The sequence below is a fragment of the Streptomyces sp. NPDC004031 genome, from assembly GCF_053604375.1.
In genome coordinates, this window is sequence record NZ_JBSGHL010000038.1 from 1 (window position 1) to 57,157 (window position 57,157).

49 protein-coding genes are annotated in these 57,157 nt (G+C 74.4%); 12 read left to right on the forward strand and 37 right to left on the reverse strand.

Annotation, left to right across the window (positions count from 1 at the left end; genetic code table 11):
- Positions 1–163: 163 nt before the first annotated feature.
- From ACWERV_RS23325 to ACWERV_RS23340, 4 genes are all read right to left on the reverse strand, one after another.
- The gene (locus ACWERV_RS23325; RefSeq protein WP_398449305.1) at positions 164–475 is read right to left on the reverse strand and encodes a TFIIB-type zinc ribbon-containing protein; all 312 of its coding nucleotides are present in this window, start codon (positions 473–475) and stop codon (positions 164–166) included.
- 34 nt (positions 476–509) lie between these two features.
- Complete coding sequence (locus tag ACWERV_RS23330; RefSeq protein WP_452936144.1) at positions 510–1,601, reverse strand: phosphotransferase; 1,092 nt, start codon at positions 1,599–1,601, stop codon at positions 510–512.
- 294 nt (positions 1,602–1,895) lie between these two features.
- A complete protein-coding gene (locus tag ACWERV_RS23335; protein WP_452936147.1) occupies positions 1,896–2,078 on the reverse strand; it encodes a hypothetical protein in 183 nt (60 codons plus the stop codon).
- Positions 2,079–2,351: 273 nt separating this feature from the next.
- On the reverse strand, positions 2,352–2,630 hold the full coding sequence (locus tag ACWERV_RS23340; protein ID WP_398180457.1) for a hypothetical protein: 279 nt from the start codon (positions 2,628–2,630) through the stop codon (positions 2,352–2,354).
- A gap of 276 nt (positions 2,631–2,906) precedes the next feature.
- Here ACWERV_RS23340 and ACWERV_RS23345 point away from each other — a divergent pair, with 276 nt between their 5' ends.
- From ACWERV_RS23345 to ACWERV_RS23360, 4 genes are all read left to right on the forward strand, one after another.
- The gene (locus ACWERV_RS23345; RefSeq protein WP_452936150.1) at positions 2,907–4,160 is read left to right on the forward strand and encodes a serine/threonine-protein kinase; all 1,254 of its coding nucleotides are present in this window, start codon (positions 2,907–2,909) and stop codon (positions 4,158–4,160) included.
- A gap of 499 nt (positions 4,161–4,659) precedes the next feature.
- Entirely contained in the window at positions 4,660–5,493 is an 834-nt protein-coding gene (locus tag ACWERV_RS23350; RefSeq protein WP_452936152.1) for an esterase-like activity of phytase family protein, read from the forward strand.
- A gap of 58 nt (positions 5,494–5,551) precedes the next feature.
- Positions 5,552–6,742: an acyl-CoA dehydrogenase family protein gene (locus ACWERV_RS23355; RefSeq protein ID WP_452936155.1), complete on the forward strand. Its 1,191-nt coding sequence runs from the start codon at positions 5,552–5,554 to the stop codon at positions 6,740–6,742.
- Positions 6,739–7,899, forward strand: a complete 1,161-nt coding sequence (locus ACWERV_RS23360) for an acyl-CoA dehydrogenase family protein (RefSeq protein ID WP_452936158.1) — start codon at positions 6,739–6,741, stop codon at positions 7,897–7,899. Before ACWERV_RS23355 ends, ACWERV_RS23360 begins: the two co-directional genes overlap by 4 nt.
- A gap of 46 nt (positions 7,900–7,945) precedes the next feature.
- On the opposite strand, the gene galE is transcribed toward ACWERV_RS23360, so the two are convergent.
- The 6 genes from galE to ACWERV_RS23390 all read right to left on the reverse strand — a co-directional run bounded on the left by galE (position 7,946) and on the right by ACWERV_RS23390 (position 18,007).
- A complete protein-coding gene (gene galE / locus ACWERV_RS23365) occupies positions 7,946–8,953 on the reverse strand; it encodes a UDP-glucose 4-epimerase GalE (protein ID WP_452936160.1) in 1,008 nt (335 codons plus the stop codon).
- Positions 8,954–9,166: 213 nt separating this feature from the next.
- Positions 9,167–9,979 (reverse strand): TrmH family RNA methyltransferase, encoded by an 813-nt coding sequence (locus ACWERV_RS23370; RefSeq protein ID WP_452936163.1) that lies wholly within the window; start codon positions 9,977–9,979, stop codon positions 9,167–9,169.
- Positions 9,972–11,225 carry a uroporphyrinogen-III C-methyltransferase gene (gene cobA, locus ACWERV_RS23375; protein WP_398180477.1) on the reverse strand — a complete coding sequence of 418 codons (1,254 nt, stop codon included), beginning with the start codon at positions 11,223–11,225 and terminating at the stop codon, positions 9,972–9,974. The genes ACWERV_RS23370 and cobA overlap by 8 nt, the downstream gene beginning before the upstream one ends.
- Positions 11,226–11,682: 457 nt before the next feature.
- Positions 11,683–15,372, reverse strand: a complete 3,690-nt coding sequence (gene cobT / locus ACWERV_RS23380) for a nicotinate-nucleotide--dimethylbenzimidazole phosphoribosyltransferase (protein ID WP_452936166.1) — start codon at positions 15,370–15,372, stop codon at positions 11,683–11,685.
- 303 nt (positions 15,373–15,675) lie between these two features.
- Entirely contained in the window at positions 15,676–16,929 is a 1,254-nt protein-coding gene (gene cbiE, locus ACWERV_RS23385) for a precorrin-6y C5,15-methyltransferase (decarboxylating) subunit CbiE (protein WP_452936168.1), read from the reverse strand.
- A 376-nt stretch (positions 16,930–17,305) separates the two neighbouring features.
- A complete protein-coding gene (locus ACWERV_RS23390; protein ID WP_398180486.1) occupies positions 17,306–18,007 on the reverse strand; it encodes a GNAT family N-acetyltransferase in 702 nt (233 codons plus the stop codon).
- A 187-nt stretch (positions 18,008–18,194) separates the two neighbouring features.
- Here ACWERV_RS23390 and ACWERV_RS23395 point away from each other — a divergent pair, with 187 nt between their 5' ends.
- A complete protein-coding gene (locus ACWERV_RS23395; protein WP_452936171.1) occupies positions 18,195–18,998 on the forward strand; it encodes a class I SAM-dependent methyltransferase in 804 nt (267 codons plus the stop codon).
- A 45-nt stretch (positions 18,999–19,043) separates the two neighbouring features.
- On the opposite strand, the gene ACWERV_RS23400 is transcribed toward ACWERV_RS23395, so the two are convergent.
- From ACWERV_RS23400 to ACWERV_RS23410, 3 genes are all read right to left on the reverse strand, one after another.
- On the reverse strand, positions 19,044–19,922 hold the full coding sequence (locus tag ACWERV_RS23400) for a MetQ/NlpA family ABC transporter substrate-binding protein (protein WP_452936174.1): 879 nt from the start codon (positions 19,920–19,922) through the stop codon (positions 19,044–19,046).
- Between the two features lie 85 nt (positions 19,923–20,007).
- Entirely contained in the window at positions 20,008–20,736 is a 729-nt protein-coding gene (locus tag ACWERV_RS23405; RefSeq protein ID WP_452936177.1) for a methionine ABC transporter permease, read from the reverse strand.
- Positions 20,733–21,809 carry a methionine ABC transporter ATP-binding protein gene (locus tag ACWERV_RS23410; RefSeq protein WP_452936262.1) on the reverse strand — a complete coding sequence of 359 codons (1,077 nt, stop codon included), beginning with the start codon at positions 21,807–21,809 and terminating at the stop codon, positions 20,733–20,735. Before ACWERV_RS23410 ends, ACWERV_RS23405 begins: the two co-directional genes overlap by 4 nt.
- A 409-nt stretch (positions 21,810–22,218) precedes the next feature.
- Between ACWERV_RS23410 and ACWERV_RS23415 the strand changes: the two genes are divergently transcribed.
- Together ACWERV_RS23415 and ACWERV_RS23420 are read left to right on the forward strand one after the other, a co-directional pair.
- Positions 22,219–22,587 (forward strand): hypothetical protein, encoded by a 369-nt coding sequence (locus ACWERV_RS23415; protein WP_398180499.1) that lies wholly within the window; start codon positions 22,219–22,221, stop codon positions 22,585–22,587.
- On the forward strand, positions 22,580–23,068 hold the full coding sequence (locus ACWERV_RS23420; protein ID WP_452936181.1) for a hypothetical protein: 489 nt from the start codon (positions 22,580–22,582) through the stop codon (positions 23,066–23,068). The genes ACWERV_RS23415 and ACWERV_RS23420 overlap by 8 nt, the downstream gene beginning before the upstream one ends.
- Before the next feature lie 79 nt (positions 23,069–23,147).
- On the opposite strand, the gene ACWERV_RS23425 is transcribed toward ACWERV_RS23420, so the two are convergent.
- Entirely contained in the window at positions 23,148–23,654 is a 507-nt protein-coding gene (locus tag ACWERV_RS23425; RefSeq protein ID WP_398180505.1) for a GNAT family N-acetyltransferase, read from the reverse strand.
- Between the two features lie 420 nt (positions 23,655–24,074).
- Entirely contained in the window at positions 24,075–25,244 is a 1,170-nt protein-coding gene (locus tag ACWERV_RS23430; RefSeq protein WP_452936184.1) for a glycerophosphodiester phosphodiesterase, read from the reverse strand.
- A gap of 189 nt (positions 25,245–25,433) precedes the next feature.
- On the opposite strand from ACWERV_RS23430, the gene ACWERV_RS23435 reads away from it, so the two are divergent.
- Positions 25,434–26,102: a lysophospholipid acyltransferase family protein gene (locus ACWERV_RS23435; protein ID WP_398180511.1), complete on the forward strand. Its 669-nt coding sequence runs from the start codon at positions 25,434–25,436 to the stop codon at positions 26,100–26,102.
- A 72-nt stretch (positions 26,103–26,174) separates the two neighbouring features.
- Here the strand turns inward: ACWERV_RS23435 and argH are convergent, their stop codons facing one another.
- From argH to argC, 6 genes are all read right to left on the reverse strand, one after another.
- Positions 26,175–27,602: an argininosuccinate lyase gene (gene argH, locus ACWERV_RS23440; RefSeq protein ID WP_398180514.1), complete on the reverse strand. Its 1,428-nt coding sequence runs from the start codon at positions 27,600–27,602 to the stop codon at positions 26,175–26,177.
- 101 nt (positions 27,603–27,703) lie between these two features.
- A complete protein-coding gene (locus ACWERV_RS23445; protein ID WP_031515245.1) occupies positions 27,704–28,237 on the reverse strand; it encodes an arginine repressor in 534 nt (177 codons plus the stop codon).
- A gap of 25 nt (positions 28,238–28,262) precedes the next feature.
- Positions 28,263–29,492, reverse strand: coding sequence for an acetylornithine transaminase (locus ACWERV_RS23450; protein ID WP_452936189.1), 1,230 nt, complete (start codon positions 29,490–29,492; stop codon positions 28,263–28,265).
- Complete coding sequence (argB, locus tag ACWERV_RS23455) at positions 29,489–30,463, reverse strand: acetylglutamate kinase (RefSeq protein WP_452936190.1); 975 nt, start codon at positions 30,461–30,463, stop codon at positions 29,489–29,491. Before argB ends, ACWERV_RS23450 begins: the two co-directional genes overlap by 4 nt.
- The gene (gene argJ / locus ACWERV_RS23460) at positions 30,460–31,614 is read right to left on the reverse strand and encodes a bifunctional glutamate N-acetyltransferase/amino-acid acetyltransferase ArgJ (RefSeq protein WP_452936192.1); all 1,155 of its coding nucleotides are present in this window, start codon (positions 31,612–31,614) and stop codon (positions 30,460–30,462) included. The genes argB and argJ overlap by 4 nt, the downstream gene beginning before the upstream one ends.
- An 88-nt stretch (positions 31,615–31,702) precedes the next feature.
- On the reverse strand, positions 31,703–32,731 hold the full coding sequence (gene argC / locus ACWERV_RS23465) for an N-acetyl-gamma-glutamyl-phosphate reductase (RefSeq protein ID WP_398180528.1): 1,029 nt from the start codon (positions 32,729–32,731) through the stop codon (positions 31,703–31,705).
- Between the two features lie 281 nt (positions 32,732–33,012).
- Here argC and ACWERV_RS23470 point away from each other — a divergent pair, with 281 nt between their 5' ends.
- Complete coding sequence (locus ACWERV_RS23470) at positions 33,013–33,672, forward strand: DUF4232 domain-containing protein (protein ID WP_452936194.1); 660 nt, start codon at positions 33,013–33,015, stop codon at positions 33,670–33,672.
- Positions 33,673–33,707: 35 nt separating this feature from the next.
- Here ACWERV_RS23470 and ACWERV_RS23475 read toward each other — a convergent pair whose 3' ends face one another.
- The 3 genes from ACWERV_RS23475 to ACWERV_RS23485 form a co-directional block, all read right to left on the reverse strand.
- Positions 33,708–34,868 (reverse strand): methyltransferase, encoded by a 1,161-nt coding sequence (locus tag ACWERV_RS23475; RefSeq protein ID WP_452936196.1) that lies wholly within the window; start codon positions 34,866–34,868, stop codon positions 33,708–33,710.
- 391 nt (positions 34,869–35,259) lie between these two features.
- Complete coding sequence (locus ACWERV_RS23480) at positions 35,260–35,994, reverse strand: DUF7873 family protein (RefSeq protein ID WP_398180538.1); 735 nt, start codon at positions 35,992–35,994, stop codon at positions 35,260–35,262.
- Between the two features lie 47 nt (positions 35,995–36,041).
- The gene (locus tag ACWERV_RS23485; protein ID WP_452936199.1) at positions 36,042–37,277 is read right to left on the reverse strand and encodes a glycoside hydrolase family 10 protein; all 1,236 of its coding nucleotides are present in this window, start codon (positions 37,275–37,277) and stop codon (positions 36,042–36,044) included.
- A gap of 344 nt (positions 37,278–37,621) precedes the next feature.
- Here ACWERV_RS23485 and ACWERV_RS23490 point away from each other — a divergent pair, with 344 nt between their 5' ends.
- Together ACWERV_RS23490 and ACWERV_RS23495 are read left to right on the forward strand one after the other, a co-directional pair.
- Positions 37,622–38,779, forward strand: coding sequence for a PP2C family protein-serine/threonine phosphatase (locus tag ACWERV_RS23490; protein WP_452936201.1), 1,158 nt, complete (start codon positions 37,622–37,624; stop codon positions 38,777–38,779).
- A 236-nt stretch (positions 38,780–39,015) separates the two neighbouring features.
- Entirely contained in the window at positions 39,016–39,771 is a 756-nt protein-coding gene (locus ACWERV_RS23495; protein ID WP_452936265.1) for an ABC transporter ATP-binding protein, read from the forward strand.
- A gap of 26 nt (positions 39,772–39,797) precedes the next feature.
- On the opposite strand, the gene ACWERV_RS23500 is transcribed toward ACWERV_RS23495, so the two are convergent.
- From ACWERV_RS23500 to infC, 9 genes are all read right to left on the reverse strand, one after another.
- Positions 39,798–40,658: a 3-hydroxybutyryl-CoA dehydrogenase gene (locus ACWERV_RS23500; protein WP_452936203.1), complete on the reverse strand. Its 861-nt coding sequence runs from the start codon at positions 40,656–40,658 to the stop codon at positions 39,798–39,800.
- A 160-nt stretch (positions 40,659–40,818) separates the two neighbouring features.
- Positions 40,819–43,578, reverse strand: a complete 2,760-nt coding sequence (locus ACWERV_RS23505; RefSeq protein WP_452936206.1) for a cellulose binding domain-containing protein — start codon at positions 43,576–43,578, stop codon at positions 40,819–40,821.
- 615 nt (positions 43,579–44,193) lie between these two features.
- Complete coding sequence (pheT, locus tag ACWERV_RS23510; protein WP_452936208.1) at positions 44,194–46,680, reverse strand: phenylalanine--tRNA ligase subunit beta; 2,487 nt, start codon at positions 46,678–46,680, stop codon at positions 44,194–44,196.
- Complete coding sequence (gene pheS / locus ACWERV_RS23515; protein WP_452936211.1) at positions 46,680–47,831, reverse strand: phenylalanine--tRNA ligase subunit alpha; 1,152 nt, start codon at positions 47,829–47,831, stop codon at positions 46,680–46,682. Before pheS ends, pheT begins: the two co-directional genes overlap by 1 nt.
- Before the next feature lie 211 nt (positions 47,832–48,042).
- The gene (locus tag ACWERV_RS23520) at positions 48,043–49,335 is read right to left on the reverse strand and encodes an ATP-binding protein (RefSeq protein ID WP_452936213.1); all 1,293 of its coding nucleotides are present in this window, start codon (positions 49,333–49,335) and stop codon (positions 48,043–48,045) included.
- A gap of 43 nt (positions 49,336–49,378) precedes the next feature.
- Entirely contained in the window at positions 49,379–50,239 is an 861-nt protein-coding gene (locus ACWERV_RS23525) for a TrmH family RNA methyltransferase (protein WP_452936215.1), read from the reverse strand.
- Between the two features lie 114 nt (positions 50,240–50,353).
- Positions 50,354–50,737, reverse strand: a complete 384-nt coding sequence (gene rplT / locus ACWERV_RS23530; protein ID WP_031515209.1) for a 50S ribosomal protein L20 — start codon at positions 50,735–50,737, stop codon at positions 50,354–50,356.
- Positions 50,738–50,836: 99 nt separating this feature from the next.
- Positions 50,837–51,031: a 50S ribosomal protein L35 gene (gene rpmI / locus ACWERV_RS23535; protein WP_031515208.1), complete on the reverse strand. Its 195-nt coding sequence runs from the start codon at positions 51,029–51,031 to the stop codon at positions 50,837–50,839.
- A 116-nt stretch (positions 51,032–51,147) separates the two neighbouring features.
- A complete protein-coding gene (gene infC, locus ACWERV_RS23540; protein ID WP_398180881.1) occupies positions 51,148–51,804 on the reverse strand; it encodes a translation initiation factor IF-3 in 657 nt (218 codons plus the stop codon).
- A gap of 377 nt (positions 51,805–52,181) precedes the next feature.
- Between infC and ACWERV_RS23545 the strand changes: the two genes are divergently transcribed.
- Complete coding sequence (locus tag ACWERV_RS23545; protein ID WP_398180569.1) at positions 52,182–52,559, forward strand: DUF1844 domain-containing protein; 378 nt, start codon at positions 52,182–52,184, stop codon at positions 52,557–52,559.
- Between the two features lie 14 nt (positions 52,560–52,573).
- On the opposite strand, the gene ACWERV_RS23550 is transcribed toward ACWERV_RS23545, so the two are convergent.
- The 4 genes from ACWERV_RS23550 to ACWERV_RS23565 all read right to left on the reverse strand — a co-directional run bounded on the left by ACWERV_RS23550 (position 52,574) and on the right by ACWERV_RS23565 (position 56,738).
- Complete coding sequence (locus tag ACWERV_RS23550) at positions 52,574–53,362, reverse strand: MIP family channel protein (RefSeq protein WP_398180572.1); 789 nt, start codon at positions 53,360–53,362, stop codon at positions 52,574–52,576.
- Between the two features lie 124 nt (positions 53,363–53,486).
- Complete coding sequence (locus ACWERV_RS23555; protein WP_452936221.1) at positions 53,487–54,230, reverse strand: SseB family protein; 744 nt, start codon at positions 54,228–54,230, stop codon at positions 53,487–53,489.
- 388 nt (positions 54,231–54,618) lie between these two features.
- Positions 54,619–55,869, reverse strand: coding sequence for a type VII secretion-associated serine protease mycosin (gene mycP / locus ACWERV_RS23560; protein ID WP_452936223.1), 1,251 nt, complete (start codon positions 55,867–55,869; stop codon positions 54,619–54,621).
- The gene (locus ACWERV_RS23565; protein ID WP_452936226.1) at positions 55,866–56,738 is read right to left on the reverse strand and encodes a hypothetical protein; all 873 of its coding nucleotides are present in this window, start codon (positions 56,736–56,738) and stop codon (positions 55,866–55,868) included. The genes mycP and ACWERV_RS23565 overlap by 4 nt, the downstream gene beginning before the upstream one ends.
- Positions 56,739–57,157: the final 419 nt, after the last annotated feature.

A 57,157-nucleotide genomic window follows, 5' to 3' on the forward strand; every position in this document is an offset into this window, starting at 1 on the left:
GAGAGCGCTTCCCTGACACGGAAGAGGTCACTGGTTCAATCCCAGTATCGTCCACCAGCACGGCCGAGGGCCCGGAAGCAGCAGCTTCCGGGCCCTCGGCCGTGTCCGCGTGCGGTGGGCGCGCCGTGGCCGGGCGGTCCGCCGGTGGACCGCCCGGCGCCGGTCAGGACGAGAAGAGCATGTGCGCGAAGCCGCCGTGGCCGTGGTGCTTGTGGCCGTGCCCGTGCCCATGGCCGTGGCCGTACTGCGGGGCGCCCCAGCCGGGGGCCTGCGGGTAGGCGGGCGGCGGCGGGACGGGGGCCGCCGGGTAGGCCTGCGGCGGCGGGGCGGGCTGGTTCCACTTGCCTTCGAGCTGGGTCAGGGCCTCCAGCTCGCCGTAGTCGAGGAAGATGCCGCGGCAGTTCAGGCACTGCTCGATCTGGACGCCACTGCGGTTGAACGTCTGCATCTGGCCGTGGCACTTGGGACAGACCATCGTCGAATCAACTCCTCGCTTCGAACACGTGAGTTCACTCTAGATGGGCGATACGGGCGCAGGTGGCCACGAGTTCGGACTCCGCCTCGTCGAGCTCGCGCCCCTCACGGGCCGCCTTGGCGACGCCGATCGCGGCGGTCTGCACGGCCAATGCCCGCGCGGGGACGTCCAGTTGGCCCCAGGGGTCGCCGTCCTGCGGTACGGCGGGGCCGCCCGCGGAACGGTACGCCGCCAGGAAGCGCGCCCATGCCTCCGGCTCCAGCAGCCCGGCCGCGAACCACATCGCCGGACGGGCCAGGTCCCACGCGGCCGGGCCCGTGCCGAGGTCGTCGACGTCGATGAGCTGCCAGGGGCCGTCGGGCGCCGGGTGCCGGACGAGCTGGCCCAGGTGCAGGTCGCCGTGGCACAGCGCCGCGGGGCCCGGGTGCGGGGCCTCGTCCCTGGCCCACGCGGGCAGCCGCCGCCACGCCCGCCGTACGGTACGGGCCGCCGCCGAATCCGCGACCCCGCGCAGCCGGGCCACCGCGAGCGCGGCCTTCGCGGGACCCCGCATCGGCGGCAGCGGACCCGGCAGCGCGCCCGGCGGCACCAGGTGCAGCCGGGCGAGCAGCACCGCCGCCTCCGCCCAGGGCGCGGCCGCCGGGTCGTGCCGGTCCACGGGCACACCGTAGGGCCAGGCGCTGACGGGCCTGCCGCCCGTGGCGACGGACAGCACGGCGGTGTCCGGGGCGAGCGCGCGCGGCGGCGGATCCTGCGGCAGCGGGGCCAGCAGGATCCCGCGCAGGGCCGGATGGCCCGCGACACCGACGCGGACGGCGAGCGCGGCGGCGTCCGTGCCGGGTGCGTGCGCCTTGGCCACGACCGCGCCGACCCGCACCACTGTGCCGTCGGGGCGGTCGGCCAGCACGGTGGTCGCGGCGGGCACGGTGGGCTGACCGGCCACCGGGCCCGCCGCCCGCCGGACGGCCTGCGGGGTGCGCCGGGCGGCGGCGGCCGCGGTCGCGGCGAGCGCGGTGACGAGGGCGTCGTCCGCGACGGGGACGGCGGTGCGGCGCGCCGCCTGCCGGTCGATACGGACCGCGCCGCCCTGCCGGGCGGCCCCGGACTGCTCCCCCGTGGTCGTCATTGCCCCAGTCAAGCATCCCCCCGCCACCCCGTCCCGGCGGAGTCCGCCGTCCGGAGGCTCCCCGGCCCGCCGCCCGAGCCCGCCGCCCCCCGCGGCCGTCCGCACGCCGCACGGAGGCCGCTCGGGGCGGGGATCCGTGGGGCCCTCGCGAGCCGGAGCCGGAGCCGGGCAGCGCAATGCCCGGGTATCCGCATGAGATACCCGGGCAAGCGCAGTCGTCCGCCCTACCCCCGTCCCCACGGGGTCCACCGGTGAGTCCCTGACCCGGACCGCTCTTCCGGATCGGGGCGCCTTTCAGCGCCCCAGCAGGCCGGCAACGGACGACGCCTGTACGACCACCGCGTCCACCCCTCCGAAGAGGTAGGCGAGCAGTGCGGCGAGCGGCAGCACCATGGCCGCCGCCACCAGCGGGTGCCGGGGGCCGGTCCGCCGGGTGCCGCGCATGGCACGCGTGGTGCGCGTCACCGTGTTCGCCATTCCCGCCCCCTTCCGGGGTCCGCCGTGTGGTCGTTCGTTGTGCAGTTGAAGAAGGTGCAGGAGACGGACCGGGCCGGTGGACCGGTACGTCTGGGGGGCGGCGGGCGCTTGACCTCGGGGGACGAGTGCTCCGCCCGCCGCTTGACCTCAACATTAGGTGCGTCCGGAGCCCCGGTCGTCAGGCCCTGGTACCCCTTCGCAGGCCTCCCGGAGGATGACGGCGGCAGCCGCGCGTACTCCCCTGGGTGGATCCCGCGCCCCGGCTCCCCAGGGTCATCCCTGAGCCGCTCGGGCCCCCGCGGCCCGCTCGTGCGCCTGTTCCTCGGCCCGCTCGTCGTCCCGCGGCACGGGCTGCTCGACCAGGGCGAGCACCCGCGTCGCCATGAAGCGCGCCGTCCGCACGACCGTCCCGCTGCGGGTGACCTCGCTCACTTCCACGACCCCGCGGCGCACCGCGGTCTCCACCCGGCGACCGGCCCGGGTGGCCACGACCTCATAGGTGCGGGTGCTGTCCCCCGCATCGACGACTATCTCCACGCGATCACCTTTCACGGCGTCATTCCCCTTCGCAGGATGGACCGTTGGCGGATCGCGGCCAGGTGACGGCCCGCTGTCGGACCGGCACCTCACCGTTGCCTCCAGCTTCCCACCCGGCACTGACAATTCACGGCCCGTCGCCTGCGGGCCTTCACCGCGCGACGGGAGGTGAGTCCGTAAGCTGTGGGCGGCCCACCCGGCCACTGACCCGGCCCCCGCCGGGCAGCAGCGGCCGAAGTGGCGCAGTGGAGCAGCAGGGGGTCCGCCCCCACCGGAGGCAGGGGTACGGACATGGCGATGATGCGGCTGCGGCGCGAGGATCCGCGGGTCGTCGGCGCCTTCCGGCTGCACCGGCGGCTCGGCGCGGGCGGCATGGGCGTGGTCTACCTGGGCGCGGACAAACGCGGCCAGCGGGTCGCGCTGAAGGTGATCCGCCCCGAACTGGCGGAGGACCAGGAATTCCGCTCCCGCTTCGCCCGCGAGGTGTCCGCCGCGCGGCGCATCCGCGGCGGCTGCACGGCGCGGCTGGTCGCCGCGGACCTGGAGGCCGAGCGACCCTGGTTCGCCACGCAGTACGTGCCCGGCCCCTCGCTGCACGACAAGGTCGCCGAGCACGGGGTGCTCTCCGCCGCCGAGACCGCCTCGATGGGCGCGGCACTCGCCGAGGGCCTGGTCGCCGTGCACGAGGCCGGGGTCGTCCACCGCGACCTCAAGCCGTCCAACATCCTGCTGTCGCCCAAGGGCCCGCGGATCATCGACTTCGGCATCGCCTGGGCCACCGGGGCGAGCACCCTCACGCACGTCGGGACGGCGGTCGGCTCGCCCGGCTTCCTCGCGCCCGAGCAGGTGCGCGGGCTGCCCGTCACCCCGGCCACCGACGTCTTCGCCTTCGGCGCGACGCTCGCCTACGCGGCCACCGCGGACTCGCCCTTCGGGCAGGGCAGCTCCGAGGTCATGCTCTACCGGGTCGTCCACGAGGAACCCGACCTCGGCGCGGTGCCGGACGCGCTCGCGCCGCTCGTCTACGCCTGCCTGGCCAAGGATCCGGAGGAGCGGCCCAGCACGGTGCAGCTCTCGGAGCGGCTCACCGAGATCGCGACGCGCGAGGCCCGCGGGATCGGCGCGCCGCGCCGTGAGGGCCTGCCCAAGGCCGCCGGGCCGCGGCCCGAACGGCCCGTCGGGCGGCGCGCGGAGGAATACGCGCAGCAGCGCACGCAGCGGCGGACCCCGCCGCGGCTCGACCCCACCGGCGGGGGCGGTGCGGCCGGTCGCGCATCGGGCCGCGGGCCCGCGTCCTCGGCGCAGGGCCCCGCGCAGGGCTCCGCCGGGGGTGCGGGTGGCGGCGCCGCCGGGGCGCCGAGGCCGACGATGCGGACGACGATGCCCTCCGCGCGCACGCCGGTGCGCACGGCGGGCGGGCGGCGGCCCGTCGCGCCCGCGGCCGGGCGGCGGCGCCTGATGCGGCAGCGGCTCGCGGTGTTCGTGGTCGTGACGCTGCTGGCGGCGGTGATCATCGCGACGGTGCAGGGGTGTCACCACTTCTGAGGGGTGGTGGGTGAGTGCCTCTTGCGCTGGTCGCGCGAACATCCCTCCGTCCTGGCCGAGCGCGCAGTTCCCCGCGCCCCTGCGGGGCGCCGTGCCACTGGCGCTGGACGCGCGGACGACCCGCCGTCCTGCCGCGCCAGGGGGTGCCCCCTGCGCTGGACGCGCGAACCTCCCGTTGTCGTGGTTGCTCGCGCAGTTCCCCGCGCCCCTGCGGGGCGCCGTGCCACTGGCGCTGGACGCGCGGACGTCCCGCCGTCCTGCTGCGCCAGGGGGTGCCTCTTGCGCTGGACGCGCGAACCTCCCGTTGTCGTGGTTGCTCGCGCAGTTCCCCGCGCCCCTGCGGGGCGCCGTGGGCCTTGCGTTGGGCGCGGAGTTGTCCGCGTCCCGGCGTCCGTTTGCCCAACTGCGGGGAAATGCTCGGTGGCTGGCAGGTCAACCGGGTAAGTCCAGTTGGGGAGGGGGTGCGGTGCCTACGATGGGTGCGCTAACTCGAACGTGCATGCGGGCGCTGCCGCTGTGCAGGGCGGACGGCTCGGCCTTCCCCGACAGCTGGTACGACGCCGAGTCGCTCGTCGTGGAGCAGCGCGCCGGGGGCCCGCGGACGATGCTGATCGGCTCCGAGACCGGGCCCGCGATCCGCCGCTTCGACATGGACACCGGCCGCCAGGTCGGCCCGGACCTGGTGATCCCGGCGAATCTGCACTACGCGCCGGAGGGCGGCGCGCAGCAGGGCCGCAGCGTGGAGTCGCTGACGGTGTCGCCGAACGGGCATCACCTCTACGCCGGCTGGGAGGCGCCGCTGGCCCGGGACGGCGACAACCGGGGCGAGAACGTGCTGCGCATCCAGCGCTGGACGGGGACGCCCGGCGGGACGTACACGCCGTCGGGGCAGTTCGCGTACCGCTCGGGCGACGGGCTGAACCTGGCCGATCTGGCGGCCGTGGACGACGACGGCCATCTGCTGGCGCTGGAGCGGCAGTACGTGACCGGGCTGGGCAACGAGATCCAGGTGGCCGCGCTGTCCCTGGCCGGGGCCGGGGACGTCACGGGCGACACCTCCCTGTACAACCTGCCGGCGCGCACCTATGTGCAGCGCGAGCTGCTGTTCGACCTGGCGGACTGCCCGGCGGGCGGGCGCGGTGCGGTCGCCCGGTCGGAGTCCGACCAGCGCAACCCGCTGCTGGACAACGTCGAGGGCATGGCGCTGGGGCCGCGGTGGAAGGACGGTCCGCGCAAGGGGTGGCGGCCGCTGCTGATGGTCTCGGACGACAACAACAGCGCGAACCAGATCACCCGGCTGTACGCGCTGGCCGTGCGGCTTCCGGGGGAGTAACTTACCAAGCGCTTGCTTAGCCATCCGGAGAGCCCGGAAGCGGAAGGGACGGCAGCGTATGGGAAGCATCGAGGCCGACGGGGTACGGGAGCGGGCCCGAGCCCTGCTCACGGCGCATCCGCCGGAGAGCACACCGGCGGCGGAGTTCCTGCGGGCGCGGTTCGACGCCGGGCTGGCCTGGGTGCACTTCCCGGCGGGGCTCGGCGGGCTCGGGGCGCCGCGCGGGCTGCAGCGGGCGGCGGACGAGGTGCTGGCCGCGGCCGGGGCGCCCGGCAACGACCCGCGGCGGATCGGCATCGGCCTGGGCATGGCGGCCCCGACGATCCTCGCGTACGGCACCCCCGAGCAGCAGGCCCGCTTCCTGCGGCCGCTGTGGACCGGCGAGGAGGTCTGGTGCCAGCTCTTCAGCGAGCCGGGCGCCGGGTCGGACCTGGCGGGGCTGCGGACGCGCGCGGTGCGCGACGGCGACGACTGGGTCGTGGACGGCCAGAAGGTGTGGACGTCCAGCGCCCACACCGCGCGCTGGGCGATCCTCATCGCCCGCACCGACCCGGAGGTGCCCAAGCACCGCGGCATCACGTACTTCGTGTGCGACATGACCGACCCGGGCGTGGAGGTCAGGCCGCTGCGGCAGATCACCGGCGAGGCGGAGTTCAACGAGGTGTTCCTGACCGGGGTGCGGATCCCGGACGCGCACCGGCTGGGCGCGGTCGGCGACGGCTGGCGGGTGGCGCAGGCGACGCTGATGAACGAGCGGGTCGCGATCGGCGGCGGCTCGTCCGTGCCGCGCGAGAGCGGCATGGCCGGGCCGGTCGCGGCGACCTGGCGCGAGCACCCCGAGCTGCGCACGCCCGAGCTGCACGACCGGCTGCTGCGGCTGTGGGTGGAGGCGGAGGTGGCGCGGCTGACCGCCGAGCGGGTCCGGCAGCAGATGGCGGCGGGCACCCCGGGCCCGGAGGGCTCGGGCCTGAAGCTGTCGATGGCCCGGCTCAACCAGCAGCTCAGCGGGCTGGAGCTGGAACTGCTCGGCGAGCAGGGGCTGCGCTACGGCGACTGGACGATGGTGCGCCCCGCCAGTGTCGACTTCTACGGGCGCGACGCGGGCTACCGCTATCTGCGCGCCAAGGGCAACTCGATCGAGGGCGGCACGTCGGAGATCCTGCGGAACATCGTGGCCGAGCGCGTACTCGGACTGCCCTCCGAGCCCCGCAACGACAAGGACGTCCCGTGGAAGGACCTGCCCCGATGACCGCCACGACCCCCTCCCCCGCGGCGCCCGGACTGCTGTACTCCGACGTCGAGGACGATCTGCGCGACGCGGTGCGCTCGGTGCTCGCCGACCGCTGCGGACCGGCCGCGGTGCTGGGCCGGATCGAGACGGACGAGCCGTACGACCCCGCGCTGTGGCGGATGCTGAGCGGCGAACTGGGCCTGGCCGGGCTGCTGGTGCCCGAGGAGTACGGCGGGCAGGGCGGCTCCGCGCGGGAGGCCGCGGTGGTGCTGGAGGAGCTGGGCGGCGCGGTGGCGCCGACGCCCTTCCTGGGCAGCGCGGTGCTCGCGGCGACGGCGCTGCTGGGCTGCGCGGGGGCCGGGGACGCGGCTGCCGCGCCGCTCGGGCGGCTGGCGGCGGGCGAGGTCACCGCGGCCCTCGCGGTGCCGCTGTCCGCAGCCCCGGGCGGCGGCTTCCCGGCGGGTGTGCGGGCGGATTCCGCCGGGCGGCTTTCGGGCAGGGTCACGAGCGTGGCCGACGCGCTGACCGCGGACGTCCTGGTGGTGCCGGCCGAGGGGCCGGACGGACCCGGGCTGTACGAGGTGGCCGCGGCGTCGGTGCTGCTCCACCGGCCGGTGAGCCTGGACCTGACCCGGCCGCTGGCCGACGTCACGCTGGAGGGGGTGCCGGGGCGGCTGCTGGCCGCCGGGGACACCGCGCGGGAGGCGCTGGAGCGGGCGCTGCTGACCGGGGCGGGGCTGCTGGCCTCCGAGCAGCTGGGCGTGGCGCAGTGGTGCCTGGACGGGACGGTCGGCCATCTGAAGCAGCGGCACCAGTTCGGCCGGGTGGTGGGTTCCTTCCAGGCGCTCAAGCACCGGCTGGCCGACCTGTGGCTGGAGGTCGTGTCGGCCCGTGCCGCGGCCCGTAGCGCGGCCGCCGCGCTGGCCTCCTGGGAGTCGCCCGCGCAGAGCGCCGAGACGGAGATCGCGGTGGCCGTCGCGCAGGCGTACAACGCGCCCGTCGCGGTGCGCGCGGCGGAGGAGGCGGTGCAGCTGCACGGCGGCATCGGCATGACGTGGGAGCATCCGGCGCATCTGTACCTCAAGCGCGCGAAGGCCGACGAGATCGCGCTGGGCTCCCCCGGCCATCACCGCCGCCTGCTGGCGGCCCGGGTGGACCTGCCGCCCGCGCCCTGACCGGACGGGGGCGGGCCGCCGACCGGCCCGCCCCGGCCCGGGGGCGTCAGTCTTCGACCGGGCCCAGCAGCTCCAGCAGCCGCCCGCGCCAGGTGAGGGAGTCGCGGATGCCGTCGCGCACGTCGAACTCCGCCTTCCAGCCCAGCAGCCGGGCGGAGCGCTCGGTGCGGGTGTAGGCGCCCACCACGTCCCCGGGGCGGCTCGGTGCGTCCTCGGTACGCAGCGGGGTGCCGGTGACCTCGCCGAAGGCCGCGGCCAGCTCGCGCACCGTGGTGCCCTTGCCCGTACCGAGGTTGACGACGAGATGCGGGGGGTGGTCGCCGCCGACGACGGTGTCGAAGCGGGTGAGCGCGGCGACGTGGGCGCGCGCGAGGTCCCAGACGTGGATGTAGTCGCGGATGCCGCTGCCGTCGCTGGTCGGCCAGTCCCCGCCGGTCACCCGGAAGACGTCCCCGTTCTCCCACGCGGCGATCATCTTGCCGAGCGCGTGCGAGGGTTCGCGGACCTGGAGGCCGGTGCGCATGCGCGGGTCGGCGCCGATGGGGTTGAAGTAGCGCAGCGACACCGCGCGCAGCGGCGTACCGGCGGCGGTGTCGGCGAGGATGCGGTCGATCACGGCCTTGGTCTGCGCGTAAGGGCTGCCCGCGGCCACCGGGGAATCCTCGTCCACCGTGAAGTCCGCGCCCGGCAGGTAGACCGAGGCCGAGGAGCTGAACAGGACGCGGTGGCAGCCGTTGCGTTCCAGGTGTTCGAGCAGCGCGATGGTCTTCGCCACGTTTTCCCGGTAGTAGCGCAGCGGCTCGGCCACCGAATCGGGGACGACGATCAGCGCCGCGCAGTGCACCGCCGCCGTGATGTCGGGGTGCTCATGGAAAACCCGGTCCAGCAGCGCGCCGTCCGCGATGTCCCCACGGTAGAACACCCGGCCCTCGGTGAACTCTTCGAGCCCGGTGACCAGGCTGTCGAGGACGACCGGGGTGTGCCCCTCGTCCAGCAGCGCGCTCGCGACCGTACTGCCGATATATCCCGCGCCGCCGGTGACAAGAATTTTCATCTGCGCTCATCTCCGCTGCCCCGTGCCAGAATTACGGCAACCCTAGCACCACCGTCCGGGCCGCCCCGGGGCCCGAATCCACAGCCTCCGCACAGCGCCGTGGAATATGACGTCCTGGTGATATCGAGCGAGCGGGCCGGACAATGGGTCGGCACCGGCATTTCTTTATGAGCAGCGTATTCCGGACGGAATTCCCCCGATTCCGGGCGCCGGTCACCCGCCCGCGGCCACGGCGTAGAAGGCCACCGCGGCGGCCGCGCCCACGTTGAGCGAGTCGACGTCGTGGGACATCGGGATCCGGACGAGGGTGTCCGCGGCGGCCAGCGCCTTCGGGCTGAGACCGGGACCCTCGGCGCCCAGCAGCAGGGCCAGCCGCGGCAGTTCGGCGAGCGGCAGGTCCGGCAGGGCGGTGGCGTGCGCCGCCGGGGTGAGCGCCAGCAGCCGGAAGCCGGCCTCCTTCACCGTGCCGTACAGATCGCGCGGCCAGGCGTCCAGCCGGGCGTACGGCACGGAGAAGACCGCGCCCATCGAGACCTTCACCGAGCGGCGGTAGAGCGGGTCGGCGCAGTCCGGCGAGAGCAGCACCGCGTCCATGCCGAGCGCCGCGGCGCTGCGGAAGATCGCGCCGATGTTGGTGTGGTCGTTGACCGCCTCCATCACCACCACCCGGCGCGCGGTGGCGAGCACGCCCGCCGCGTCCGGCAGGGCCTTGCGCTGCATCGAGGCGAGCGCGCCACGGTGCACGTGGTAGCCCGTGACCCGCTCGGCGAGGGCGTCGTCGACGACGTAGACGGGCGCCGCCACCTCGGCGACGACGTCCCGCAGCGCCTCCAGCCACTTCTCGGTGAGCAGCATCGAACGCATCGGGTAACCGGCCGCGAGCGCCCGCCGGACCACCTTCTGGCCCTCGGCGATGAAGAGGCCCTCGGCGGGCTCGCGGCGGCGCCGCAGCTCCACGTCGGTGAGGCCGGTGTAGTCGTGCAGCCGCGGGTCGTCCGGGTCGGTGACCGCGACCGGTTCAGCCATGGACGTTGCCCTCGGTGTACGCGCCGCCCGGCCCGCCCACCGTCACGACATCGCCGACGACCACGACCGCGGGCGGCCGTACGCCCTCCTCGGCCACGATCCGGGCGACCGACGCGAGCGTGGCGTCCACCCTGCGCTGCGCCGCCGTCGTGCCCTCCTGCACCACCGCGACCGGGGTGCCCGCCGGACGGCCGCCCGCGATCAGCGCGTCCGCGATGGCGCCGATCCGCTCCACGGCCATCAGCAGCACGAGCGTGCCGCGCATCCGCGCCAGCGCGGGCCAGTCCACGAGCGAACGGGCGTCGTCCGGGGCGACATGGCCGCTCACCACGGTGAACTCGTGCGCCACACCCCGGTGCGTGACCGGGATGCCCGCCGCGCCCGGCACGCTGATCGAGCTGGAGATGCCCGGGACGACGGTCACCGGGACACCCGCGGCGGCGAGCGCCTGCGCCTCCTCCATACCGCGGCCGAAGACGAACGGATCCCCGCCCTTGAGCCGCACCACGGCCTTCCCGGCCTTCGCGTGCTCGATCAGCGCGGCGTTGATCGCCTCCTGGGCCATCGCCCGGCCGTACGGGATCTTCGCCGCGTCGATCACCTCGACGTGCGGCGGCAGCTCGTCCAGCAGGTCGCGCGGGCCGAGCCGGTCGGCGATCACGACGTCCGCGGCGGCGAGGAGGCGGCGGCCGCGCACGGTGATCAGGTCCGGGTCGCCCGGACCACCGCCGACCAGCGCGACGCCCGCGGTACGGTCCCGGTGCCGGGGCGACACGAGGGTGCCGTCGCGCAGGCCCTCGATCACGGCGTCCCGCACGCCCGCGCTGCGCCGCGGGTCCCGGCCGCTCAGCACGGCGACGGTCAGGCCGTCCGTACGGCCCGTCGCGGGCGTCCACGCGGAGGCCGCACGCGCGTCGTCGCTGCGCACGCACCACACGCGGCGCTCCTCCGCCTCCGCGGAGGCCGCCGCGTTCGCCGCGGGGTCGCGCGTGGCGACCAGCGCGTACCAGGCCTCCGCGAGGTCGCCCGTACGGTACGGGCGGCGCTCCCAGCGCAGCTCGCCGGCCGTGGCCATCGCCTCCACGGAGGGGGTCGCCTCCGGCGCGATCAGGACGACGTCGGCACCGGCCGACAACAGCGCGGGCAGCCGCCGCTGGGCGACCTGCCCGCCGCCGATCACCACGACCCGGCGCCCCGCGAGCCGCAGCCCCACGGGGTAGGCGGGGACGTCGTCCTTGCGATCCATCGCGCTCCTTCGGCAGTTCACGGCGAGCTTTGATCTTACGGTGCGCGCCGGATACGCCCCGAGGTGCGTCCCGCGCTGCGCGCGCGGCTTTCCGCCGGTGGGGGGCTCGTCGCGCAGTTCCCCGCGCCCCCTCCCACCGGGCTGCCACGCCACGTCCCTCGCAGGACCTCCCACCGGTGGGGGCTCGTCGCGCAGTTCCCCGCGCCCCCTCCCACCGGGCTGCCACGCCACGTCCGTCGCAGGACCATCCGCCGGTGGGGGCTCGTCGCGCAGTTCCCCGCGCCCCCTCCCACCGGGCTGCCACGCCAAGTCCGTCGCAGGACCTCCCGCCGGTGGGGGCTCGTCGCGCAGTTCCCCGCGCCCCTTTCCCACCGGGCTGCCACGCCTTGTCCGTCGCAGGACCTTCCGCCGGTGGGGGGCTGAGCGCGCAGTTCCCCGCGCCCCCCGCAAGGGGAGGTCAGGACTTTTCGGTGACGCCTGCCGCGTCGAAGGTGGCGACCTCGTGCATGACGCGGGCGGCGCTCTGGACGAGGGGGAGGGCCAGCAGTGCCCCCGTGCCCTCGCCGAGGCGGAGGTCGAGGTCGACCAGGGGGCGGAGTCCCAGCGCGGTGAGGGCGGCGACGTGGCCGGGCTCCGCGCTGCGGTGGCCGGCGATGCACGCGGCCAGCACCTCGGGCGCGATGGCGCGGGCCACGAGCGCGGCGGCCCCGGCGGACACCCCGTCGAGGATGACGGGCGTGCGCAGGGCCGCGGCCCCGAGCAGCAGGCCGGTGAGCGCGGCGTGTTCGAGGCCGCCGATCGCGGTGAGGACCGCGATCGGGTCGGCCGGGTCGGGCCGGTGCAGCTCCAGCGCGCGCCGTACGACATCGACCTTGCGCGCGTGCATCTCGTCGTTGATGCCGGTGCCGCGCCCGGTGACCTCCGCCGGGTCCGCGCCGGTGAAGACGGCGACGAGCGCCGCGGAGGTCGTCGTGTTGGCGATGCCCATCTCACCGGTGAGCAGCGCCTTGTTGCCCGCGGCGACGAGGTCGCGGGCCGTCTCGATGCCGACCTCGATGGCGCGCAGCGCCTCCTCGCGGGTCATGGCGGGGCCCGCGGTGAAGTCGGCGGTCCCTGCGCGCACCTTGCGCGGCAGCAGGCCCGGCGTACCGGGCAGCTCCGCGGCGACGCCGACGTCGATGACGCAGACCTCGGCGCCGACCTGGTTGGCGAAGGCGTTGCAGACGGCCCCGCCGCCGAGGAAGTTGGCGACCATCTGCCCGGTGACCTCCTGGGGCCACGCGGTGACGCCCTGGGCGTGCACCCCGTGGTCACCGGCGAAGATCGCCACGGCGGCGGGCTCGGGGACGGGCGCGGGGCAGACCCGGGAGAGCCCGGCGAGCTGCGCGGAGATGATCTCCAGCATGCCGAGGGCCCCGGCGGGCTTGGTCATCCGCTTCTGCCGCTCCCACGCCTCGCCGAGGGCCTTCGCGTCGAGCGGGCGGATGGCGCGCAGCGTCTCCTCCAGGAGGTCGTGCGGCTCCTCGCCGGGCAGCGCCCGGTTGCCGTACTCCTCCTCGTGGACGACCCAGGACAGCGGGCGGCGCTGCGACCAGCCCGCCTGCATCAGCTCGGGTTCCTCGGGGAATTCGTCGACGTACCCGACGCACAGGTAGGCGACGACCTCCAGGTGCTCGGGCAGGCCGAGTTCGGCGACGACCTGGCGCTCGTCGAAGAAGGAGACCCACCCGACGCCGATGCCTTCCGCGCGGGCGGCGAGCCAGAGGTTCTCGACGGCGAGCGCGGACGAATAGGGCGCCATCTGCGGCTGCGTGTGGCGGCCGAGGGTGTGCCGGCCGCCGCGCGTGGGGTCGGCGGTGACGACGATGTTGACGGGCGTGTCGAGGATCGCCTCGATCTTCAGCTCGCGGAACTGCCGGGCGCGGGCCTTCGGCAGCGACTGGGCGTACGCCTCGCGCTGGGCCATGGCCAGCTCGTGCATCTTCTCCCGGGTCTTCTCGGAGCGGATGACGACGAAGTCCCAGGGCTGGGAGTGGCCGACGCTGGGGGCGGTGTGCGCGGCCTCCAGGACGCGCAGCAGCACCTCGGGCGGGATCGGGTCGGAGCGGAAGCCGTTGCGGATGTCGCGGCGTTCGCGGATGACGCGGTGGACGGCGTCGCGCACGGCGGGCTCGTACGCCTCGGCGGGCTCCCCGGCGGGGGCGGGCGACGCGGCGGCGGTGTCCTGCGCCTCGTCCGCGGGCTCCTCCCCGGCGACGGGCGCGGCCTCCGCGACCTCCGCCGTCTCCACCGCTTCCACGGCTTCCACCGCTTCCGCCGCCTCCACGGCCTCGGCCGCTTCGGTGGCCTGCTCCGGCTCCGCGGCCTGTTCGGCGGCGGGCTCCTCGGCCACGGGCTGCGCTTCCGGGGCCGCCACCTCGGCTTCCTGGGCCGGGAGTTCGGCCGCGGGCTGCTCGGCGGGGGCGGGCTCGGGCGCGGGCCCGGCGGGCGCGGGGGCCTGCTCGGCGGGGGCTGCGGGCACGGCCGCGGCCGCCTGCTCGTCGAAGGCGGGGCCGGACGGCGGGGCGGCGAGGTCGAGGCCGATGGGCGCGGCGGCGGGCTGGCCGGGCGCGGGCGACGGCACGGCGGGCCCGGCGAGGGCGGGCGCGGGTACGGCGGTGCCCTGCGGCGGGGTCGCGGACGCCTCCTCCGTGCCGGCCTGCTCGGCGGCGGGTGCCTCCGGGGCCGCTTCGGGTGCCGGGGCGGGTACGGCGGCGGGCTCGGCCTGCGGGAGCGCCGTGACCGGCTCCGGGGGCGTCTGGGACGGGATGATGCTGTCGGCGTGCGGGATGAGCGACTGCTGGGAGGGCGTGCGGTCGACCGCGGGCCATCCGCCGTGCGGTGCCGCGGCGGGGTCGCCGGGCTCGCCGTTCTGCTGGGCGGGGATGGCGTGCGGGCCCTGCGGCGGCACGTCGAGGTATTCGGGGCCCGCGGTCGGCGGGCCCTGCACGCGGACGGGGGCCGGGCCGGGGGCACCCTGCGCGGGCCCGCGGTCGGCGAGGGAGCGGACGGACACGCCGCCGCTCGGGGTGTCCTGGACCGGCGGGCCCATGTGCAGCGGGCGGCGCGGCGGGGCGGCCGCGACCGGCGGGGTGTCAGCTCCCTGCACCCGTACGGCGCCCGTGTCCGGCGTGCCCGCCTCGGCGGGACCGCCCGGCACCGCGGCCTGCGGCTGCGCGACGGCCTCGGTGACCTGCTCGACGCCCGGGGCGCCCTGTTCGGCTCCCGGCGCCGCACCGCCCGTGGCGGGGTCGGCCGGAGCGGCGGGCGCCTGCCCGGCTCCCGGCACGGTGAAGCCCGCGCCGTGCGACGGCTCGCTCTGCGGCCCCTGGCCCGGTACGGCGAACCCGGCGGGCTGCTCGGTGCCCGGGGCGGCCTGCCCCGGCGCTGCGGCCGCGAACTCCGCACCCGGGAGGTGCCCGGGTACGGCGGCCTGTCCCGGCGCGAGCCCGGGAGCCGCGCCCTCCCCCACGGCGACGGCACCGGACGCCATGTCATCCGGCGCGCCGTGCACACCGTGCGCCCCGGCGGCCGCGTCACCGGGCGCGGCGAAGCCCGCGGCCCCGTCCTGCGGCGCGAACCCGGCCTGGGCGCCCGGCCCGACGGCCCCGGTGCCCTCGGCGGTACCCGGCGCCGCGAAGCTGTGCTCCTGCGGGACGAATCCGGCGGTCTCGGCGCCCGGCAGCTGGCCCGGCGCGGCGAAGCCCTGCTCGTGGGGCGTACCCGGCAGCGGGAAACCGGGGGCGGATTCGGTGCCGGAAGAGGTGCCGGGAGAAGCGCCGGGCGCGTACCCCGGCGCGAAGTGGTCGGCGGGGAGCGGCGCCTGCGGCGGCTCGGGCTGGAGCGGCACGGGCTGCGGGTCGCTCCAGGTGCCCTGGGGGCCGGGCATGAGCAGGACGTCGTCCTCGTCGTCGAGCCCGGTGCCGGGGGCGGGGGGCTGGTCGAGGTAGCCGTAGGGGGGGGTGTCGAGGCCGGCGGGCGGCTGCGCGCCCCAGCCGGTGGCGGTGGCCTGCGGTGCGCCGAGTGCGCCGGTGTGCGGCTGGTGAGCCGCGTCGCCGACCGCGTTCTCCGGCAGCCCCTCGCCGGGGATCTGACCGGTGTCCGTCATGCGTGCCCCTCGCCCATCGGTTTCGCTCCTTCCAGCCGCTGCGCCGCGCACACCCACCCCTCACCGACTCCAACGAGCGGGCCCGGGATGCGGCACGTCGACCACGGGGACATCGGACGTATCGACACCCCGTCAACGCACGACGACGGCACAACGATCCGTCAGCCTACCCTCACTCGCCGCGCCCACAGCCCCGAAGTCCGCACCGCGGGACGTATCTCACACAAGGCCCCGCGGCAGCGCTCCCACATGCGCAAACGCCGCCTCGCGGGCCCGCCCACCGGCCTTGCCGCCGGGCCCGGTTCAGGGCCTGCTGCCGCACAGCAGGTAGGCCGCCGGGCCGTCCTGCTCCCGCCACTCGGCGTCGGCCGCGGCGGAGCGCAGCAACATGCGTTCGACGGTGTAACCGCCTTCGGTCAGCGCGCGGTCGATCTCCGTCGCGGACTCCGGGGTGGCGGCCGCGGCGACGATGCGCTCGGGGCGGCGGGCGGCGCACGCGGCGACGACGTCGGGATCGGCGCAGCCGATCCGTACCACGTCGGGTTCCGGCAGGTCCTCCAGCACCTGGGGCGCGGTGCCGTGCACGACCTGCATCTGGACGCCGGCCCGGCGGGCGGCGGCGGTGACCCAGTCGCAGGCCTGGGCGTCGCGGTCGACGGCGATGACGGCGGCGCCGAACCGGGCGGCCTCCAGGGCGAGGGCGCCGTCGGCGGCGCCGATGTCCCACACCAGGTCGCCGGTGCGCGGGCCGAGCCGGGCGAGCTGGTAGGCGCGGACGGGCGCGGGCACGTCGCCCCCGTACTCCGCGGGGGGCAGGGCCCAGCCGCGTACCGGGCCGGGGAAGCCGGGGTCGCGGCCGGCGATCCAGCCGCCGCCGCGGGAGGTCGCGGGGCGGCCGCCGGGCGCGGTCGGCAGGGCGGCGGAGCCGAGCACGGCCAGGCCGGGGGCGCCGGTGCTGCCGCCCACGACGAGCACGATGTTGGGGTCGCGCCATATGTGGTCGGCGACCTTGTCGGAGGTCAGCACGGTGATCTGCTCGCGGTCCGAGCCGAGCGCCTCGCAGATGACGAAGGTGCGGTGCACCCCGGCGAGCAGCAGGGCGAGTTCGGCGGGCCCGGCGCCGGGCGCGGTGAGCACGGCGACCTTGGGGTAGGAGCGGCAGACGTTGACGGCGCGGCGCAGGGTGCGGCTGGTGGCGACGACGACCCGGGCGTCGTCCCAGGGCATACCGGCCCGCGCGAAGGCCCGCGCCACGGCGGAGACGCCGGGGATGACCTCGACCTCCAGGCCGTGTTCGGGGTCGCGCAGGGCGCGGACGACACCGAAGAAGCCCGGGTCGCCGTCGGCGAGGACGACGGCGGTGCCGCGGTGCCCGGCGATCCGGCGGGCGGCGATGTCGATGCTGCCGAGGACGATGTGCTCGGCCTGCCGGGGGACGTACGGCAGGGCCAGGTGATGGCGGGTGCCGGCGACGAGTGTGGCGGCGTCCAGCGCGGCGCGGGCGGCCTCGGACGGGGGTGAGCCGTCCCATCCGATCACGGTGACCCGGTCGGCCATCGTCGTCTGCCTCCAAGCCGTGGGGGTGGGTCGCGGGGGGTGCCGGCGGAGCCTCCCCGGCGGGGCGGAGGTGAGGTCCGGGTGAGAACCCTAACCCGGAGGCGGGCGCCAGGGGTACGCGGATACACGCGGCTGTTGTGGCCGCGGCACGGGCGGCCCGGCGGGCGCGGCGCGGGCGGCGCCGTAAGGGCGGCGCGGCGGGGCGCGGGGGCGCTGCGGCATCCGTCGGGCGCGGGGCGGCGGACGGCGGCGGGGAGGGCCGCGGCGCGGGGTTCACCGGTGTCCGGGCGGCGCGGGGTTCACCGGTCGCGGACCGGCCGGAGGGCCGTCGGACGCGGTACGCGCGGAGGGCCTGCGGGCGCGGTACGGCCGGGGGTCAGCGGCGGCGCGAGGCCGCGGAGTAGTCGGCGTAGTCGGGGTAGGGGGCGTACGCGTCGTAGCCCTCCCCTGCCCCGTCCGTGCCAGGGGCGCCGTCGGGGTCGTCCAGGTCGTCGAGGTCTTCCGGCAGCAGGCTCCACACCAGCAGGTCGGTGCGGGTCTCGACCCAGCGTCCGGCGGGGTCGTCGCCGGCCCGGCCGCGGATGAGGCCCGCGCCGCGCAGCACGCCCTCGCTGATGCACCCGATCTTCTGCGCGACCTGCTGCGAGGCGCTGTTGTCCGCGGCGGTGCGCAGCTCGACCCGTTCGAAGCCCTGGTTGCGGAAGAGCCAGCGGACGACGGCGAGCACCGATTCACCGGCGTATCCCTCGCCGCGTGCCCAGGAGGCGGTGAGGTAGCCGATCTCGGTGCCGCGGACGCGCCAGTCGGTGTTCTGGAGCTGGACGGTGCCGACGAGCCGCTGGGTGAGCAGTTCGGAGACGGCCAGCACCAGGCCGCGGCCGCCCGTCCGCTCCGCCGGCGCCCCGGTGGTGACGAACGACCGCGCGGTGGCCTCGGTGTACGGCCGCGGGGAGCCGGTCCACGCGGTCACCAGGTCGTCGTTCATCATCTCCACGAGTTCGGGGATGTCGTCCTCGTCGTACGGGCGCAGCAGCAGCCGCTCCGTACTGAGGGAGATGTCCGGGAAGGTGGCGGTCATTCACTGCTCCGTAACCAGGGCGTGGGTGGACTGCACAGCATGCAGCATCGCGCGCGGCGGCCGCCGGGCAGGGTCGGTCCGGGGTGCCGCGGGGGTGCTCGGCGGCGAACGCCCTTCCAGAGTAGGGCGGATGGCGGTCGCCGCGAGTATCCGTGGACGTCATCCGATCCTGCTACCGTCAGCCCGCGTGACGGTGCACCACGCAGCAGGAGTCGGTTACCAGCGGGCCGCGGGGGTCTACGAGCGCTCCCGGCCGTCCTATCCGCTCGCCGCGCTCGCGGCGCTGGCGGACGCCCTGCCGCTGGAGGCGGGCCGCACGGTCGTCGATCTGGGGGCGGGCACGGGCAAGTTCACCCGGCTGCTGGCGCTGACCGGTGCCGAGGTGCTCGCGGTGGAGCCGGTGCGGGAGATGCGCGAGACGCTCGCCGGGCTGCTGCCGGGGGTGGCGGTGAGCGCGGGCACGGCGGAGGCGACCGGGCTGCCGGCGGCTTGCGCGGACGCGGTGGTGGCCGCGCAGTCCTGGCACTGGTTCGCGGAAGGCGCGGCGCTCGCCGAGGTGCGGCGGCTGCTGCGGCCGGGCGGCGCGCTGGCGCTGGTGTGGAACACGTACGACACGTCGGTGCCGTGGGTGCGGGACTTCCAGGACATCTACTTCCGGCTCGCGCCGCGCGACCTGCCGAGCCCGCCGCTGGCCGCGGGTCCGGTCGACGAGCACCGGCAGGCGGACGGCTGGCGGCGGGCGTTCGAGGCGCCGGGGTCGGGCTGGGGCGAGATCCACGAGCGGCACTGGCCCAACCCGCACTCGACGACGGTCGCGGACGTCGTGGAGCGCATGATGTCGTCGAGCCATATCGCGGTACTGGACGAGGACGCGCGGGCGAGGGTGCGCACCGAACTCGCCGGGGTGCTCGGGGCGCACGACGCGACGCGGGTCAGCGGCGCGATCGAGATGCCGTACACGACGGACGTGTACTGGGTGCGCCCCGCCTGACCGGCGCGGGCCGGGCGGGGCGCGGAACCTTCGGGACGGCCCGGCTCAGGCGGCCGGGGTGCCGAACGCGGGGACGACCGCGCCCTTGAAGGTGTCCTTGATGTACTGCTCGACCTGCGGGGAGTTGAGCAGCTTGACGAGCTTGACCACCCGCGGGTCGTTCTCCTGGCCCTTCTTGACGACCAGGATGTTGGCGTACGGGTTGCCGGTCGCCTTCTCGGTGACCAGGGCGTCCTTGACGGGGTTCAGGCCGCCCTCGATGGCGTAGTTGCCGTTGATGACGCCCGCGTCGACGTCGCCGAGCGAGCGCGGCAGCTGCGCGGCCTCCAGCTCCTTGAAGTGCAGGTGCTTGGGATTGCCGGTGACGTCGGCGGGGGTGGCGGTCTGCCCGGTGCCGTCGCGCAGCGTGATGAGGCCGTTGGCGGCGAGCAGGCCGAGGGCGCGGGCCTCGTTGGTGGTGTCGTTGGGCACCTCGACGGTGGCGCCGTCCTTGAGCTCGGACAGCGAGCCGATCTTGTGCGAGTACAGGCCCAGCGGCTCCAGCTCGACGTCGGCGACGGCGACCAGGTGGGTGCCGTTCTTCTTGTTGAAGTCGTCGAGGTAGGGCTTGTGCTGGAAGAAGTTCGCGTCGACCTGGCCCTGCTCGGTGGCGGTGTTGGGCAGGACGTAGTCGGAGAACTCCTTGACCTGGAGGTCGAGTCCGGCGCTCTTGGCGAGGTGGTCGCGCACGAAGTCCAGGATCTGGGCGTGCGGGGTGGGGCTGGCGGCGACGACGAGCGGCGCGGAGGCGTCCTTGGCGGCCTTGCCGTCGGCGGAGCTGGAGCTGCCGGACTTCGAGCCGGAGTCGGAGCCGCACGCGGACAGGCCGAGCGCGAGAGCGCCCACGGCAGCGGCGGCAGCGGTGATCTTGAGTGTCCTACGCACGAAAAGTGCCTCTTTCTTGTGTTTCGTGGTGCCTGTTTTTCAGGTCTCCGTCCGCCCCGCGCGGGTGGTGCGGGGCGGACGGACGTCAGGGGGCGGTGGGCGCCGGGCGGGCTTTCAGCAGCCGCAGCCGGGGCGCGGCCGAGGAGCGTCCGCGGCGGGCGACGGCGCGGGCGGCGAGGTCGCCGGCCAGCTGCACGAGGGTCACGAGGACGACGAGGACGGCGACGATGACCCACATGAAGCCGGTCTCGAAGCGCTGGTAGCCGTAGCGCAGCGCGAGGTCGCCGAGTCCGCCGCCGCCGACCACACCGGCCATGGCCGAGTAGCCGACGAGGGCGATCACGGTGGTCGTGGCGCCCGCGACGAGCGAGGGCAGCGCCTCGGGCAGCAGCACCTTGCGCACCACCGTCCAGGTGCTGCCGCCCATCGACTGGACGGCCTCCACGAGCCCGCGGTCGACCTCACGCAGCGAGGTCTCCACGAGCCGGGCGAAGAACGGGACGGCGCCGACGGACAGCGGGACGACCGCGGCCTGCCAGCCGATCGTGGTGCCGACGATCGTGCGGGTGAAGGACATCAGCGCGATCATCAGGATGACGAACGGCAGCGAGCGGCCGAGGTTCACGACCGCGCCGAGCACCTTGTTGACAACGCCGCCGACCGCTCCGTGCAGCAGTCCGCCGCGGTCGGTGAGGACCAGCAGTACGCCGATGGGCAGCCCGGCGGCGATCGTGACGGCGGCGGACCAGCCGACCATCCGCAGGGTGTCCCCCAGCGCCTGGGTGATCAGCGGGTGCATCTGCGACCAGGTCACTTGGCCACCGCCGGGGCCGCTGCCGGGGCCTCTGTCGGGGACGCGCCCTGCTCGGACGGGGCGGACGGGGCGGACGGGGCGACGTCGACCTGGAGGCCCTGCTCGCGCAGGAAGCCGATGGGCACGACGTTGTCCTCGAAACGGCCGGGCAGCTCGATGCGCATCCGGCCGATCTGCCGCCCGTCGTAGGTCTCCATGGCGGCGCCGAGGATCGACACGTCGACGTTGTAGGTGCGCGCCAGCTGGGAGATCACCGGGCGGGTCGCGCTGTCGCCGTGGAAGGTGAGGTCGACCACGGTGCGGTCCGGGCCGGAGGCCGTGCCGCCGACCGGGAAGAGCTCGCCGGCCAGTTCGGAGCCGGGCGTGGCCAGCAGTTCCGCGACGGTGCCGGATTCCACCACTCGTCCGCCTTTCATGAGGGCCGCCGAGTCGCACACGGCCTTGACGACGTCCATCTCGTGCGTGATGAGCAGCACGGTCAGGCCGAGCTGCCGGTTGAGGTCGCGCAGCAGTTCCAGCACGGAGCGGGTGGTCTCCGGGTCGAGCGCCGAGGTGGCCTCGTCGGAGAGCAGCACCTTGGGGCGGCCGGCCAGCGCGCGGGCGATGCCGACGCGCTGCTTCTGGCCGCCGGACAGCTGCGCGGGGTAGGCGCGGGCCTTGTCGCCGAGGCCGACGAGGTCGAGCAGCTCGCGGGCGCGGGCGGCGCGCTCGCGGCGGGTGACGCCCTGGATCTCCAGCGGCAGCTCGACGTTGTCCTGGACGGTGCGTGAGGAGAGCAGGTTGAAGTGCTGGAAGACCATGCCGATGCCGGCCCGCGCGGCACGCAGTGCGGCCGGGGCCCGGTCGGAGCGGCCGGCCAGCGCGGTGAGGTCGCGCCCGGCGACCTCGACGGTGCCCGAGGTGGGGCGCTCCAGCAGGTTGACGCAGCGGATCAGGGTGCTCTTGCCCGCGCCGCTGCGGCCGACGACGCCGTAGACCTCGCCTTCGCGCACCGCCAGGTCGACGCCGTCGAGTGCGGTGATCTCGCGGTCGCGCGAGCGGTAGACCTTGCGCAGGTCGGTGGTGGTGATCACAGGGGTGTCCATCTGGTCGGGCGCACGGCGGACGTACCACCGCACAGGGGGTGTGCTTCGGGGGCGTGGCGCAGCCACGGCGTCCCGGGCGCGGCGCGGCGCTGCACCGGGAGGGGGTGTGACGCGGGCGGCGGGCGCCGGGGGCGCGACCGCTCAGGGCCTCAGGTCAGGCACACATTCGACACATTCGACACATACGACGAACACCGGGCGTGGTCGCCTCGGTCGCGCGGCTGCGGCGGTTCGTCGTGGTCATGGACCCCAGTAAACCAGACATCCCGCCCGGTTCCGAAATCCGGGCACCCTGTCCACTATCCGGACACCCGGTGGAACGGGCGGCTCCCGGCCCCGGGGCGGCGGGACGGGGGTGGGAGAACGGGCGGCCGCACGGCCGTAATACAGTCGGCGCATGCTCGACGCGGTCACCCTCACGGTCTCGGTCATGGCGCTGCTGCTCGCGGCGTGGTGCGCCTGGTCCGCGTACCGCGACGAGCCGACCAACGACCGGCATTTCGTCGGCATGGCCGTGGTGACGCTCGCCACGCTCGTGCAGCTGGTGGTCTCGCTGGTGCAGCTCGGCCACGGCGACCGCCCCGAGCAGGGGGTGCCGGTCTTCGTCGGCTATCTGATCGGCACGGTCTGCACCATCCCGGCCGCGGCATTCATGTCGCTGACCGAGCGCAGCCGCTGGGGCACCGCGGTCGTCGCGGCCGGCGGAGTGATCCTGGCCGTGCTGGAGCTGCGGCTGTACGACATCTGGGGAGCCGGTCATGGCTGAGGACACCACCACCGCGGACGACGGCACGCAGGCCGCGGCGGAAACGGCGGCGGAGGGCGCGCAGCCCGCGGGCGGGCGGCTCGGGCAGGGACCCGGGCGGCTGCTGCTGTGGTTCTACGGGGTCTTCACGGTGGCCGCGCTCTCCCGCTCGATCACGCAGATCTCGACGAAGTTCCACGAGGCGCCGCTGGCCTACGTGCTCTCGCTCGCGGCGGGCATCGTCTACGCGGTCATCACCGTCGCGCTGTGGCGGGGCGGCGAGCAGGCCCGCAGGGTCGCGCTGGTGTCCTGCTCGGCCGAACTGCTCGGCGTCATCGCGGTGGGCGTCCTGACCGTGGCGGACTCCTCGGCCTTCCCCGACCAGACCGTGTGGTCGGACTTCGGCGTCGGCTATGTCTTCCTGCCGCTGCTGCTGCCGGTCATGGGCCTGCTGTGGCTGCGCCGCTCGGCGCGCGAGGCGCGCGCGGCGTCCGCGGCCTGAGACCCGCCGCACGCGGGCCGTTCGTGCTCCACGTCCCGGGCGTGGCGGCGTCGTCGGCGCCGCGCCCGGGACGGGCGGGTCAGGCGGAGGCGGCGAAGGGCGCCTGCTCCGCGGGCTTTTCGAGGGTCACCATGCTCAGCCGCCGGGTGACCGGGCGGGCGGCGCCCACCTGGGAGTACCCGAGCTTGCGGTACATCCGCAGGTTGACCTCGCTGCGGTGGCCGGTGGAGAGCTGGTAGACCTTGGCCTCCCGTTCGGCCGCGAGACGGTCCTCCAGGGCGGACAGCAGCCGCCCGCCGAGGCCGTGCCGCTGGAGTCGCGGGTGCACGATCAGCTTGCCGATCAGGGCCGTCCCGTCCCCGTCGACGGTTCCCCGCACGGAGCCGACGACCTCCTGGCCGAGACGGGCCACCAGGACGCAGCCTTCGGCCAGTTCGGCCCGCAGCTCGTCCAGGGTCTGGGTGAGAGGTTCGATGGTGTAGTCGCCGTAGATCTCGGCTTCGCTCTGGTAGCAGAGGTACTGGAGTTTCAGGATCTTTTCGGCGTCGCTTGCTTCCGCCGTAGAGATGGTCACGCTCATGCCCATGCGCGCAGGCCTCCCCTTCGAAATCCGTCCGGGCAGTCTGAGGGTGAGGTGTGCGCCCGGGACGTGTGCCTGAACGGAGTCGGTGCGGTCGGCACCGTCTCCGTGGCGCCGATGATCGCACAAACATCCCTGCCGGTCAGTGACTTGCACTGCCCGCTCCAGGCTCCTCCGGGCGTGCAAAGGGTGCCCACTGCCGCCGGCTGTTTACCGTGCATTACCCCTTCTCACCGGGGATCCAACCCTCGAATTCAGGATCGATCGCGGACATCCCCGGCAGCGCGGGCGCGGCGGCCCCCCACCCCCCTGTGAGATTCCCAACTCCCGGGGATCTCCCGGTACATCGGTCCGGCCGTGCCCGGCGCCCGTGGTAAGGCGCAGGGCACGGCCGGCTTCACCTCAGGGAGTGGCCCGCGGGCCCGGTCAGGAGGACAGGTAGTCCGCGCGGGCGAGCACCGCGGTGTCGGCGTTGTCCGTGAACAGGCCGTCGATGCCGGTCGCGAACCAGGTCCTGAAGGCCGCGATCGGGTCGCCGTACGCGTTGGGGTCGGTGCCGACCTGGAAGTCCGCGGGCAGGAACTGGTTCTCGTTGCGCGCGGTGAAGGGGTGCAGCACCAGACCGGCGCGGTGCGCGTCACGCACCACCGTGGTGGGCTGGAGCAGCCTGCCCGCGGCGTCGCGCGGGATGACGACGTCGGTGGTCGGGCCGATGCCCTGGGCGAAGCCCGCGATCCACCGCAGGCCCGCGGGGGTGACGAGGTCGGCCACGGTCCGCTTGTCACCGGCGACGACGAAGTCCCAGGGCTGCGAGGTCAGCCCGTTGAGCAGGAAGATCTTCGCCGCCTCGGCGCCGAGCCGGCCCAGCCGCTGGAGGCTCTGCGCCTCGAAGGACTGGAGGAACTGCGGGGCGCCCGCGCGGTGCCTGCCGTACTGCTTGAGCTGCGCGACCAGCCGCTCCTCCAGCGGCAGGCCGATGCCGCGGAAGTAGGTGGGGTGCTTGGTCTCGGTGTGCAGCCACACCGGCTTGCCGCGCTTGCGGCCCTCCCGCTCGGCCCACTCCAGGACCTCGGCGAAGGTGGGGATGTCCCAGCGGCCGTTGTAGATGGTGTTGTGCGGGCGCACCGCGGGGAGCCGCTCGACCGCGCGCAGCCGCTTGAGCTCGGCGAGCGTGAAGTCCTCGGTGAACCAGCCGATGGTGGCGGTCCCGTCGATGGTCTTGGTGGTCCTGCGGCTCGCGAACTCCTTGTGGTCGGCGACGTCGGTGGTGCCGCCGATCTCGGGCTCGTGGCGGCACACCAGGTGCCCGTCGCGGGTGGGGACGACGTCCTGCTCGACGACGTCCGCGCCGATCGCGAGCGCGTACTCGTACGATCCGAAGGTGTGCTCGGGCCGGTAGCCCGCGCTGCCGCGGTGGCCCACGATGGTCGGCACCGGCAGCCGCGGGGCGCCGTGCCCCGGACCGCCGTTCTGCGCGGGCCCGGACTGCGCCGCGGCCGAGGTCGCCGTGCCGATCACCGCGCCGCCGGCGCCGAGCGCCGCCGCGGACAGCAGGGCGCGCCTGCCGGGGCCCGTTGTGTGCTGGTCATCCGTCATGCGCGCATCGTGCCGCGAACAGCTTGCGTACGGCCGACGGCGTGCGGAACACATCCGTAACACGCGTCAACAGTGGATGCCTTTCGCGTGAACCCGACGTGCGGCGGGCCCGGGGGCGCAAGTATCGTCCTGGTGTACATACGGACCGGTAGGGACCGGCCGGCCGACGGTGCGAAGCGGAGGAACACGGTGTCCCGCAGTGTGCTCAAGATGATTCTCGGACTGCTCTTGCGGGTCCTCTACCGCCCGGTCGTCGAGGGCGCGCAGCACATCCCGGGCGACGGGCCGGTGATCCTGGCGGGCAACCATGTGACCTTCATCGACTCGATCTTCCTGTCGCTGGCGGTCAAGCGGCAGGTGTACTTCATCGGCAAGGACGAGTACGTCACCGGCAAGGGCGTCAAGGGCCGGCTGATGGCGTGGTTCTTCACCACCTGCGGCATGATCCCGGTGGACCGGGACGGCGGGCGCGGCGGTGTCGCGGCGCTGATGACCGGCCGCCGGGTGCTGGAGGAGGGCCGGATCTTCGGCATCTACCCCGAGGGCACCCGCTCCCCCGACGGCCGCCTCTACCGCGGCCGCACCGGCGTCGCCCGGCTGACCCTCATGACCGGCGCGCCGGTCGTGCCGTTCGCGGTGGTCGGCACCGACAAGGTGCAGCCCGGCGGCTCCGGCATGCTGCGCATCGCCCCGGTCGGCATCCGCTTCGGCCGCCCGCTGGAATTCGCCCGCTACGACGGTATGGACCGCGACCGCTATGTGCTGCGGGCCGTCACCGACGAGGTGATGAGCGAGGTCATGCGCCTCGGCGGCCAGGAGTACGTGGACATGTACGCCACCAAGGCGAAGGCCGCCTGAGCCGGACGGCACGGCGGCACGACGAAGCCGGGCGGCCCCCTCGGGGGGCCGCCCGGCTTCGTCGTGTTCCGGCTACTGCTTGGCCTGCGCCCAGGTGTGCTGGGCGGCCAGGTCGGCCTTGACCTCGGCGAGCTGCACCGCGACGGCGGCGGGGGCGGTGCCGCCGCGGGCGCTGCGGGCGGCGAGGGCGCCGCGTACGTCGAGCACCTCGCGGACCTCGGGCGCCAGGTGCGGGGAGATCTTCGCGAACTGCTCGTCGGTCAGCTCGTGCAGCTCGATGCCCTCGGCCTCGCACACCTTGACGCACTCGCCCGCGACCTCGTGCGCGACCCGGAAGGGCACGCCCTGCCGGACCAGCCACTCGGCGATGTCGGTGGCGAGCGAGAAGCCGGCGGGGGCCAGTTCGGCCATCCGGTCGGTGTGCACGGTCAGCGTGGCCATCATCCCGGTGAAGGCCGGGAGCAGCACCTCCAGCTGGTCGACGGAGTCGAAGACCGGCTCCTTGTCCTCCTGGAGATCCCGGTTGTAGGCCAGCGGCAGCGCCTTGAGGGTGGCCATCAGACCGGTCAGGTTGCCGATCAGGCGGCCGGACTTGCCGCGGGCCAGCTCGGCGATGTCGGGGTTCTTCTTCTGCGGCATGATCGACGAGCCGGTGGAGAAGGCGTCGTGCAGCGTCACGAAGGAGAACTCCTTGGTGTTCCACAAGATCACCTCCTCGGCGATCCGGGAGAGGTCCACGCCGATCATGGCGGTGACGAAGGCGAACTCCGCGGCGAAGTCGCGCGCCGCGGTACCGTCGATGGAGTTGCCGGCCGAGCCGCCCTCGAAGCCCAGGTCGCGGGCGACCGCCTCGGGGTCCAGGCCCAGCGAGGACCCGGCGAGCGCGCCCGCGCCGTACGGCGAGACGGCGGTGCGGGTGTCCCACTGCCGCAGCCGCTCGGCGTCCCGGGACAGCGCCTGGGCGTGCGCGAGCACATGGTGGGCGAAGAGCACCGGCTGGGCGTGCTGGAGGTGGGTGCGGCCGGGCATGACGGCGTCGGGGTGCGCCTCGGCCAGGCCGACCAGCGCGTCCTGGAGTTCGGCGAGCAGGCCGCCGATCGTCCGGGCGTGGTCGCGCAGGTACATCCGGAAGAGGGTGGCGATCTGGTCGTTGCGGGACCGCCCGGCGCGCAGCTTGCCGCCCAGTTCGGGGCCGACGCGCTCCATCAGGCCGCGTTCCAGCGCGGTGTGCACGTCCTCGTCGGCGACGGTGGCGGTGAAGTCGCCCGCGGCGACGTCGCTCTCCAGCCGGTCGAGCCCGGCGATCATGCGGTCCAGCTCCTCGGCGCTGAGCAGCTCGGCGCGGTAGAGGACCCGGGCGTGCGCGCGGGAGCCCGCGATGTCGTACGGCGCGAGCCGCATGTCGAAGTGGATCGAGGCCGACAGCCTCTCCAGCGCGGCGGACGGCCCGTCGGCGAACCGCCCTCCCCACAGCTTGCCGCCCTGCTGTTCGGCGCTCACAGTGCCAGCTCCCTCTCGACGGTGCATACGCTCATTGGCATAAGTATGCACTCCACCGTATGAATAGTCAAAGCTGCGGGACCGGGCCCCGTACGGCGGGTTCAGACCTCGCCCTGGGCCAGCCGCAGCAGGTGGTCGGCGAGCTTCTGGCCCCCGGCGGGGTCCCGGCTGATGAGGACGACGGTGTCGTCGCCCGCGATGGTGCCGAGGATGTCGTAGACCTCGGCGGTGTCGATGGCCGACGCGAGGAACTGCGCGGCGCCCGGCGGGGTCCGCACCACCACCAGGTTGGCCGACGCCTCCGCGGAGATGAGCAGCTCACCGGCCAGCCGGCGCATCCGCTCCTCCTTGACGGACTCGCCGAGCGGCGCCTGCGGGGTGCGGAAACCGCCCTCGGACGGGACGGCGTAGATCAGCTCCCCGTCGTTGGTGCGGATCTTGACCGCGCCCAGCTCGTCCAGATCGCGGCTGAGCGTCGCCTGGGTGACGCTCAGCCCGTCGTCGGCGAGCAGCTTGGCGAGCTGGCTCTGGGACCGCACCGGCTGCCGCCCCAGGATGTCCACGATCCTGCGGTGCCGCGCCGTGCGGGTCTGCGGCACCGAGTGGCTGCCGCCGTGCTGCTGCGCCTCGCTCATCGTCGGGTCATTCTCCGTCCGTCCGCTACTTGCCCTGCCGGGTCGCCGCGTGCGCCCGGTCCAGGATGCCCGGCAGCGCCTGGAGCAGCGCGTCCGTCTCGGCGTCGCCGACGATCAGCGGCGGCGCGAGCCGCACCGTGCCGGGCACGGCGGCGTTGACCAGGAATCCGGCGTCCTGCGCCGCCTGCTGGACCTGGGCGGACACGGGCTCGGTGAGCACGATACCGATCAGCAGGCCCGCACCGCGCACATGATCGACCAGCGGATGGCCGAGCGCCGCGATGCCGTCGCGCAGCTTCTCGCCCTGCCGCTCCACGCTGTCCAGCAGCCCGTCGGCCTCGATGGTGTCCAGCACCGCGAGCGCGGCCGCGCAGGAGACCGGGTTGCCGCCGAAGGTGGAGCCGTGCGCGCCCGGCGTGAAGAGGTCGGCGGCCGGGCCGAAGGCGAGCGCGGCGCCGATCGGCAGCCCGCCGCCCAGGCCCTTGGCGAGCGTCACCACGTCCGGCTGCACACCCTGGGCCAGGCACTGGGCCCAGTGGCCGGTCCGGCCGACACCGGTCTGCACCTCGTCCAGCACGAGCAGCGTGCCGGTCGCCGCGGTGATCTCCCGCACCTCCCGCAGATATCCGGCGGGCGGCACCACGACGCCGTTCTCGCCCTGGATCGGCTCGACGATCACCAGCGCGGTGTCGGTGTCGACCACGGCGCGCAGCGCGTCGGCGTCACCGAAGGGGACGTGCACGACGTCGCCGGGCAGCGGCTCGAACGCCTCCCGCTTCTTCGGCTGGCCGGTCAGCGCGAGCGAGCCGATGGTGCGGCCGTGGAAGGCGCCCTCGGTGGCGACCATCTTCTTCCGCCCGGTGAGCCGGCCCAGCTTGAAGGCCGCCTCGTTGGCCTCGGCGCCGGAGTTGCCGAAGTACACCCGGCCGGGCCGGCCGAAGATCCGCAGCAGCCGCTCGGCGAGGGCGACCGGGGGCTCGGCGACGAACAGGTTGGAGACGTGGCCGAGCGCGCCGATCTGCCGGGTGACCGCCTCGACGACCGCGGGGTGCGCGGTGCCGAGCGAGTTGACGGCGATGCCGCCGAGGAAGTCCAGGTAGACCTTGCCGTCGGCGTCCCACAGCCGGGCGCCCTGTCCGCCGACGAGCGGCAGCCGGGGGGTGCCGTAGTTGTCCATGAGCGCGCCCTGCCAGCGGGCGGTGAGCGCCTCGTTGCCGGTCGTCTCCGTGGTCGCGGCTGTCTCGGTGGCGGTCACCGTGCTCCCCCTTCTGTGCTTGCGGGCGTCTGCTCGGGTACGTACTCGGTGGCGCGCAGGGCGGGCGCCGGGGGCTCGTCGGGGACGACCATCGTGCCGATGCCCTCGTCGGTGAAGATCTCCAGCAGGATCGAGTGCTGGACCCGGCCGTCGATGACGCGGGCGGTGTGCACGCCGCCCCGCACGGCGTGCAGGCAGCCCTGCATCTTCGGGACCATGCCGCTGGACAGGTCCGGCAGCAGCTTCTCCAGCTCGCTCGCGGTGAGCCGGCTGATCACCTCGTCGCTGTTGGGCCAGTCCTCGTACAGGCCCTCGACGTCGGTGAGGACCATGAGCGTCTCGGCGCCCAGCGCGGCCGCGAGCGCGGCGGCCGCGGTGTCGGCGTTGACGTTGTAGACGTGGCCGTCGTCGGCGGAGCGGGCGATCGAGGAGACGACCGGGATCCGGCCGTCGGCCAGCAGCGCGTCGATCGCGCCGGTGTCGATCGCGGTGATCTCGCCGACCCGGCCGATGTCGACCGCGGCGCCGTCGATCACCGGCTGGTGCCGGACCGCGGTGATGGTGTGGGCGTCCTCGCCGGTCAGGCCGACCGCGAGCGGGCCGTGCTGGTTGAGCAGCCCGACCAGCTCGCGCTGCACCTGCCCGGCCAGCACCATCCGGACCACGTCCATGGCCTCGGGCGTGGTGACCCGCAGCCCCGCGCGGAATTCGCTCACCAGGCCGTGCCGGTCGAGCGCGGCGCTGATCTGCGGGCCGCCGCCGTGCACGACGACGGGCTTCAGACCGGCCTGCCGCAGGAAGACCACGTCCTGCGCGAAGGCGGCCTTCAGCTCCTCGTCGACCATGGCGTTGCCGCCGAACTTGATGACCACGACCCGGCCGTTGTGCCGGGTCAGCCAGGGCAGTGCCTCGATCAGGACCTGGGCCTTGGGCAGGGCCGCGTGCTTGCGGGTGCTGGGTGTCGTCGTCATGAGCTGTACGCGCTGTTCTCGTGGACGTAGTCGGCGGTCAGGTCGTTGGTCCAGATCGCGGCGGAGGCGTCGCCCGCGGCGAGGTCGGCGGTGATGACGACCTCCCGGAAACGCATGTCGACCAGCTCGCGGTCGTCGCCGACCTGGCCCTTGCGGCACACCCACACACCGTTGATGGCGACGTTCAGCTCGTCGGGGTCGAAGGTCGCCGACGTGGTGCCGATCGCGGACAGCACCCGGCCCCAGTTGGGGTCCTCGCCGTGGATGGCGCACTTGAGCAGGTTGCTGCGGGCGATCTGGCGGCCGACGTCGACCGCCTCGTCCTCGGTCGCCGCGTTCACCACGTCGATCCGGATGTCCTTGCTCGCGCCCTCGGCGTCGCCGATCAGCTGCCGGGCCAGATCCGCGCACACCGCCCGTACCGCCTCGGCGAACTCCGGCAGGTCCGGGGTGACGCCGGAGGCGGCGGACGACAGCAGCAGCACGGTGTCGTTGGTGGACATGCAGCCGTCGGAGTCGGCCCGGTCGAAGGTGACCCGGGTGGCCTCGCGCAGCGCCTTGTCCAGCGCGGGGGCGTCCACGACGGCGTCGGTCGTGAGCACCACCAGCATGGTGGCAAGGCCCGGGGCGAGCATGCCCGCGCCCTTGGCCATGCCGCCGACCGTCCACCCGGCGGGGCTGGACACCACCGCGGTCTTGTGCACGGTGTCGGTGGTCTTGATGGCGATGGCCGCCTTCTCGCCGCCGTGCTCCGACAGCTCGGCGGCCGCCCGCTCCACGCCGGGCAGCAGCTTGTCCATCGGGAGCAGCAGGCCGATGAGCCCGGTGGAGGCCACCGCGACCTCGCCCGCGCTGTGCCCCAGCACCTCGGCCGCCTTCTCGGCGGTGGCGTGCGTGTCCTGGAAGCCCTTGGGGCCCGTGCAGGCGTTGGCGCCGCCGGAGTTGAGCACGACCGCGGTGACCGCGCCGCCCCTGAGCACCTGCTCCGACCACAGCACGGGCGCGGCCTTCACCCGGTTGGAGGTGAAGACACCCGCCGCGGCGCGGCCCGGACCGTCGTTCACCACCAGGGCGAGGTCGGGGTTGCCGTTCTCCTTGATCCCGGCGGCGATGCCCGCCGCCCGGAATCCCTTCGCAGCGGTGACGCTCATTCTTTTCCCCTGTTCGCTTCTCCGCCCGCTCGGCACAAATCCGCGGGTCTCGTCGCTGTCTGCGGGCCGGAGGCCTCGCGTGCGTCGCTCACGGAGCAACTCCCACCGTGGTCAGCCCGGTCGTCTCGGGCAGTCCGAGGGCGATGTTCATGCTCTGCACCGCGCCGCCCGCGGTGCCCTTGGTCAGGTTGTCGATGGCGCTGATCGCGATGATCCGGTGCGCCGCCTCGTCGAAGGCCACTTGCAGCTGGACGGCGTTGGAGCCGTACACGGAGGCCGTCGCGGGCCACTGGCCCTCGGGCAGCAGGCGCACGAACGGCTCGTCGCCGTAGGCCTTCTCGTACGCGGCACGCACGTCCGCGGCCGTGACACCGGGGGCGGCCTTGGCGGTGCAGGTGGCGAGGATGCCGCGGGGCATCGGCGCGAGCGTCGGGGTGAAGGACACCCCGACCCGGGTGCCGGCCGCCGCGCTGAGGTTCTGGATCATCTCCGGGGTGTGCCGGTGACCGCCGCCGACCCCGTACGGGCTCATCGAGCCCATGACCTCGGAGCCCAGCAGATGCGGCTTGGCCGCCTTGCCCGCGCCCGAGGTGCCGGACGCGGCCACGATCACGGCCTCCGGCTCGGCGAGCGCCGCGGTGTACGCGGGGACGAGCGCGAGCGACACCGCGGTCGGGTAGCAGCCCGGCACCGCGATCCGCCGGCTCCCGGCGAGCGCGGCCCGCGCGCCCGGCAGCTCGGGCAGACCGTACGGCCACGTCCCGGCGTGCGGCGAGCCGTAGAAGCGCTCCCAGTCGGCGGCGTTCTCCAGCCGGAAGTCGGCGCCCATGTCGACGACGAGGACGTCCTCCCCCAGCTGTTCGGCCACGGCCGCGGACTGCCCGTGCGGCAGCGCGAGGAAGACCACGTCGTGCCCGGCGAGCACCTCCGCGGAGGTCGCCTCCAGCACCCGGTCCGCGAGCGGCAGCAGGTGCGGCTGGAGGCCGCCCAGTCGCTGCCCGGCGTTGGAATTCCCGGTCAGCGCCCCGATCTCGACCTCCGGGTGCGCGACCAGCAGCCGCAGCACCTCACCACCCGCATATCCGCTCGCTCCGGCCACCGCCGCGCGCAATGCCATCGAACCCTCCTCGTCGATGGCATGACTATACGGCGAGCCGCACTTTTATGCAAAGATCTTTGCGAGACCCCCGCGCGCGCGAGGGCCGCGGGGACCGTGCCGCCGGCCCGGCGGGCACGTCCCGTGACCGGCTGCGGCGGAGGCGCACGTTCCCTGTACGCGGTCGGTAACAGATCACGAGGGCGAGGGAGTTGTGTCCGAGGCATATCGCATACTCGGCTTGCAGCCGAACGGCGAACGGCGAGAGCACCGCGTACCGCGCACCACCCGGGGGAAGAGTCATGCACGCACCTGCCCGCATCAACCGCACGATGTCCCGCGTCCTCGCGGGTGCGGCGGTGGCCGCGGTGCTCGCCGTCGCGGGGTGCCGGTCGAGCGGGGCGGACGCCAAGGACGCCACCTCGTCGTCGCACCGGCCGGGCACGGCGACGCCGGCGCGGCCGTCCGGCCCGGACACGGCCGCCTCCCCCGCGCGCGGCAGCACCACCGACGACGACGAGCAGGCGCCCTCCTGCGACCAGGACGACCTCACGTCCTCCGCGACGAACGAGGACGGCGAGGGGCACGAGCCCCGGCACCTGCTCCTGGCCCTGACCAACACCGGCGACCGGCCGTGCGCGGTGCACGGCTACCCCCAGGTGCGGCTGGGCGCCTACTCCAAGTCGCCGGTCCAGGTGATCGGGGACAGCGACCCGGCGGGCCCCGCCGTCCTCTCCCCCGGCGACGCCGTCTACGCCGCCCTCCTCGTCAACGGCGCCCGGACGGACACCTACGAGACGAAGGGCATCACCCTGCGCCTCCAGGGCGACAGGCCCGGCACCACCACCGGCCGCCCGATATCGGTGAGCCTCCCCGCGGTGGCCGCCTTCGACGAGGGCGCCCGCGTCACGTACTGGTCGTCGGCCCAGGGCTACGCGCTCGACTTCATCATGTCCCGCTGACCCCCGGCCGGGACCGGGGTCCCGGGGTCCCGGGGTCAGCGGCGGATCGCGCGCAGGACGACGAACTTGGGGTCGGAGGACATCACGTCGCAGTTGCCGAACAGGCGGCGCAGCCGGGTGTGGTGCCCGAGATGGCGGTTGGCGACGACCCACAGCTCACCGCCGGGGCGCAGCGCCGCGCGGGCGGTGCCGAACATCCGGCGCGCGGTGGCGTCGGTGGTCGCCCGGTGCGAGTGGAAGGGCGGGTTGTTCAGGACGAGGTCGGCGCTTCCCGCGGGCACACCCGAGGCCACGTCGGCGACGACGAACTCCGCGCGGGTGGCCGGATCGGCGCTGGCCCGGAAGGTCTCCTCGGCCGAGGCGACGGCCTGGTGGGACTCGTCGGTGAACAGCACCTCGGACTCCGGGTTGGCGACCGCCGCCGCGGTGCCGAGCACGCCGTTGCCGCAGCCGAGGTCGATGACCCGGTCCGGGCCCGCGCGGTGCGGCAGGTGGGCGAGCAGCAGCCGGGTGCCGACGTCCAGGCGGTCGGCGCAGAAGATCCCGGCGTGGTTGACGACCGTACGGCCGGACATCGGGCCGATGCCGTCCGGCAGGGCGTAGCGCAGCGGCCACGGGCTGGGGGTGCGCGGCAGGGCGGGATCGGGCGTGCAGTGCACGAGCCGGGCCTTGCGGACGGCGAGCGAGGTACGGGTCGGGCCGAGGATCCGCTCGAAGAGGGCGAGCGTCGAGGTGTGGATCTCGGTCACCATGCCCGCGCCGGCCACGACCGTGCCGGCGTGCACGGCGGGCGCGAGGGCGTGCAGCTGGTCCTCCAGCAGGCCCAGGCTCTTCGGTACGCGCACCAGCAGCAGGTCGATCCGCGCGGGCGGCGCCTCCCGGGTGGTGCGCAGGCTCACCCGCTCCCCGGCACCTGCCCGCCGCAGGTTCGCCCGGGTGGCCTGCTGGCCGAGGAAGGAGTCCGAGATCTGCACCAGCTCGTCCGCGCCGGGGGCGGTCGCGAGGGCGGTGGCCAGGGCTCCCCAGCGGTCGCCGAGCAGCACGGTGGTGGTGCCGGGTCCGCGGCCGGGCGGCTCGGCCGCGAGGTGCGACAGCAGGTGGTCGTCGGCGGCGTCCCAGGCCCGCAGCTGGTCGCGGGGGTCCGCGGGGTGGCGGGTCAGGTCGAGGTCGCCCCACGGGGTGGTGAATCGGTGCATGGTCCCCCCAGCGTAGGGCCTGCGCGCGAGGCGGCCGGACGCCGAGCGGGGCCCGGACGGGAGCGGGGCCCGGAGGTTTTGTCCATCCTCCGGGCCCCTGTGATGCCGCCGATGGGTCCGTCCGCACCCGTCGGACCGCGGTTCACTCGTCATGTCGTCGCGTTCTGCCATTGAACTACCGCCGCAGGAGAGAGCGGCGGACCGGAGTCGAACCGGCACCTGACGACCCGGACCGCGACCGGTCGGTGCGGCGAGCGGCGGCGAATGCTGAGTCTGGAGCGAGAGTCTGAGATTGACGGCGACGTGTCGCGTCGCTCACGACGAGCTTCAGCTTCAGCTTTGCGCTCCTCGCGCACCCCTCCGCACTCGGGCGGAGGGGGTCCTTGGGGGCTCAGCGGGCGAAGACGTACCCCAGTACGGCCTCGCCGACACGCTGATCGGTGACCTCGGCGCCGTTCGCCTCCTCGCGGGCGAACTTCACCGCCGTCTGGAGCTTCTCGACCCGGTCCAGCAGTTCGTTGACCCGGCGGGCGGGCAGCGCGCCGGAGAACTTGACGGTGGTCCAGTAACCCACCGGCACGTCCTCGTAGTAGACCTCCACCTGCGCCGGGTGGTTCTCGGTCGCCTCGGCCTTGACGTGGTTGCGCGGCACCTTGCGGGTGCGGATCGTCCGCACCGGCTCCGTCTTCCACGCGTCCGTGGACGGGTCCTGCGACCAGGACTCCGCCGCGTCCAGCACCGGCAGCCGGCGGACGAAGCCGTGCAGTTCGGTCAGCTGCTTCTCCAGGAAGAGCAGATAGGACACCGGGACGGCGGGCACGACGACCCGGCCGTCCACGGTGACGTCGGCCCGTGCCTCGCAGTTCGCCCAGTCCTTGGTCGCGGTGACGTCGAACAGCCGGGTCAGCGCCGCCACCGCGGACCGCAGCACACCCTCCGCCTGCACCTGCACCCGTGTCGACTCGGGCGGCAGCTGCTCGCCCTCCTCGTCCTTCGGCTGGTACGTACGGGATATGCCGGACAGCAGCGCCGGCTTCTGCAGGTCGTGCTGAGCGGACGTCAACTCCTGCTGCGCCTTGGTCTTGACGCCCTTCTCGACCGCGATGATCTGGTTCAGTTTCGCCACGCCCCGACCGTAACAGCCACCCGTGCGCGCGTTCGACCGGTTTCCGGCTACGGCGTGCGCACCCGGCAGGTGTAGTGGTCGGCGACCACCCGGCTCATCGCGCCCAGCGGGTCGGCGGCGACCTGGGTGGCGGAGAAGAAGACGTTGCCGCGCACCTCGCGGTACCCCGCGTCGAAGGTGAGGTGCCGGGACAGCTCCGCCGGATCCTGCCAGGCGTCGGGCTGCCCGGCCACGCCGACCTTGTAGAGCGCCTCGCCGACGTAGAGCCGGACCCGGGTGCCCCGCACGACGTCCGACCACCACGGGACGAGGACGCCGTAGTCGGCGGCGGTGAAGCCGATGTTCCAGTAGACCTGCGGCACGATGTAGTCGATCCAGCCGCGCTTCACCCAGGTACGGGTGTCGGCGTGCAGGTCGTCGTAGGTCTGGACGCCTGCCGTCGTCGCCGAGCCGAGCGGGTCGTTCGCGGCGTTGCGCCACACGCCGAAGGGGCTGATGCCGAACTGCGTACCCGGGCGGATCGCCTTGATACGGGCGGCCGTCTCCAGGACCAGCAGGTCGGTGTTGTGCCGGCGCCACGCGTCGCGGTCGGGGAAACCGGCGCCGTACGCGGCGTAGGCGGCGTCGTCGTCGAAGACCTGGCCCGCGACCGGGTACGGGTAGAAGTAGTCGTCCCAGTGCACCGCGTCCACCGGGTAGCGGCGCACCGCGTCCAGCATCGCGTCCTGCACAAAGCGGCGGACCTCCGGCAGACCGGGGTTGTAGTAGAGCTTGCCGCCGTACGGCACCGTCCACTGCGGGTTGAGCCGCGCGGGGTGGGTGGGGGCGAGCCGGCTCGGGTCGTCGCTGTTCGCGACCCGGTAGGGGTTGAACCACGCGTGCAGCTCCAGCCCGCGGCGGTGTGCCTCGCGCACGGCGGTGCCCAGCGGATCCCACCCGGGGTCGCGTCCCTGGGTACCCGTCAGATACTCCGACCAGGGCTCGTACGGGGAGGGCCAGAACGCGTCGGCGGTCGGGCGGACCTGGAACATCACGGCGTTCAGCCGGCGCTGGGCGGCGAGGTCGAGCAGGTCCAGCAGCTCCTGCCGCTGCGCGGCGGGCGTCAGCCCCGGGGCGGAGGGCCAGTCCGTGTTCGCGACGGTCGCGATCCACATGCCGCGCAACTCCCTGCGCGGGGTGCGCACGGACGCGGAGGCCGCCGCCGCGGCCGCGCCGGGCACGATCGCGGCCGCCGCGACACCTGCCGCTCCGGCGGTGAGCGATCTCCGTGAGAGCGAACCCATTCCTGCCTCCTGCTCGTGACGCCGGGTCATGATCGGGGCCGAGCCCCGTCCATCTCTGCCCTCATCTCCCCCGCCCGAACCCCCGCCCCCACCTGCCCCTTGCGGTAAATCCCGCGACTTTGCGGCGAGGTGACCGTTGTGGGAGGGCACCGCGACCGCCCACCGCGGCGGGAAGATCGCGACGACCACCGCAGGAGGCACCCCGGGCGCCGGGGGAACCGCCAACCGGCGGAAGGGGGAGGGTCGCTCAAATGGGGGAACGGCACGCGTGATGCGGGCGTGGCGGCACGTCGAGGGGCCAGAATCAGGGCGACGTCCCAGAGCCGCAAGGGGGAGCCGGCTGGATGAGCCAGAAGCGAACCTCGCGCGGCCTGAGCCGCGCACACTGGGCCCTGCTCCCCGCAGGGTGGACCGCGGCGCTCGGCCTGCTCGCCTGGCAGGTGCCGGACGGCTCCGACGTGCTCCCGGCGCTGGCCGCGGCCCCCGCGCTGACGGCCGCGGCGGGCGCCCGCCGCCTCGCGGTGCTGGGCAGCGGCGGCCTCGCCCTCGCCGCGATGGGCGCCGACATCGCGACCGACCAGGTCACCGGGCCGGGCCCGGCCGTGGGAACGGCGGGCGCGGTGCTGACCGTGCTGGCCGCCGGGATGTGGACGGCGGGCCGCCGCTCCGCACTGGGCGCCGAGCTGGACCGCGCCCGGGAGATCGCCGCGGCCGCGCAGCAGGTGCTGCTCCCGGCGCTGCCACGCCGTCTCGGCGATGTGACGGTCACCGGCGAGTACGTGTCGGCGAGCCTCGACGCCCGGATCGGCGGCGACTTCTACGAGGCCGTCGCCACGCCCTTCGGCGTCCGCGCGCTGATCGGTGACGCCCGCGGGCACGGCCTGCCCGCGATCGGGCTGGCCGCGGCCCTGCTGGGCTGTTTCCGGGAGGCCGCGCACCAGGAGCCGGATCCGGCGGGCGTGGTGCGGCGGCTGGACGGCGCGCTGCGCCGCCATCTGCTGGAGCGCGTCGCCACGGAGGCGGACCGCGGTGAGGTGTCGGACGCGGCCGAGGAGTTCGCGACGCTCCAGCTCGTGCAGATCGACGACGACGGCACGCTGCTGGTGGTCAACTGCGGCCACCCCGCCCCGTACGTCCTCGGCCCGCGCACGGGGCCGCTGCCGATGGGCGATCCGCTGCCGCCGCTGGGGCTGTTCGACGCGCCGCGCACGCAGGTGCCGGTCAGTACCGGGCGGCTGGCGCCGGGTGAGGGCCTGCTGCTGCACACCGACGGCGTGACGGACACCCGGGACGCCGCCGGGCGGTACTTCCCGCTGCCCGACACGCTCAACGCGATGGCCGCCCGCCGGGTGCGCGGCACGGAGGTCGCCGAGCTGCTGCGGGACGCGGTGGTGCGGCACGCCGGGGGCCGCTGTGCGGACGACGTCGCCGTCCTGGTGCTGCTGCGCGACGGCTCACCGCGTCCGGCCGTGGCGCGCGGTACGGCGCTCTCGGCGTCGTAGCCCCCGCCCGGGGGCGGTCCGCGCCGTGTCACCCGCACGGCCGGTCCCGGGCTGCCGCGGCCGTGCGGGCGCGGGACCGTGGGCGAGGGGGTGTCGTCGTGCGAAGGAGTACGGGCGTGGCCGAACAGCCCGCGAGCGGCACCGGCGGTGCGGCCCCGGCGGAACCGCAGCTCCAGGCCCGGTCGCAGCCCCCGCCCGCGCCGAGCCCGGCGCCGGGTCCGCCCGGACCCCCGACGGTGATCGTGGACGGCCTGCATGTCGTCTACCGCATCTACGGCGCCGAGGCCGGACGCGGCAGCGCGACGGCGGCGCTGCGCCGTATCGTGCTGCGCCGCGGCTCACCGGCCGTGCAGACCGTGCACGCCGTCCGGGGTGTGACCTTCACCGCCTACCGCGGTGAGGCCATCGGCATCATCGGCTCCAACGGCTCGGGCAAGTCCACGCTGCTCAAGGCCATCGCGGGGCTCCTCCCGGCGGAGCGCGGCCGGGTCTACACCGACGGCCAGCCCTCGCTGCTCGGTGTCAACGCGGCCCTCATGAACGACCTGACCGGCGAGAAGAACGTCATCCTCGGCGGCCTCGCGATGGGCATGAGCCCGGAGGAGGTCCGGTCCCGCTACCAGGGCATCGTCGACTTCTCGGGCATCAACGACAAGGACGACTTCGTGTCGCTGCCGATGCGCACGTACTCCTCCGGCATGTCCGCCCGGCTGCGCTTCTCCATCGCCGCGGCCAAGCGGCACGACGTCCTGATGATCGACGAGGCGCTGGCCACCGGCGACCGCCAGTTCCAGCTGCGCTCCGAGCAGCGCATCCGCGAACTGCGCAAGGAGGCCGGCACCGTCTTCCTGGTGAGCCACAGCAACGCCGCCATCCGCGACACCTGCACCCGCACCCTGTGGATCGAGCGGGGCGAGCTGCTCATGGACGGCCCCACCGAGGCCGTCGTCAGCGCCTACGAGGCCCACAGCGACGGCAAGCCCCCCGGCTGACCGGGGAACCTGCCGCCGGGCGCGGCTCAGCCGTACGGGTAGAAGCCCGCGCCGGACTTCCGGCCGAGCCGTCCCGCGTCGACCATGCGCTGGAGCAGCGGCGGGGCCGCGTACAGCGGCTCCTTGTATTCCGAATACATCGAGTCGGCGATCGCGGCGATCGTGTCGAGGCCGATGAGGTCGGACAGCCGCAGCGGGCCCATCGGGTGGGCGCAGCCCATCTCCATGCCGTTGTCGATGTCCTCGCGGGTCGCGATGCCCGACTCGTACATCCGGATGGCCGACAGCAGGTACGGGACCAGCAGCGCGTTGACGACGAAGCCGGAGCGGTCCTGGGCGCGGATCGCGTGCTTGCCGAGGACGGTGGTGACCAGGTCCTCCGCGCGCTTGAGGGTGTCGCTGCCGGTGGTCAGCGCCGGGATCAGTTCGACGAGGGCCTGGACGGGCGCGGGGTTGAAGAAGTGGATGCCGAGGACGCGGTCCGGGCGGGACGTCGCCACGGCGAGCCGGACCAGCGGGATGGACGAGGTGTTGGACGCCAGGATCGCGTCCTCGCGCTGCACCACCTGGTCCAGCACCTTGAAGATGTCGGTCTTGACCCGCTCGTCCTCCACCACGGCCTCGATCACCAGGTCGCGGTCGGCGAACTCGCCGAGGTCGGTGGTGAAGGTGAGCCGCCCGAGCGCCTCGTCCCGCTGCTCCGCGGTGATCTTGCCGCGTTCCGCGGCCTTGCCGAGGGAGCCGGTGAGCCGTGCCCGGCCGAGCTCCAGGGCCTCGCCCGTGGTCTCCGCGATCCGGACGTCCAGCCCGGCCTTCGCGCACACCTCGGCGATACCGGACCCCATCTGGCCCGCGCCGACCACTCCGACGCGCTCGATGTCTCCCACTCGACCCAGCCCTCCGTGCAGCTCCATCGCCTACCGCACAGACGTTACCCGGGCCGGTGCCCGAAGCCGCGGGTGGGACCGGCGTGCTGCCCCGGTCCCCACCGCGGCCCCCGGCCGCCGGGCCCGCGCGCCGGCAGTCGCGCGGGCCCGGCGGGCTCGTTCAGGCCTTGGTGCAGGCCTTTCCGTTGAGCGTGAACGAGGCCGGCACCGCGGGGGTGCCGGGCGCCACGCCCGTGAAGCCGACCACGGTGTTGCCACCGGCCGGGATCGACGTGCCCCAGCTCGGCGCGGTCACCGTCACGGCCGCGCCGCTCTGCGTGTAGTCACCGCTCCACAGCGACGAGATCGTCTCGCCCGCGGTGAAGGACCAGCCCAGCTTCCACGGGTCGACGGCCGTGCTGCCGGTGTTGGTCACCGTGGCCGAGGCCTGGAAGCCGCCGGGCCACTGGTTGGTGACCGTGTAGGCCACCGTGCACGAGCCCGCGGGCGCAGTGGTCGGAGGTGTGGTGGGAGGTGTGGTGGGCGGAGTCGTCGGAGGTGTCGTCGGCGGCGTGGTGGGCGGGGTGGTCTGCCCGGTCGTCGGAGGCGTCGTGGGCGGGGTCGTACCGCCGCCCGAGGTGTCCGACGTGTCGCCGTAGATGATCCCGCGCCCGTTGGTCGCGATGTAGACGCGCCCGTAGACCCGCGGGTCGCCGGTGATCGCGGTGTTGGTCACACCCCACTGGTGCTTGTCGTCGTTGATGCGCACCCAGCTCGCACCGGCGTCGGTGGAGCGGAAGATGCCGCGCACCCCGCCGATCTTCGCGCTGGTGTAGAGCGCCTGGTAGGAGGCGCCGGGCGCGGCCTTGCCGAAGCCGATCGTGTCGGCCTCCTGGACGCCTCCCAGCTTGGTGAACGACGCCCCGGAGTTCGTCGAGTGCCACAGGCCGTACGTGCTGCCGGCGCCCCCGACCACCCATACGTCGCCCTCGGTGCCGGGCAGCGCCTTGAGGTGGGCGCTCTCGGTCGGCAGGCCGGTGGCCGCGGTCGCCGCGAAGGTCGCGCCGCCGTCGGTGCTGACGTAGAACTTGCCGCCGGAGATCCCGTAGAACTTCTTCGGGTTGACCCGGTCGGAGCCGATCGCCGCGCCCGTGGGCAGGCCGCTGACGGTCTGCCAGGAGTTGCCGAAGCCGGTGGTGTGCTGGACGCCGACTCCGGCGGTGCTCCACACGAAGCCGCTGCCGTCCGCGGCCGCCGCGATCGAGCCGCCCGCGGCACCGGAGGGGTCGGTGCCGGCGAACCAGTTGGCGCCGTTGTCGGTGGAGAAGGCGACGTGCGCGCCGGTGTCGGCGTTGCCCACCCTGGCGACGATGTTGGCGTTGGTGCCCGCGTAGTCCAGGCTCGTCGTCGTGGTCCAGTTCGGCTGGGTGAACATCATCGCCGGCACGGTGTCGAGACTGGTGTGCCGGAAGCCGCCCAGGTCACCGAGCGCGCTGATGAGCGGGGCGCCGGTGGGCGGGCTGATGAGGTCCTGGACCGAGGTCTCCTCCAGGCCCTTGGCGTTGGGCTTGACGGTGAACTTGGTGCCGGTGTCCCAGTTGGTGAGGTTGTCGGTGCCGTAGATCGTGGCGCCGGTGCCGTACCACATGCGGTTGGAGTTGAACGGGTCGATCTCCAGCGACTCCGTCATCCAGCCGAGCTTGGGCGCCTCCTCGGGGGGTGCGGGGTTGCCGCCCCAGCTCAGCCACGGGGAGGACGAGATGTCCATGGTGTAGCGGTCGGCGCGGGTCGGGTAGCTGGGGGTGTCCCAGGCCCGGGTCCAGGTGGCGCCGTTGTCGGTGGAGCGGAAGATCTGCGTGTCCGCCCACCAGGAGCTGTAACCGGTGACCATGAGCGTGCCCGGGTGCTGCCGGTCCACGCTGAGGCCGCTGTAGCCGAAGTACGTGTCCGCGTCCGACATCGGGCTGATGTTCGTCCAGGTGCCGGTCGCGGTCGCGTACCGCCACACCTGGCCCTTGGCGCCGTCGTACGGGCCGCCGGTGTCACTGGTGGCGAGGTAGAGGTAGCCGTTGACGCTGTCCAGGACGCCCTTGTGCGCGATGTAGCCGGTGGGCTGCCCGGCGAGCCGGGACCAGGTGGCGCCGCCGTCCGTGGAGCGGTAGACGGTGTTGTCCTTGTCGGCCACGCCCACGTAGATCGTCTGCGTGGTGCTGCCCTTGGTGCCGGTGCGCGGGTCGAAGGTCACCCACACGTCGCCCTGGTTGTCGCTCTGGTAGCCGGTGCTGTCCGACGGATCGGCCACGTAGGTGCCCGCGTTGGGGAAGGACGCGACCTTCGCCCACGTCACACCGGAGTCGGTGCTGCGCCACAGGCCGTTGCCGCTGGGCGCGGCGAAGTACAGGACGCTGTCCTTGTTGGGGTCGATCGCCAGCCGCTCACCCATGCCGCGGCCGGGCATGTTGCCGCCGAGCTTGAACGGCAGCGCCGTCGACTGCCAGGTCGCCCCGCGGTCCGACGAGCGCATGATGGCGCCGTTGTTGGGGTCCCAGGAGTTGGTGTACATCCCGACCGCCGCGTACACCTTGTCCGGTGCGAGCGCGTCGGTGGCGAGGCTGACCACGCCGTTGCGGTTCCAGTCCGTCCAGCCGACCGAGTCCAGCAGGGGGGTCCAGGACTTGGTCGACTCGTTCCACCGGTACGCGCCGCCGATGTCGGTACGGGCGTAGGCGAGATTCTTCTCGGACTGGTTGAAGACGATGCCGGGGACAAAGCCGCCGCCCTCGATCTGGGCGTTCTTCCAGGTGTACGTGTCCGACACCGCGGCGGGGGCCGCTGCCGCGGCCGGTGAGCCGGTGGCGGCGACGGTCGCCGCGGCGACGGACACGGCGCCGCCGATGAGGGAGAAAGCCGCGACCAGCGCGGCGAGGGGTCTGCGAAGCATGGGGCGTCCTTGAGTGTGGGGGGTGGACGACTCGGGGCAGCGCGGATGCGTGGGAGCGCTCCCACGAGAGGTCCGATGATAGCGCTCACCTCTCGCGGGGAGAAGCCCCGCGGTGTTGGCCTCCAGCCCTCCGGGCTGCCCCTTGCTGTGATCGCGGGACCGTCCCTCTCCCGTGGCTGGTCGCGCAGTTCCCCGCGCCCCTGAAAAACGCTCACCCTCCCCCGCAGGCGCTCGCGTCTGCGACGCAGCCCAGCACCCCAGGGGCGCGGAAAACCGCGCGCCCAACCCACCACCGGCGGAAGGCCGCAGCACCCACTTGCCTGGGGGCGCGAGGAACTGCGCGACCAACCCACCACCGACGGAAAGCCGCGGCACCTGCCCAAGCGGCACCCCCAGGCGCAAAGGGGCGCGAGGAACTGCGCGCGCAACCCACCACCAGCCGAAGGCCGCGGCACCTGCCCAAGCGGCACCCCCAGGCGCAAAGGGGCGCGGGGAACTGCGCGCTCAGCCCCCGCCCGCCGAAGGCCGCGGCACCCGGCGCAAGTGGCACCCTCAAGCGCAAAGGGGAAAGGGGGCCCGCCCCGAAGGACGAGCCCCCTCCCGAGTGGGGCGCGGTCAGGCCCCGCGCAGGGTCGCGTTCGTACGGCTCGCCGCCGAGGCGACCGCGGCGTCGCGCGCGGCGGACGCCTCCTCCGCCGTGAGGGTGCGGTCGGGCGCCCGGAAGCGCAGCGCGTACGCGAGGGACTTGCGGCCCTCCCCGATCTGCGGCCCGGTGAAGATGTCGAACAGCCGCACCGATTCGAGCAGGTCGCCCGCCCCGGCGCGCAGCGCCGCCTCCACCTCCGCCGCCGGAACAGCCGCGTCGACGACGAGCGCGACGTCCTGCGTGGCGACCGGGAAGGTCGATACGCGCGGCCCGGTGGCGGTCTCGCCGCCTGCCGCGACGACGAGGTCGAGGTCGATCTCCATCGCGCAGGTCCGCTCGGGTACCCCGAACGCCTTCGTCACCCGCGGGTGGAGTTCGCCCGCGTGCCCGACGACCTCTTCCCCGGCGAGCAGTTCGGCGCACCGCCCGGGGTGGAAGGGCGCGTACTGCCCGGCCCGTGCGGTGAGCCGCACGCCCGCCTCGCGGGCGACCGTGCGGGCGGCCTCGACCGCGTCGGCCCAGGTCGCGGGCTGGGCCTCGCCCCACCAGCCGGCCTGCTCGCGGGCGCCCGCGAGGACGACGCCGACGCGGTGCGGCTGGTCGGGCAGCGCGGCGACGAGCGCGGCGATCTCCTCGTCGGTGGGCCGCCGGTCGACGGGCAGCCGCGGCGGCGGCACCTGCTCCTGGCGGGGCAGGAAGACCAGGCCGGTCTCGAAGAGGGCGAGGTCGTGCGCGCCGCGCCCGTGGTTGCGGCGCAGGGTGCCGAGCAGTCCGGGCAGCAGCGTGGTGCGCAGCAGCGGCTCGGTGTCGTCGAGCGGGTTGGCGAGCCGGACCGTACGGCGCCGGTCGTCGTCCGCGTCGAGGCCGAGCTGGTCGAGGACGTCGGAGCTGAGGAAGGGGTAGCTGGGCGCCTCGACGTATCCGGCGCCGGCGAGTGCGCGGCCGACGCGGCGGCGCAGCAGCTGGCCGGGCGTGAGGCCGCGGCCGGCGGGCGGCTGCGGCAGGGTGGAGGGAAGGTTCTCGAAGCCTTCGAGGCGGATGACCTCCTCGGCGAGGTCGTTGATGTAGTTGAGGTCGGGCCGCCAGGACGGCACGGTGACCGCGAGGTCGTCGGTGCCGGTGACGTCGCAGCCGATCTCCTGGAGGCGCCGCACGACGGTCTCGCGGCCGTAGTCGGTGCCGGCGACCTTGTCGGGGTGGTCGGCGCGCATGGTGATGGTGCGCGGGCTCACGGGCGCGGCGATCTCGGTGACGCCGGGCTCGGCGGTGCCGCCCGCGAGCAGCACCAGCAGGTCCACGGTGCGCTGGGCGGCGGCCGAGGTGGCGAGCGGGTCGGTGCCGCGCTCGAAGCGGCGGGAGGCCTCGGAGCCGAGCTTGTGGCGGCGCGAGGTGCGGGCGATCGGGATCGGTGCGAAGTGCGCGGCCTCGATGACGACGTCGGCCGAGCCGCCGTCGGCGATCTCGGTGTCGGCGCCGCCCATGACACCGGCCAGGCCGATGGGCCCGGAGTCGTCGGTGATGACGAGGTCCTCGGCGTCGAGGGTGCGCTCGGCGCCGTCCAGGGTGGTGAGCTTCTCGCCGGGGGTGGCGCGGCGGACCCCGATCGTGCCGCGCACGCGCGCGCGGTCGTAGGTGTGCAGCGGCTGGCCCAGCTCGATCATCACGTAGTTGGCGATGTCGACGGTGAGCGAGATCGGGCGCATGCCGACCTTCTGCAGCCGGCGCTGGAGCCAGATCGGGGAGAGTGCCTCGGGGTCGATGCCGGTGACGGTGCGGGCGGTGAAGCGGTCGCAGCCCTCGGGGTCGGCGATCGCGACGGGGTAGCCGTCGCCGTTGTGCGCGGGCACGTCGATGAGGGCGGGGTCGCGCAGCGGCACGCCGTAGGCGATGGCGGCCTCACGGGCGACACCGCGGATCGACAGGCAGTAACCGCGGTCGGGGGTGACGGCGATGTCGAGCACCTCGTCGACGAGCTCCAGCAGCTCGATCGCGTCGGTGCCGGGGGCGGGGGCGCCGGGCGGCAGCACGATGATGCCGTCGTGGTCGTCGCCCATGCCCAGTTCGCGGGCGGAGCAGATCATGCCGTGCGAGACCTTGCCGTAGGTCTTGCGGGCGGCGATCTGGAAGTCGCCGGGCAGCACTCCGCCGGGCAGGATGACGACGACGCGGTCGCCGACGGCGAAGTTGCGGGCGCCGCACACGATCTCCTGCGGCTCACCCGTGTTGTTGGCGTCGCCGACGTCGACGGTGCAGAAGCGGATCGGCTTCTTGAAGCCCTCCAGCTCCTCGATCGTCAGGACCTGGCCGACGACCAGCGGGCCCTTGATGCCGGCGCCGAGCTGGTCGACGGTCTCGACCTCCAGGCCGGCGGAAATGAGCTTGGCCTGGACGTCGCGGCCGGTGGCACCGGCGGGCAGGTCGACGTACTCCCGCAGCCAAGAAAGCGGGACCCGCATCAGATCTCCATCCCGAACGGGAGGGTGAAGCGCACGTCACCCTCGACGATGTCTCGCATGTCCTCGACGTTGTGGCGGAACATCAGCATCCGCTCGATGCCGAAGCCGAAGGCGAAGCCGCTGTACTTCTCCGGGTCCACACCGCACGCCACCAGCACCCTGGGGTTGACGACGCCGCAGCCGCCCAGCTCGATCCAGCCCTCGGAGGAGCAGGTGCGGCAGGGGCGGTCGGGGTTGCCGACGGACTCGCCGCGGCAGACGTAGCAGAGCATGTCCATCTCGGCGGACGGCTCCGTGAAGGGGAAGTGGTTGGGGCGCAGCCGGGTGGTCATGCCCTCGCCGAACAGCGAGACGACCATGTGGTCGAGGGTGCCCTTGAGGTCGGCCATCGTCAGGCCCTCGTCCACGGCGAGCAGCTCGACCTGCGAGAAGACCGGGGTGTGGGTCGCGTCCAGCTCGTCGGAGCGGTAGACGCGGCCGGGCGCGATCACGTACACCGGCAGCTCGCGCTCCAGCAGGGCGCGGATCTGCACCGGCGAGGTGTGGGTGCGCAGCACGACGCCGGACGCTCCCCCAGACCCTCCGGACTCGGAGGTGCCCCCGCTGCCCTCGGGAGCGGCGACGAAGAAGGTGTCCTGCGTCTCCCGGGCGGGGTGGTCGGGCGGGAAGTTCAGCGCGTCGAAGTTGAACCAGTCGGACTCGACCTCGGGGCCCTCGGCCACCTCGTAGCCCATGGCCGTGAAGATGTCCTCGATGCGCTCCGACAGCGTCGTGAGCGGGTGCCGGGCACCGGCCGGGCGGCGGTCGTACGGCAGTGTGACGTCGACGGCCTCCTCGACGAGCACCCGGGCGTCGCGCTCGGCCTCCAGCTCGGCCTGGCGCGCGGCGAGCGCCTTGTTGACCGCGCCGCGGGCCTGGCCCACCCGCTTGCCCGCCTCGGCCTTGGCCTGCGGCGGGAGGGCGCCGATCTCCCGGTTGGCGAGGGCGAGCGGTGAGCCGCCGCCGGCATGCGCGGTCTTGACGTGGGTGAGGGCTTCGAGGTCGCCCGCGGCGGCGACGGCGGCGAGCGCGTCGTCGCGCATCCGCTCGATCGCTTCCGGCTGGAGCGCCTCGACCTCGACAGGGTCGTACGACTTGTTCGGTGCCGACATCTCTTCCCGTTCCGGAGTGGACGATGGTGGTGGGCGGCGTGCGCGCCACTGCGCTGCGGTGGCGTCGCGGTGGAGGCTTGCCCGACCGGACACATGCCAGGGGACGAGTCTACTTGCGCCGCGAGGACCGGCTGTTTTCGGCCGCCGGAGCCGGACCGGCCCGTGCGGGCCCGGCCTGTGGTGGCGCCCGTCGCGGCGTCCCGCCGGCCGCTCAGGCCAGATACGCGGGGGCCCCGACGGGCAGGGTAAATCGGAACTCGGCGCCGCCGCCCGCGGCCCGGCCGACGGTGATGGTGCCGCCGTGGGCCTCGACGATGCCCTTGACGATGTAGAGCCCCAGGCCCGTGCCGCCGCGCTTGCTGCCCCGCCAGAAGCGGGTGAACACGCGGCTCATGGACTCCTCCGGGATGCCGGGGCCTTCGTCGCTCACCGTCACCGCGGTGGCGTCGCACCGCCGCTCGGTGAGGTCGCCCGGATGTGCGGGCGCCACGTCGATGGTGACCCTTCCGTCGCCGTGGCGCACCGCGTTTTCCAGCAGGTTGCCCAGCACCTGGTCGACCTTGTCCGGATCCGCCCACAGGTCGGGCAGCGGCCCGGCGACCCGAACGGTGAAGCGGTCCTGCGGCTGACCTGCGGCGATGTGCGCGTCGACGTGCCGCTGCACGGCGGCGGCGAGATCGACCGGCTGGCGGCGCACCTCCAGCCGGCCGGAGTCGATCCGGGAGATGTCCAGCAGTTCGGCGATCAGCCGGGTCACCCGGTTGGCGTCGGCGTCGACGGTCTCCAGCATGAGCTTCTTCTGGTCGTCGGTGAAGCGCTCCCACTTGGCCAGCAGTGTCGCCGTGAAGCCCTTGACGGAGGTGAGCGGCGAGCGCAGTTCGTGCGCGACGGTCGCGATCAGCTCGGCGTGGCTGCGCTCGGTACGCCGCCGGGCCTCGGTGCCGCGCAGCGCCACCACGAGCCGCAGCACGGGCCCGCGGGGCCGCTCGCGGACGTACCGCGCGGCGACCAGCACCTCCCGGCCGCCGGGCAGCAGCAGGTTGCGCTCGGGCTGCCCGGTCCTGATCGCGAGGCCCCCGTACGGGTCGGTGAGGGGCCACCAGCGGCGGCCCTCCAGGTCCTCCAGCGGCAGCGCCTGCTCCACCGGGCGGCCGAGGACGTCCTGCGGGCGCAGTCCGGTGATGCGGGCGGCGGCGGCGTTGAAGCACACCACCCGCCCGGTGCCGTCGGCGACCAGCAGGCCGTCGGGCAGGTCGTCGGGGTGCGGGGCGTAGCCGTCGGTGCCGGTGCGGCACGGGTCGGGTGCGGGGGCGGCCGCGGGCGGCTCGCCGGTGCGCGGCGCGGGGGCGGCCGGTACGGCCTCCGGGCGCGGTTCTCCGGCGGGCACGGGCGGCGCGGGCTCCTGGGCGGGCGCGGGCGGTTCCTGGGCGGGCAGCACCGTCACCGCGCTGTGCGCAGCGTCCTCGCGCGTGTGCGTTCCGTTGCCTCGCGCCGTGACACCCATGCGCGCCACCCCCCTTTCAGGGTCCCCCGGGCGAGCCACCCTACTAGGTGGACGTAACGCTGCGGCACCCTCCGGGCGCACGCTGCTCCCTCGCGGAGGCGTAGAGGCACACCGCGGCGGCGGTGGCGAGGTTGAGGCTCTCGGCGCGCCCGTGGATGGGGACGCGCACGACCTCGTCGGCGAGCGCCCGGGTCTCCTCGGGCAGGCCCCACGCCTCGTTGCCGAAGATCCACGCGCTGGGCCCGCGCATCGTGCCCTCGTCCAGCTCCGCGTCCAGGTCGCGCTCCCCCGCCCCGTCCGCGGCCAGCACCCGGACGCCCGCGGCGCGCAGCCCGGCGACGGCGTCGGCGACCGGCACCCCGACGGCGACCGGCAGGTGGAAGAGGCTTCCGGCGGAGGCGCGTACCGCCTTGGGGTTGTACAGGTCGACGGAGGCGTCGGTGAGCACGACCGCGTCGGCGCCGGCCGCGTCGGCGCAGCGCAGCACGGTGCCGGCGTTGCCGGGGTCGCGCACGTGGGCGAGCACGGCGACCAGCCGCGGGCGGGCGCGCAGCACCTCGGTGAAGGGCGTGTCCAGGAAGCGGCACACCCCGACGACACCCTGGGGGGTGACGGTGTCGGAGATCTCCGCCATCACCTCGGGGGTGGCGGTGAGCACCGGGGCACCGGCCGCGCGGGCGGCGGCGACGAGGTCGGTGTGCCGCTCGGCGGCCTCGGGCGTGGCGTACAGCTCGATCAGGGTGCGCCCTGCGGGCCCCCCGGGGTGGGCGACGGCCTCGCGGACGGCCTGCGGGCCCTCGGCCAGGAACCGCCGCTCCTTGCCGCGGAAGCTGCGCCGGGCCAGCCGGTGCGCGGCGGTGACCCGCGCGGAGCGCAGCGAGGTCAGCTCGGGGGTGGTGCCCATCGGGGTGGCTGCTCCAGTGGTGGTACGGGGTGGGTGGTGCCGTTCACACGACGGGCCCGCGGGGGCGTTGCCGCCCGCGGGCCCGGGGTACTGCCGCGATGTCGCTGACGCGGGTCACGCCGCCTTGGGGGCGTTCACGTCCGCGGGCAGCGCCTTCTGGGCGACCTCGACCAGCGCCGCGAAGGCGTTGGCGTCATTGACGGCCAGCTCGGCGAGGATCTTGCGGTCGACCTCGACGTTGGCGGCCTTCAGGCCCTGGATGAAGCGGTTGTAGGTGATGCCGTTCGCGCGGGCAGCGGCGTTGATGCGCTGGATCCACAGCTGGCGGAAGTCGCCCTTGCGCTTCTTGCGGTCGTTGTAGTTGTAGACCAGGGAGTGGGTGACCTGCTCCTTGGCCTTGCGGTACAGGCGCGAACGCTGACCGCGGTAGCCGCTGGCCTGCTCGAGGACCGCCCGGCGCTTCTTCTGGGCGTTGACTGCCCGCTTGACGCGTGCCACTTGATAACTCCTTCTAGGGGACCGCGGTATGCCTCACGCGGTCCGAAAGCGAATGGACTCCCGACCCGGGACGGCTGCGCCCCGGCGGGGGCACGGCCGTCACTTGCCGAGAAGCTTCTTGATCTTCTTGGCGTCCGGGGCGGCGACCTCGACGGTGCCGGTCAGGGCGCGGGTCTTGCTGGACGGCTTGTGCTCGAGCAGGTGGCGCTTGCCGGCGCGCTCGCGCAGCACCTTGCCGGAGCCGCTGATCTTGAAGCGCTTGCTCGCACCGCTGTGCGTCTTGTTCTTCGGCATGGCGCCGTAGTCTCCTCGTCGCTGGCCTCCCGTGCGCCCGCTGGGCACACGGAGAGCGTCAGTTCTGCATTAACCGACCCGGAGCCGATGCTCCGGATGTTCTTCGTCCAGGGCGCTCAGCCGGCGTCCTGGGCCTGGGCCTCGGCCTCCACCTCGGGGGACTCCTCCTCGGCGGGCGTCTCCGCCTCGGCCGCGGCGTCACCCTGGCGGCCGGCCTTGCGGGCGGCCTGCGCCTCGCGGGCCTCGGCCATGGCCTCGGTCTTCTTCTTGTGCGGACCCAGGACCATGATCATGTTGCGGCCGTCCTGCTTCGGGTTCGACTCGACGAACCCGAGGTCCTGGACGTCCTCGGCGAGCCGCTGGAGCAGCCGGTAGCCCAGTTCCGGACGGGACTGCTCACGCCCGCGGAACATGATCGTGATCTTGACCTTGTCGCCCTGCTTGAGGAACCGGACGACATGACCCTTCTTGGTGTCGTAGTCGTGCGGGTCGATCTTCGGCCGGAGCTTCATCTCCTTGATGACCGTGTGCGCCTGGTTCTTGCGCGCCTCACGGGCCTTCATGGCCGACTCGTACTTGAACTTCCCGTAGTCCATGAGCTTGCACACGGGCGGACGGGCGTTCGCCGCCACCTCGACCAGGTCGAGGTCGTACTCCTGCGCAAGCTCCAGGGCCTTGGCAAGCGGCACGATGCCGACCTGCTCGCCGCTGGGACCGACAAGTCGCACCTCGGGAACGCGAATCCGGTCGTTGATGCGGGGCTCGGCGCTGATGGGGCCTCCTCGGTTGCACCACGCGGCTGACTGGCCGACAGCCGCGCTTGAGTCTGTCTTCGTATGGACCGACCCGCACCCCAGGCGTGGAAAACGCCCCGTACGGGACACAGGCGGGGCTCCTCACAACCGGGAGCACCGCCGCGTTTATTCCGCGGGGCGCATTCGGACGGTGCTCACCGGACGCACGAGACGAGCTCGCGTACGATCCGGACCGCACCGTCTGACCGGGACCCGTCGGCCTCGCGGCCGACCAGGTGGGAGATCGGAGCCTCCACTTGGTGGTCGGGCACGCGTGCGCCCGACCGGTCGTCCACTCAGCATACCAGCGCGGGACCGAAGGCCGTAATCGGCCGGACGGGGCATATCGTGTCGGCATGAGCGACGCACCTGCCCCCGTCCCCGGCCCGTCCGGCCCGTCCGATCCCGCCGACCAGCTGGCGCGCGACATCGCGGACGTGCCCGCCGTCGAGGTGATCACCACGGTCGCCGTGCACCTGATGAGCGCCGCGGCCGTGAACCTGGGCCTGGCCGAGGAAGGCGCGCAGCACAAGGACCTGGACGAGGCCCGCAAGCTCATCCAGGCGCTGGCCGGCCTGGTCACCGCGAGCGCGGGCGAGATCAGCAGCTTCCACGCGGCCCCGCTGCGCGACGGACTGAAGTCGCTCCAGCTCGCCTTCCGCGAGGCGTCGGTGGTGCCGGACGAGCCCGGCCAGGGGCCCGGCGAGAAGTTCACCGGGCCCGTCTACGGCTGACCACCCCCGGGCGCTCAGGTCGCCTCCCCCTCGGCCCGAGCCGCCGTCTCCTCCTCGGCGGCGGCCGCCCGCGCGGCCTTGACCGCGGCGAACGCCGGGTGCGTGACCTCGTGCACCAGCGCCGCGAGGACCGCGCCGATCGGCGGCGCGACGATGAACAGCCACACCTGGCTCAGCGCCGGGCTGCCCGCGAACAGCGCGGGCCCCAGGCTCCGGGCGGGGTTGACGCTCGTACCGGTCAGCGGGATGCCGACCAGGTGGATCACGGCGAGCGCCATACCGATGGGCAGCCCGTCGAAGCCCACCACCGCGATCCGGTGGGTGACCGCGAGCACCACGAAGACCAGCAGGAAGGTCAGGATCAGCTCGGCGACGAAGGCGCCGAAGATGTTGATGCCGACCGCCGACCGGTAGCCGTAGCCGTTGGTGCCGAAGGCGCCGTGCGTCTGGAGCCCCGGCACCTGCTTGGCGACGAGCAGCAGCAGCGCCGCGCCGACGATCGCGCCCAGGAACTGCGCGACCCAGTACTCGACGGCGGTGCGCAGCGAGATGCGCTTGGCGACGAGCATGCCCAGCGTGACCGCCGGGTTGACATGGCTGCCGGAGATCGGCCCGATCGCGTAGGCGATGGCCAGCAGGACCAGCCCGAAGGCCAGCGCGATGCCCAGGGTGCCGATGTACTCGCCGGAGAGCACCGCCGCGCCCACCGCGAAGAAGACCAGCAGCAGCGTGCCGAGGAATTCGCAGGCGAACGCCCGCTGGTCGTCGGCTGTTCGGTTCTCGGTGATCGTTCGGATGTCCATCCGCGCCTCCACGACGACGGTGATCGATGTCCGCCTTCGTATTGTCGGCTTTACGGGTGAAAGCCACATCTCGGAGGAAACGGGACGACGACCGGCCGTGGCCGCGGGCGCGGAGCCACGCCGCTCAGCGGAGGAAGAGCGGCTCCCCCGGAAGAGTGGCGTCCGGCGGCAGCACCGCCATGTCCAGGCCGCGCCGCAGCGCCGCGCGCAGCACCGGGTGGGCGGCGAGCGCACCGGCGAGCGCGGTCCCGGTCGCGGTGGCGTCGGCGCCCGGGGCCAGCACCAGGCCGAGGGTGCCGTCGCTGTCGGCGGACCGCGTCAGATGCGCCCGGACCACGCCCGGCTCGGCGGCCACCGCGGCCCGCACCGCCTCGCGCACCTCCGCGTCCGCCAGCGGATCCGTCCCGCCCGGCCCGCGGGCGGCGGCCCGCAGCGCGGCGCCGTGCAGCGAGAACGGGACGGGCCCGGCGATGTCGATCAGCAGCGTGTCCGCGCCCTCCTGCACGAGCGCCTGGAGCGCCTGCCCCAGCCGCACGGCGACCGGCCGGGCGTCCGGGCGCCACGCGGCGAGCGCGGCGGTGGAGGTGAAGGCGGGCATCGCGCGGCGCCCGGTGCGGGCGGACTCGATCGTCGGCACCGCCATGTCGCTGGTCTTCTCCCGGCGCAGCCCGTCCGGGCCGGTCTCCACCTCGCCCAGCACCGCCACGACCGGCACGAGCAGCCGCGCTCCCTGGAGCGCCTCGACCACCGCGTCCTCCCGGTCCGGCACACGCTCGCCGTCCCACGCGGCGAGCGCCGCGGCCAGCACGGGGGCGGCGGAGCCGTCGTCGTCGGGAAAACCGGGGTCAGGGATGTTCTTGAGCTCCACCCGCGCAGCCTATCCGCCGGGGGCGGCGGGACGGACGGGGCGGGGTGCGGGCGGCCCTGCGCGGGCCGGGCGATCCGGACGCCGGGCGGGCCGTACGGGGCGGCCTTTCCGCCGGGGGCGGCGGGACGGACGGGGCGGGTACGGGCGGCCCTGCGCAGGCCGGGCAGTCCGGACGCCGGGCGGGCCGGACGGTGCGGCCTTACCGCCGCGGGCCGCGGGGCGGACGGGGCACCTGCGGGGTGGGCACTCCGGACGCAGGGCACGGTGCCGTGCGGCAGGCGGTCCGGGGGGGGGACGGGGCACCGGCGGGCGGCCTTGCGCAGGCCGGGCAGTCCGGACACCGGGCGGGCCGGACGGTGGGGCTTTCCCGCCGGGGGGAGCTTCTTCGCTACCCCGCCCAGGTGCTCGTCGCCGGTGCCTGGGCCGCTGCCGCACTGGCCGCGGCGCGGCGGCGGGGGCGGTACCAGAGCAGGGCCGCGACGGCGACGAGCACCGCGCCCGCCCCGGCGAAGGCGGCGGCCACACCGTTGCCGAGCACGCTCGAACCGGCGGCCGGGGCCGGTGCCGGGGCGGGACCGGGGCCGAAATAGCGCTGCGGGTAGGCCGCCGGAGCGAGGGCGACCGGGGCGGGCTTGAGCTTCGCGGCGGCGGCGAGCGCGGCGGCCGGGTCGATCTCGCCCGTGCCCAGCTCGTCGCTGCGCCCGGTGTCCGGCTTGTGCCGGGTCGTGTCCTGGAGGACCTGCCTGATCTGCAGCGGGCTCAGCTTGGGGTAGGCCGACCTGAGCAGGGCGACGGAGCCGGAGACGTACGCGCACGCGGCGCTCGTCCCCAGGCCGTCGTAGTACTTGCGGTCCGGGTCCGCCATGACGATGTCGTCGCCGGGCGCGGCCACCGCCGAGTACCAGCGGTGGGTGGAGAACTGCGGGTGGCGGCCCAGGTCGTTGACGGCGGTCACCGCGATGACGCCGGGGTAGGCCGCCGGGTACGAGGAACGGTCCGCCTTGTCGCCGCTGTTGCCCGCCGAGGAGACCACGACGACGCCCTTGGCGAGCGCGTACTGGATCGCGTCCGCCTCGGCGGCGACCGGCGAGGCGGTGGCGCTGTCGTCGCCGAGCGAGAGGTTGATGACGTCGGCGCCGTGGTCGACGGCCCACCGGATGCCCTCCGGAAGCGCGCTGCCGCGCGAGGACCGCGCCTTGTCGCGCTGCGGGTCCTTCTCCTCCAGGATCACCCGCACGGGCAGGATCTTCGCCTCCGGGGCGATGCCGAGCACCCCCGCGCCGTTGCCGGGACCGTGGCCGTGCCCGGCGATGATCGCGGCCATGCCGGTGCCGTGGTTGGCCCACGCCTTGTCGCCGCGGGCGGCGCCGAAGCCGATGAGGTCCTTGCCGGTGAGCACCTGGCCGGTGAGGTCGGGGTGGGTGGCGTCGACACCGGTGTCGAGCACGGCGACGGTCACGCCCGCGCCCTTCGTCGTCCGCCACGCCTGCTGGGCGTGCAGGGCGCTCAGCGCCCACTGCCGGTCGCGGATGCCGTCCGCCGCCGCGGGCGTCGCGCCGAGCGCGACGAGCGCGGCGGCCGCCGTGACGGCGGCGGTCGCCACCGCGAGCCGCGGGCGGCGGGGGATGCGGCGGCTCATCGGCTCTGCTCCGTTCCCGCGGGGGTGGCCGGGGTGGTGGTGGCGTGGGCGTTCGGGTGCAGCTCGGCGTCCACCGCGGCCTTGAGCTGCTCGTCGACGGATTTGGCCAGCCCCGACGCGTCGAAGCCGAGGCCCGCCTGTGCGGGCGGGCTGGTGGCGCCCGACGCGACAGCCTCGTCCGCGGGCAGCGGCTGCGGGACCGCGCGGCCGTCCGCGAAACCGCTGACCGCGTAGACGACGAAGGGCAGCGCCGCCGACACCCGCACGTCCCAGCTGCCGCGCTGGGCGGCGCCGAAGCGGGCGGCGGCCGTACCCGGGAAGGCCACCGGACGCGGCAGCAGGTCGGTGCGGGCACCGAGGTGCTCGCCGGTCCAGCGCTTGGCGAGCGCGCTCATGCCGGGGGCCTCGCCGGCGGTGACCAGGATGCCGACCGTCGTCACGGTCGTGGACGTGCTGTCCACGTAGGTGGCGCGCAGCAGCTTCGCGCAGCCGGTGGGCGCGAGCACCCGGTCCAGCAGCGTGTCGAAGGCACCCGCGCAGTCGCCGGGCGCGGCGACGCCGATACGCGTCCAGGTCCGGTCGGCGCCGCCGGGGCCCGTACCGTGCACGACGGGCGGGAAGAGCGTGTCGACGGGCGTGCCGCGCCACACCAGCCGCGCCTGCGCGAACTGCGCGGCGCTGCCCGCCGCCGCGGGCGGTGCCGCCTTCGGGCCCCGGTCCAGCACGGCCCCGGCGGTGGCCCCGCCGATCAGCCCCAGCCCGAGCACGAGGCACACGGCGATCCCCACGGCCCGCCGCGCCCCCGCCGCGGACCGCCCCGCCCCGGCCACCCCCACGGGCGGCGGCGCGTACGCCGGCACGGGCGCCACACCCCCACCCCACGTCCCCCCGGGCGGCACGGGCACCCGCCCACCCGCCCCGAACCCGCCCTGCGGGGCCTGCGGCGGCACGACCGGTACGGGCGGCACCTCCGGCCGCACCGGCACACCGCCACCCGGGCGCCCCGGAGCCCCCCACGACGACGCGGCCCCCTGCGGGGCCTGCGGCGGAACGGCCAGAGCGGGATGCTGCGGAGCCCGCGGCGGCACCTGCACCCGCGGCTCGGACGGCCGCGCATCCCCCGCGCCCTGCGGCGGGACGGCCGAAGCACCCGGCGGACCTTGCGGCGGCACGGGCGGCGCCTGCACACGCGGCTCCGACGACGACGGCGCCGGACGCGGCGACGCAACGCCTGCACCCTGCGACCCGGAAGACGGCACACCACCCACACCCTGCGGCGGGACCGGCG

Coding starts and splice junctions, on each gene's coding strand:
- ACWERV_RS23325 (WP_398449305.1), bottom strand. CDS start 475: ATGGTCTGTCCCAAGTGCCACGGCCAGATGCAGACGTTCAACCGCAGT.
- ACWERV_RS23330 (WP_452936144.1), bottom strand. CDS start 1,601: ATGACGACCACGGGGGAGCAGTCCGGGGCCGCCCGGCAGGGCGGCGCG.
- ACWERV_RS23335 (WP_452936147.1), bottom strand. CDS start 2,078: ATGGCGAACACGGTGACGCGCACCACGCGTGCCATGCGCGGCACCCGG.
- ACWERV_RS23345 (WP_452936150.1), top strand. CDS start 2,907: ATGGCGATGATGCGGCTGCGGCGCGAGGATCCGCGGGTCGTCGGCGCC.
- ACWERV_RS23350 (WP_452936152.1), top strand. CDS start 4,660: ATGCGGGCGCTGCCGCTGTGCAGGGCGGACGGCTCGGCCTTCCCCGAC.
- ACWERV_RS23355 (WP_452936155.1), top strand. CDS start 5,552: ATGGGAAGCATCGAGGCCGACGGGGTACGGGAGCGGGCCCGAGCCCTG.
- ACWERV_RS23360 (WP_452936158.1), top strand. CDS start 6,739: ATGACCGCCACGACCCCCTCCCCCGCGGCGCCCGGACTGCTGTACTCC.
- galE (WP_452936160.1), bottom strand. CDS start 8,953: ATGAAAATTCTTGTCACCGGCGGCGCGGGATATATCGGCAGTACGGTC.
- ACWERV_RS23370 (WP_452936163.1), bottom strand. CDS start 9,979: ATGGCTGAACCGGTCGCGGTCACCGACCCGGACGACCCGCGGCTGCAC.
- cobA (WP_398180477.1), bottom strand. CDS start 11,225: ATGGATCGCAAGGACGACGTCCCCGCCTACCCCGTGGGGCTGCGGCTC.
- cobT (WP_452936166.1), bottom strand. CDS start 15,372: ATGACGGACACCGGTCAGATCCCCGGCGAGGGGCTGCCGGAGAACGCG.
- cbiE (WP_452936168.1), bottom strand. CDS start 16,929: ATGGCCGACCGGGTCACCGTGATCGGATGGGACGGCTCACCCCCGTCC.
- ACWERV_RS23390 (WP_398180486.1), bottom strand. CDS start 18,007: ATGACCGCCACCTTCCCGGACATCTCCCTCAGTACGGAGCGGCTGCTG.
- ACWERV_RS23415 (WP_398180499.1), top strand. CDS start 22,219: ATGCTCGACGCGGTCACCCTCACGGTCTCGGTCATGGCGCTGCTGCTC.
- ACWERV_RS23420 (WP_452936181.1), top strand. CDS start 22,580: ATGGCTGAGGACACCACCACCGCGGACGACGGCACGCAGGCCGCGGCG.
- ACWERV_RS23425 (WP_398180505.1), bottom strand. CDS start 23,654: ATGGGCATGAGCGTGACCATCTCTACGGCGGAAGCAAGCGACGCCGAA.
- ACWERV_RS23430 (WP_452936184.1), bottom strand. CDS start 25,244: ATGACGGATGACCAGCACACAACGGGCCCCGGCAGGCGCGCCCTGCTG.
- ACWERV_RS23445 (WP_031515245.1), bottom strand. CDS start 28,237: ATGAGCGAGGCGCAGCAGCACGGCGGCAGCCACTCGGTGCCGCAGACC.
- argB (WP_452936190.1), bottom strand. CDS start 30,463: ATGACGACGACACCCAGCACCCGCAAGCACGCGGCCCTGCCCAAGGCC.
- argJ (WP_452936192.1), bottom strand. CDS start 31,614: ATGAGCGTCACCGCTGCGAAGGGATTCCGGGCGGCGGGCATCGCCGCC.
- argC (WP_398180528.1), bottom strand. CDS start 32,731: ATGGCATTGCGCGCGGCGGTGGCCGGAGCGAGCGGATATGCGGGTGGT.
- ACWERV_RS23470 (WP_452936194.1), top strand. CDS start 33,013: ATGCACGCACCTGCCCGCATCAACCGCACGATGTCCCGCGTCCTCGCG.
- ACWERV_RS23475 (WP_452936196.1), bottom strand. CDS start 34,868: ATGCACCGATTCACCACCCCGTGGGGCGACCTCGACCTGACCCGCCAC.
- ACWERV_RS23485 (WP_452936199.1), bottom strand. CDS start 37,277: ATGGGTTCGCTCTCACGGAGATCGCTCACCGCCGGAGCGGCAGGTGTC.
- ACWERV_RS23490 (WP_452936201.1), top strand. CDS start 37,622: ATGAGCCAGAAGCGAACCTCGCGCGGCCTGAGCCGCGCACACTGGGCC.
- ACWERV_RS23505 (WP_452936206.1), bottom strand. CDS start 43,578: ATGCTTCGCAGACCCCTCGCCGCGCTGGTCGCGGCTTTCTCCCTCATC.
- pheT (WP_452936208.1), bottom strand. CDS start 46,680: ATGCGGGTCCCGCTTTCTTGGCTGCGGGAGTACGTCGACCTGCCCGCC.
- pheS (WP_452936211.1), bottom strand. CDS start 47,831: ATGTCGGCACCGAACAAGTCGTACGACCCTGTCGAGGTCGAGGCGCTC.
- ACWERV_RS23520 (WP_452936213.1), bottom strand. CDS start 49,335: ATGGGTGTCACGGCGCGAGGCAACGGAACGCACACGCGCGAGGACGCT.
- ACWERV_RS23525 (WP_452936215.1), bottom strand. CDS start 50,239: ATGGGCACCACCCCCGAGCTGACCTCGCTGCGCTCCGCGCGGGTCACC.
- rpmI (WP_031515208.1), bottom strand. CDS start 51,031: ATGCCGAAGAACAAGACGCACAGCGGTGCGAGCAAGCGCTTCAAGATC.
- ACWERV_RS23545 (WP_398180569.1), top strand. CDS start 52,182: ATGAGCGACGCACCTGCCCCCGTCCCCGGCCCGTCCGGCCCGTCCGAT.
- ACWERV_RS23550 (WP_398180572.1), bottom strand. CDS start 53,362: ATGGACATCCGAACGATCACCGAGAACCGAACAGCCGACGACCAGCGG.
- mycP (WP_452936223.1), bottom strand. CDS start 55,869: ATGAGCCGCCGCATCCCCCGCCGCCCGCGGCTCGCGGTGGCGACCGCC.